This is a genomic window from Pseudomonas cavernicola (assembly GCF_003596405.1).
GTDB lineage: Bacteria > Pseudomonadota > Gammaproteobacteria > Pseudomonadales > Pseudomonadaceae > Aquipseudomonas > Aquipseudomonas cavernicola.
Genome location: NZ_QYUR01000002.1, coordinates 1,198,916 through 1,254,660 on the forward strand (window position 1 = coordinate 1,198,916; position 55,745 = coordinate 1,254,660).

General features: G+C 63.2%; 53 protein-coding genes and 1 pseudogene (2 of these 54 running past the window's edge). 38 read left to right on the forward strand and 16 right to left on the reverse strand.

The genetic code is table 11. The features are described from left to right. On the forward strand, positions 1-457 hold the end of the coding sequence (pdxR, locus tag D3879_RS05890) for a MocR-like pyridoxine biosynthesis transcription factor PdxR (protein ID WP_119953133.1). 1,022 nt of this gene lie to the left of the window's left edge; 457 of the gene's 1,479 nt are visible here — the last part of the coding sequence; the start codon falls outside the window, past its left edge; it ends in the stop codon at positions 455-457. 211 nt (positions 458-668) lie between these two features. On the opposite strand, the gene aspA is transcribed toward pdxR, so the two are convergent. Further along, positions 669-2,093, reverse strand: a complete 1,425-nt coding sequence (gene aspA, locus D3879_RS05895; RefSeq protein ID WP_119953134.1) for an aspartate ammonia-lyase — start codon at positions 2,091-2,093, stop codon at positions 669-671. A 181-nt stretch (positions 2,094-2,274) separates the two neighbouring features. Between aspA and D3879_RS05900 the strand changes: the two genes are divergently transcribed. From D3879_RS05900 to D3879_RS05920, 5 genes are all read left to right on the forward strand, one after another. Then, on the forward strand, positions 2,275-3,180 hold the full coding sequence (locus D3879_RS05900; protein WP_119953135.1) for a LysR substrate-binding domain-containing protein: 906 nt from the start codon (positions 2,275-2,277) through the stop codon (positions 3,178-3,180). A 342-nt stretch (positions 3,181-3,522) separates the two neighbouring features. Further along, positions 3,523-4,014: a 5-(carboxyamino)imidazole ribonucleotide mutase gene (gene purE, locus D3879_RS05905; RefSeq protein WP_119953136.1), complete on the forward strand. Its 492-nt coding sequence runs from the start codon at positions 3,523-3,525 to the stop codon at positions 4,012-4,014. A gap of 149 nt (positions 4,015-4,163) precedes the next feature. Continuing rightward, positions 4,164-5,249 carry a 5-(carboxyamino)imidazole ribonucleotide synthase gene (locus D3879_RS05910; RefSeq protein ID WP_119953137.1) on the forward strand — a complete coding sequence of 362 codons (1,086 nt, stop codon included), beginning with the start codon at positions 4,164-4,166 and terminating at the stop codon, positions 5,247-5,249. A gap of 188 nt (positions 5,250-5,437) precedes the next feature. Next, positions 5,438-5,683: a GlsB/YeaQ/YmgE family stress response membrane protein gene (locus D3879_RS05915; RefSeq protein WP_119953138.1), complete on the forward strand. Its 246-nt coding sequence runs from the start codon at positions 5,438-5,440 to the stop codon at positions 5,681-5,683. A gap of 98 nt (positions 5,684-5,781) precedes the next feature. Next, positions 5,782-6,315 carry a DUF3299 domain-containing protein gene (locus D3879_RS05920; RefSeq protein ID WP_119953139.1) on the forward strand — a complete coding sequence of 178 codons (534 nt, stop codon included), beginning with the start codon at positions 5,782-5,784 and terminating at the stop codon, positions 6,313-6,315. Between the two features lie 134 nt (positions 6,316-6,449). On the opposite strand, the gene D3879_RS05925 is transcribed toward D3879_RS05920, so the two are convergent. From D3879_RS05925 to D3879_RS05940, 3 genes are all read right to left on the reverse strand, one after another. Beyond that, positions 6,450-7,562, reverse strand: a complete 1,113-nt coding sequence (locus D3879_RS05925; protein WP_119953140.1) for a CapA family protein — start codon at positions 7,560-7,562, stop codon at positions 6,450-6,452. Positions 7,563-8,530: 968 nt separating this feature from the next. Further along, positions 8,531-9,184 (reverse strand): peroxiredoxin, encoded by a 654-nt coding sequence (locus D3879_RS05935; RefSeq protein WP_119953141.1) that lies wholly within the window; start codon positions 9,182-9,184, stop codon positions 8,531-8,533. Between the two features lie 194 nt (positions 9,185-9,378). Then, on the reverse strand, positions 9,379-10,260 hold the full coding sequence (locus tag D3879_RS05940) for a LysR substrate-binding domain-containing protein (RefSeq protein ID WP_119953142.1): 882 nt from the start codon (positions 10,258-10,260) through the stop codon (positions 9,379-9,381). A 139-nt stretch (positions 10,261-10,399) separates the two neighbouring features. Here D3879_RS05940 and D3879_RS05945 point away from each other — a divergent pair, with 139 nt between their 5' ends. Next, positions 10,400-11,038, forward strand: a complete 639-nt coding sequence (locus tag D3879_RS05945; RefSeq protein ID WP_119953143.1) for an FMN-dependent NADH-azoreductase — start codon at positions 10,400-10,402, stop codon at positions 11,036-11,038. An 11-nt stretch (positions 11,039-11,049) separates the two neighbouring features. Next, on the forward strand, positions 11,050-11,355 hold the full coding sequence (locus tag D3879_RS05950) for a DMT family transporter (protein ID WP_119953144.1): 306 nt from the start codon (positions 11,050-11,052) through the stop codon (positions 11,353-11,355). 161 nt (positions 11,356-11,516) lie between these two features. On the opposite strand, the gene D3879_RS05955 is transcribed toward D3879_RS05950, so the two are convergent. Further along, positions 11,517-12,440, reverse strand: a complete 924-nt coding sequence (locus tag D3879_RS05955; RefSeq protein ID WP_119953145.1) for a D-hexose-6-phosphate mutarotase — start codon at positions 12,438-12,440, stop codon at positions 11,517-11,519. A 251-nt stretch (positions 12,441-12,691) separates the two neighbouring features. Here D3879_RS05955 and D3879_RS05960 point away from each other — a divergent pair, with 251 nt between their 5' ends. Genes D3879_RS05960 through D3879_RS05975 form a run of 4 tightly spaced genes read left to right on the forward strand, consistent with a single transcriptional unit; the run spans position 12,692 to position 16,933 of the window. Continuing rightward, positions 12,692-13,843, forward strand: coding sequence for an efflux RND transporter periplasmic adaptor subunit (locus tag D3879_RS05960; protein ID WP_119953146.1), 1,152 nt, complete (start codon positions 12,692-12,694; stop codon positions 13,841-13,843). Beyond that, on the forward strand, positions 13,840-14,526 hold the full coding sequence (locus tag D3879_RS05965; RefSeq protein ID WP_119953147.1) for an ABC transporter ATP-binding protein: 687 nt from the start codon (positions 13,840-13,842) through the stop codon (positions 14,524-14,526). The genes D3879_RS05960 and D3879_RS05965 overlap by 4 nt, the downstream gene beginning before the upstream one ends. Continuing rightward, positions 14,526-15,737 (forward strand): ABC transporter permease, encoded by a 1,212-nt coding sequence (locus D3879_RS05970; protein WP_119953148.1) that lies wholly within the window; start codon positions 14,526-14,528, stop codon positions 15,735-15,737. Before D3879_RS05965 ends, D3879_RS05970 begins: the two co-directional genes overlap by 1 nt. Further along, a complete protein-coding gene (locus D3879_RS05975) occupies positions 15,737-16,933 on the forward strand; it encodes an ABC transporter permease (protein WP_119953149.1) in 1,197 nt (398 codons plus the stop codon). The genes D3879_RS05970 and D3879_RS05975 overlap by 1 nt, the downstream gene beginning before the upstream one ends. Before the next feature lie 222 nt (positions 16,934-17,155). On the opposite strand, the gene D3879_RS05980 is transcribed toward D3879_RS05975, so the two are convergent. After that, a complete protein-coding gene (locus D3879_RS05980) occupies positions 17,156-17,557 on the reverse strand; it encodes an acyl-CoA thioesterase (RefSeq protein ID WP_119953150.1) in 402 nt (133 codons plus the stop codon). A 308-nt stretch (positions 17,558-17,865) separates the two neighbouring features. On the opposite strand from D3879_RS05980, the gene D3879_RS05985 reads away from it, so the two are divergent. The 8 genes from D3879_RS05985 to D3879_RS06020 all read left to right on the forward strand — a co-directional run bounded on the left by D3879_RS05985 (position 17,866) and on the right by D3879_RS06020 (position 28,601). After that, positions 17,866-19,161: an MFS transporter gene (locus D3879_RS05985; protein WP_119953151.1), complete on the forward strand. Its 1,296-nt coding sequence runs from the start codon at positions 17,866-17,868 to the stop codon at positions 19,159-19,161. Between the two features lie 240 nt (positions 19,162-19,401). Beyond that, positions 19,402-20,367 (forward strand): PstS family phosphate ABC transporter substrate-binding protein, encoded by a 966-nt coding sequence (locus D3879_RS05990; RefSeq protein WP_119953152.1) that lies wholly within the window; start codon positions 19,402-19,404, stop codon positions 20,365-20,367. Between the two features lie 172 nt (positions 20,368-20,539). After that, a complete protein-coding gene (locus D3879_RS05995; RefSeq protein WP_119953153.1) occupies positions 20,540-22,825 on the forward strand; it encodes an ABC transporter permease subunit in 2,286 nt (761 codons plus the stop codon). A gap of 160 nt (positions 22,826-22,985) precedes the next feature. Continuing rightward, positions 22,986-24,656 (forward strand): phosphate ABC transporter permease PstA, encoded by a 1,671-nt coding sequence (pstA, locus tag D3879_RS06000; RefSeq protein ID WP_119953154.1) that lies wholly within the window; start codon positions 22,986-22,988, stop codon positions 24,654-24,656. A 75-nt stretch (positions 24,657-24,731) separates the two neighbouring features. Further along, the gene (pstB, locus tag D3879_RS06005; protein WP_119953155.1) at positions 24,732-25,565 is read left to right on the forward strand and encodes a phosphate ABC transporter ATP-binding protein PstB; all 834 of its coding nucleotides are present in this window, start codon (positions 24,732-24,734) and stop codon (positions 25,563-25,565) included. Between the two features lie 127 nt (positions 25,566-25,692). Then, on the forward strand, positions 25,693-26,433 hold the full coding sequence (phoU, locus tag D3879_RS06010) for a phosphate signaling complex protein PhoU (protein WP_119953156.1): 741 nt from the start codon (positions 25,693-25,695) through the stop codon (positions 26,431-26,433). A gap of 177 nt (positions 26,434-26,610) precedes the next feature. Beyond that, positions 26,611-27,513, forward strand: a complete 903-nt coding sequence (locus tag D3879_RS06015) for a response regulator (RefSeq protein ID WP_119953157.1) — start codon at positions 26,611-26,613, stop codon at positions 27,511-27,513. A gap of 191 nt (positions 27,514-27,704) precedes the next feature. After that, positions 27,705-28,601, forward strand: a complete 897-nt coding sequence (locus D3879_RS06020) for a peptidoglycan DD-metalloendopeptidase family protein (protein ID WP_119953158.1) — start codon at positions 27,705-27,707, stop codon at positions 28,599-28,601. 81 nt (positions 28,602-28,682) lie between these two features. Here D3879_RS06020 and D3879_RS27430 read toward each other — a convergent pair whose 3' ends face one another. Beyond that, a complete protein-coding gene (locus D3879_RS27430) occupies positions 28,683-28,811 on the reverse strand; it encodes a hypothetical protein (protein WP_274381378.1) in 129 nt (42 codons plus the stop codon). A gap of 55 nt (positions 28,812-28,866) precedes the next feature. Then, positions 28,867-29,100: pseudogene (locus D3879_RS26900) on the reverse strand (flavin reductase family protein); the annotation flags it as partial. Positions 29,101-29,378: 278 nt separating this feature from the next. On the opposite strand from D3879_RS26900, the gene D3879_RS06030 reads away from it, so the two are divergent. The 4 genes from D3879_RS06030 to argE are packed head-to-tail and all read left to right on the forward strand — an operon-like array spanning position 29,379 to position 33,023. Further along, positions 29,379-30,770, forward strand: coding sequence for a flavin-containing monooxygenase (locus D3879_RS06030; RefSeq protein WP_119953159.1), 1,392 nt, complete (start codon positions 29,379-29,381; stop codon positions 30,768-30,770). After that, the gene (locus tag D3879_RS06035; protein ID WP_119953160.1) at positions 30,770-31,180 is read left to right on the forward strand and encodes a RidA family protein; all 411 of its coding nucleotides are present in this window, start codon (positions 30,770-30,772) and stop codon (positions 31,178-31,180) included. The genes D3879_RS06030 and D3879_RS06035 overlap by 1 nt, the downstream gene beginning before the upstream one ends. Before the next feature lie 9 nt (positions 31,181-31,189). Further along, the gene (locus D3879_RS06040; RefSeq protein WP_119953161.1) at positions 31,190-31,867 is read left to right on the forward strand and encodes a DUF1028 domain-containing protein; all 678 of its coding nucleotides are present in this window, start codon (positions 31,190-31,192) and stop codon (positions 31,865-31,867) included. Further along, the gene (argE, locus tag D3879_RS06045) at positions 31,860-33,023 is read left to right on the forward strand and encodes an acetylornithine deacetylase (RefSeq protein WP_119953162.1); all 1,164 of its coding nucleotides are present in this window, start codon (positions 31,860-31,862) and stop codon (positions 33,021-33,023) included. Before D3879_RS06040 ends, argE begins: the two co-directional genes overlap by 8 nt. Before the next feature lie 63 nt (positions 33,024-33,086). On the opposite strand, the gene D3879_RS06050 is transcribed toward argE, so the two are convergent. Further along, positions 33,087-34,010: a LysR family transcriptional regulator gene (locus D3879_RS06050; RefSeq protein ID WP_119953163.1), complete on the reverse strand. Its 924-nt coding sequence runs from the start codon at positions 34,008-34,010 to the stop codon at positions 33,087-33,089. Positions 34,011-34,404: 394 nt separating this feature from the next. On the opposite strand from D3879_RS06050, the gene D3879_RS06055 reads away from it, so the two are divergent. From D3879_RS06055 to D3879_RS06085, 7 genes are all read left to right on the forward strand, one after another. After that, positions 34,405-35,895 carry an aldehyde dehydrogenase gene (locus D3879_RS06055; RefSeq protein WP_119953164.1) on the forward strand — a complete coding sequence of 497 codons (1,491 nt, stop codon included), beginning with the start codon at positions 34,405-34,407 and terminating at the stop codon, positions 35,893-35,895. A 41-nt stretch (positions 35,896-35,936) separates the two neighbouring features. Then, on the forward strand, positions 35,937-37,370 hold the full coding sequence (locus D3879_RS06060) for an amino acid permease (protein WP_119953165.1): 1,434 nt from the start codon (positions 35,937-35,939) through the stop codon (positions 37,368-37,370). 53 nt (positions 37,371-37,423) lie between these two features. Continuing rightward, complete coding sequence (locus D3879_RS06065; RefSeq protein WP_119953166.1) at positions 37,424-38,806, forward strand: aspartate aminotransferase family protein; 1,383 nt, start codon at positions 37,424-37,426, stop codon at positions 38,804-38,806. A gap of 138 nt (positions 38,807-38,944) precedes the next feature. Continuing rightward, complete coding sequence (locus D3879_RS06070; RefSeq protein WP_119953167.1) at positions 38,945-39,928, forward strand: ABC transporter substrate-binding protein; 984 nt, start codon at positions 38,945-38,947, stop codon at positions 39,926-39,928. Between the two features lie 12 nt (positions 39,929-39,940). Then, positions 39,941-40,744: an ABC transporter permease gene (locus D3879_RS06075; protein WP_119953168.1), complete on the forward strand. Its 804-nt coding sequence runs from the start codon at positions 39,941-39,943 to the stop codon at positions 40,742-40,744. Further along, positions 40,732-41,568 (forward strand): ABC transporter ATP-binding protein, encoded by an 837-nt coding sequence (locus D3879_RS06080; RefSeq protein ID WP_119953169.1) that lies wholly within the window; start codon positions 40,732-40,734, stop codon positions 41,566-41,568. Before D3879_RS06075 ends, D3879_RS06080 begins: the two co-directional genes overlap by 13 nt. 712 nt (positions 41,569-42,280) lie before the next feature. Beyond that, positions 42,281-43,720, forward strand: a complete 1,440-nt coding sequence (locus D3879_RS06085) for a tetratricopeptide repeat-containing S1 family peptidase (RefSeq protein WP_238474240.1) — start codon at positions 42,281-42,283, stop codon at positions 43,718-43,720. A 42-nt stretch (positions 43,721-43,762) separates the two neighbouring features. Here D3879_RS06085 and D3879_RS06090 read toward each other — a convergent pair whose 3' ends face one another. Beyond that, positions 43,763-44,887: a DmpA family aminopeptidase gene (locus D3879_RS06090; protein ID WP_119953171.1), complete on the reverse strand. Its 1,125-nt coding sequence runs from the start codon at positions 44,885-44,887 to the stop codon at positions 43,763-43,765. A 74-nt stretch (positions 44,888-44,961) separates the two neighbouring features. Beyond that, on the reverse strand, positions 44,962-46,065 hold the full coding sequence (locus D3879_RS06095; protein WP_420800918.1) for a polyamine ABC transporter substrate-binding protein: 1,104 nt from the start codon (positions 46,063-46,065) through the stop codon (positions 44,962-44,964). Positions 46,066-46,175: 110 nt separating this feature from the next. On the opposite strand from D3879_RS06095, the gene D3879_RS06100 reads away from it, so the two are divergent. Continuing rightward, positions 46,176-46,985 carry a LuxR C-terminal-related transcriptional regulator gene (locus D3879_RS06100; protein ID WP_119953173.1) on the forward strand — a complete coding sequence of 270 codons (810 nt, stop codon included), beginning with the start codon at positions 46,176-46,178 and terminating at the stop codon, positions 46,983-46,985. Here D3879_RS06100 and D3879_RS06105 read toward each other — a convergent pair. The 3 genes from D3879_RS06105 to phoB form a co-directional block, all read right to left on the reverse strand. Beyond that, positions 46,972-48,309, reverse strand: coding sequence for a hemolysin family protein (locus tag D3879_RS06105; protein WP_119953174.1), 1,338 nt, complete (start codon positions 48,307-48,309; stop codon positions 46,972-46,974). The two genes, D3879_RS06100 and D3879_RS06105, sit on opposite strands and share 14 nt — an antisense overlap. Positions 48,310-48,423: 114 nt before the next feature. Beyond that, positions 48,424-49,725, reverse strand: a complete 1,302-nt coding sequence (gene phoR, locus D3879_RS06110; RefSeq protein ID WP_119953175.1) for a phosphate regulon sensor histidine kinase PhoR — start codon at positions 49,723-49,725, stop codon at positions 48,424-48,426. Positions 49,726-49,743: 18 nt separating this feature from the next. Continuing rightward, a complete protein-coding gene (gene phoB / locus D3879_RS06115; RefSeq protein ID WP_119953176.1) occupies positions 49,744-50,433 on the reverse strand; it encodes a phosphate regulon transcriptional regulator PhoB in 690 nt (229 codons plus the stop codon). 270 nt (positions 50,434-50,703) lie between these two features. Between phoB and D3879_RS06120 the strand changes: the two genes are divergently transcribed. After that, the gene (locus D3879_RS06120; protein WP_119953177.1) at positions 50,704-51,084 is read left to right on the forward strand and encodes a COG4315 family predicted lipoprotein; all 381 of its coding nucleotides are present in this window, start codon (positions 50,704-50,706) and stop codon (positions 51,082-51,084) included. Between the two features lie 44 nt (positions 51,085-51,128). Here D3879_RS06120 and ubiA read toward each other — a convergent pair whose 3' ends face one another. Both ubiA and D3879_RS06130 read right to left on the reverse strand, forming a co-directional pair. Then, positions 51,129-52,019 carry a 4-hydroxybenzoate octaprenyltransferase gene (gene ubiA / locus D3879_RS06125; RefSeq protein ID WP_119953178.1) on the reverse strand — a complete coding sequence of 297 codons (891 nt, stop codon included), beginning with the start codon at positions 52,017-52,019 and terminating at the stop codon, positions 51,129-51,131. Positions 52,020-52,196: 177 nt separating this feature from the next. After that, complete coding sequence (locus tag D3879_RS06130; protein ID WP_119953179.1) at positions 52,197-52,748, reverse strand: chorismate--pyruvate lyase family protein; 552 nt, start codon at positions 52,746-52,748, stop codon at positions 52,197-52,199. A gap of 201 nt (positions 52,749-52,949) precedes the next feature. Between D3879_RS06130 and D3879_RS06135 the strand changes: the two genes are divergently transcribed. The 5 genes from D3879_RS06135 to D3879_RS06155 all read left to right on the forward strand — a co-directional run. Then, positions 52,950-53,117, forward strand: coding sequence for a rubredoxin (locus D3879_RS06135; RefSeq protein WP_119953180.1), 168 nt, complete (start codon positions 52,950-52,952; stop codon positions 53,115-53,117). A gap of 218 nt (positions 53,118-53,335) precedes the next feature. After that, positions 53,336-53,503, forward strand: a complete 168-nt coding sequence (locus D3879_RS06140; RefSeq protein WP_119953181.1) for a rubredoxin — start codon at positions 53,336-53,338, stop codon at positions 53,501-53,503. Between the two features lie 207 nt (positions 53,504-53,710). Beyond that, on the forward strand, positions 53,711-54,859 hold the full coding sequence (locus D3879_RS06145) for an NAD(P)/FAD-dependent oxidoreductase (protein WP_119953182.1): 1,149 nt from the start codon (positions 53,711-53,713) through the stop codon (positions 54,857-54,859). Between the two features lie 189 nt (positions 54,860-55,048). After that, entirely contained in the window at positions 55,049-55,321 is a 273-nt protein-coding gene (locus D3879_RS06150) for an HU family DNA-binding protein (RefSeq protein WP_119953183.1), read from the forward strand. 122 nt (positions 55,322-55,443) lie between these two features. Beyond that, on the forward strand, positions 55,444-55,745 hold the 5' portion of the coding sequence (locus tag D3879_RS06155; protein ID WP_119954904.1) for a helicase. The gene runs 91 nt beyond the window's last position; the window shows 302 of its 393 coding nt (coding positions 1-302); the start codon lies at positions 55,444-55,446; its stop codon lies off the right edge, out of view.

A 55,745-nucleotide genomic window follows, 5' to 3' on the forward strand; every position in this document is an offset into this window, starting at 1 on the left:
GGGGTATCTGGTGGTGCCGCCAGCCTTGGCCGACGCCTTTACGCAGCTGCGCGCGCTAGGCGTACGGCACTCGGAAATCGGCACTCAGGCGGTGATGGCCGAGTTCATCGCTGCTGGGCATTTCCAGCGGCATATCCGTCGGATGCGCCGGGCTGCGCGTTCGCGTCGAGATGCGCTGCTCCGCGACTGGCCGGAACAGATTGCCGGTTGTCAGCCGTTACCGGTGGTGGATGCCGGCCTGCATCTGAGCGTGCGGGTGGCCAGTCGGACGCGCGAGTGCGAGCTGATCGAGCAGGCGGCGGCGGTCGGGGTCGAGCTGAATGGCTTGAGCGATTACTGGCTGGCGGATTCGCCGGGCACGGAAGACGAGCGGGCCGGGCTGGTGCTGGGTTTTGCCGGGGTCGATGAAGCCAGGATTGCCGTGGCCCTGCAGGCGCTGCGTAAGGTCTGGGCATGAAAAGGTTATTGTAGGAGCGAGCTCTGCTCGCGAAGCTCTTCGGGCAAAATCATCGCGAGCAGAGCTCGCTCCTACAGGTTTTGCGCATTTCCAATTGAGACAGAGGCATAAAAAAAGGAGATGAGGGCTGGCCTCATCTCCTGAATGGCGAGGGGAGAGTGATCCCCTTAGCCTGGTGAGCGTGTATCTGCAGCAGGATCGCGCGCTTAACTTATGCCTTCAACGGCACCAGACGCGGCGCGATCATGTTTTCCGGGCGGAGGATGTCGGCCAGCATCGACTCGTCGAGCAGGCCTTCTTCACGTACCAGCTCCAGTACGCCGCGGCCGCTTTCCAGGGCGATGCGGGCGATACGGGTAGCATTCTCGTAGCCGATATAGGGATTCAGCGCGGTGATCAGGCCGATCGAGCTTTCCACCAGTTCGCGGCAGCGTGCTTCGTTGGCGCTGATGCCGACGATGCAATGCTCGCGCAGCATGTCCATGGCTCGGTGCAGCAGGCGGATCGAGTCGAAGATCTTGTAGGCGATCAGCGGCTCCATCACGTTCAGTTGCAGTTGGCCGCCTTCGGCCGCCATGGTCAGGGCCAAGTCGTTGCCGATCACTTCGAAGGCCACCTGATTGACCGCTTCCGGAATCACCGGGTTGACCTTGCCCGGCATGATCGAGCTGCCCGGCTGACGCGGCGGCAGGTTGATTTCGTTGATGCCGGTGCGCGGGCCGCTGGAGAGCAGGCGCAGGTCGTTGCAGATCTTCGATAGCTTCACCGCGGTGCGTTTGAGCATGCCGGAGAACAGCACGAAGGCGCCCATGTCCGAGGTGGCTTCGATCAAGTCGGCGGCCGGGACCAGCGGCTGGCCGCTGATGATCGCCAGGCGCTCGACTGCCAGATGCTGATAACCGGGGTCAGCGTTGATGCCGGTGCCGATCGCGGTGCCGCCCAGGTTCACTTCGGTGAGCAGTTCCGGCGCCAGGCTTTTCAGGCGCGCCAGGTCTTCGCCGAGGGTGGTGGCGTAGGCGCGGAATTCCTGGCCGAGGGTCATCGGCACGGCGTCTTGCAGCTGGGTGCGACCCATCTTCAGCACATGGGCGAACTCTTCACCCTTGGCGGCGAAGGCCTGGATCAGGCTGTCGAGGCTGGCCAGCAGGGTGTCGTGGCCGAGCAGCAAGCCGAGGCGGATGGCGGTCGGGTAGGCGTCGTTGGTCGACTGCGCCATGTTCACGTCGTTGTTCGGGTGCAGGTATTGGTACTCACCCTTGGCGTGGCCCATGGCCTCCAGCGCCAGGTTGGCGATCACCTCGTTGGCGTTCATGTTGGTCGAGGTGCCGGCGCCGCCTTGAATCATGTCCACCACGAACTGCTCGTGGAATTCACCACGGATCAGCCGCGCGCAGGCTTCGCTGATCGCCGCATGCTTGGCCACGCTGAGGTGGCCGAGTTCGCGGTTGGCGTCGGCGGCGGCCTGTTTGACCATCGCCAGGGCGATCACCAGTTTCGGGTAATGCGACAGCGTCACGCCAGATAGACGGAAGTTATGCACGGCACGCAAGGTCTGAATGCCGTAATAGGCTTCAGCCGGAACTTCGAGGGTGCCAAGCAGGTCTTTTTCGACGCGGAAGGATGCAGCAGCAGACATGATGTCAGTCATCTCAGGGTAGGCACGGACTAGGCCGCGATGCCGATTAGACTAGGCTTGAGCTTTGCATCAGGCCAATGCTGTTAAACGCTGCCCTATACCGAATCGGCATAGTGTTGGTGTGACGCTGTCTCGTTGGCGAGCGTATAGATTGCAGTGATAACGGCCGAGGAGGCCCGTGGTGAACCTCGAAATGAAATGGCTGGAGGACTTCAGTGCCCTGGCCGCGACCCACAGCTTTTCCCAGGCGGCCGAGAAGCGTTTTGTCACTCAGCCAGCTTTCAGCCGGCGGATTCGCAACCTGGAAGAAACCTTGGGACTGACCCTGGTCAACCGTGCCCGCACGCCGGTGGAGCTGACCGAGGCCGGGCAACTGTTCCTGGTCACCGCGCGCAGCGTGATCGAGCAGCTCGGTGATGTGGTGCGCCATCTGCATCATCTGGAAGGTCAGCAAGGCGAGGTGTTGCAGTTCGCCGCTGCGCATTCGCTGGCGCTGGGTTTCTTCCCGCCATGGATCGCGCGCTTGCGCAACGAGGGTTTGAATATCGCCAGCCGCTTGGTGGCGACCAACGTAGGCGAGGCGGTACACGCGCTGCGCGAAGGCGCCTGCGATCTGATTCTGGCCTTCTACGACCCAGATGCGGCCTTGCAGATGGACCCGGAAATTTTCCCCTCCCTACACTTGGGGCGCACCGAGATGTTGCCGGTCTGCGCGGTCGGCACGAATGGCCAGGCCTTGTTCGACCTGGAGAGCGGCCAGAGCGTGCCACTGCTGGCTTACAGCGCGGGCGCTTTCCTTGGGCGGTCGGTGAATCTGCTGCTGCGCCAGCGGGGTTTGCGTTCGACGACGGTGTACGAGACGGCGATGGCCGATAGCCTGAAGAGCATGGCGTTGCAGGGTTTGGGAGTGGCCTGGGTGCCGCGTCTGAGCATCACCGCCGAACTGGCTCGCGGTGAACTGGTGGAGTGCGGCGGCCCCCAGTGGCATGTGCCGCTGGAAATTCGCCTGTACCGCTGCGCGCTGGTGCGCAAGGCGTCGGTGCGCCTGCTGTGGCGCAAGCTCGAGGGCGGGGCGGGGAGTGCGTAGGTTGGTGCTGAGCCGAAGGCGATGCCCAACAACCGGCCTGCAAGGCTGGGGCTTTTAGGTGGTTGCTGAGCGCCGGGAGTCGCGGGCGACTCCCTGTTGGGCATCACTGCGTTCAGCGCCAACCTACGTTTTTTAAGTGTCGCGCCGGGCGCTGGACGGACGGTCGCAGCGGATACTCGCCAGCCCAGGCTTTGCGGTATACTGCGCGGCCTTTGGCCGGCCTCGCACCGGCCCTGGTCTTTCACACAGAAAGCCATTCGCCAACAAGCCACGCCTGGTCTCCAGCGTGGCTTGTTAGCTTTTGCCGCGCCTGCGGGCGCCCAATGAAGAAGAGGCACGACGATGAGCGCACTGGTTGGCGTGATCATGGGCTCCAAGTCCGACTGGTCCACCCTTAGCCACACCGCCGAAATGCTGGACAAACTGGGCATTCCCTACGAGGTCAAGGTGGTTTCTGCCCACCGTACCCCGGACTTGCTCTTCCAGTACGCCGAACAGGCGGACGCACGCGGCATCCAGGTGATCATCGCCGGTGCCGGTGGCGCAGCCCACTTGCCGGGCATGTGCGCCGCCAAGACGCACTTGCCGGTGCTTGGTGTGCCGGTGCAGTCGTCGATGCTCTCGGGCGTCGATTCACTGCTGTCGATCGTGCAGATGCCCGCGGGCATTCCGGTCGCTACCCTGGCCATCGGCAAAGCCGGCGCGGTCAATGCTGCACTGCTGGCGGCGAGCATCCTCGGCCACCAGCATCCGCAGTTCCATGCCGCGCTGAAGCAGTTCCGCACTGAGCAGACGGATAGCGTGCTGGACAATCCAGACCCACGTGAGGCCTGAGAGCCCCTTCCATCAGGGCTGCGACGCGGCGCAGTTGAGCGCCGTCCGCTGCTCGGAATGCTCATTTACTCGCGTGTAAACTCCGCTTCCTGCGCTGCGTGCGCCGCTCAACTGCTTGGTCTCGCCACCTACTGAAAGGGGCTCTATAAATGAAAATCGGTGTAATCGGTGGCGGCCAGCTGGGTCGTATGTTGGCTCTGGCGGGCACTCCGCTAGGGATGAATTTCGCCTTCCTCGACCCGGCGCCGGATGCTTGCGCCGCCGCCCTCGGCGAGCATATCCGCGCCGATTACAGCGACCAGGATCACCTGCGTCAGTTGGCCGACGAAGTGGATCTGGTGACCTTCGAGTTCGAGAGCGTGCCGGCGGAAACCGTGGCCTTCCTCTCGCAGTTCGTGCCGGTCTACCCGAGCGCTGAAGCGCTGCGCATCGCCCGTGACCGCTGGTTCGAAAAGAGCTTGTTCAAGGAGCTCGGCATCCCCACGCCGGAGTTTGCCGACATTCAGTCGCAGGCGGATCTCGACGCCGCCGTCGCCCGTATCAGCCTGCCGGCGGTGCTGAAAACCCGCACCCTCGGCTACGACGGCAAGGGCCAGAAGGTCCTGCGCAAAGCGGCCGATGTGACCGGTGCCTTCGCCGAACTGGGCAGCGTGCCGTGCCTGCTTGAAGGTTTCGTGTCGTTTAGCGGCGAAGTCTCGCTGGTCGCCGTGCGCGCACGCGATGGCGAAACGCGCTTCTATCCGCTGGTGCATAACACCCACGAGAACGGCATTCTCTGCTTGTCCATCGCCAGCAGCGCGCATCCGTTGCAGGCGCTGGCGGAAGACTATGTTGGCCGGGTGCTGACCAAGCTCGACTATGTCGGCGTGCTGGCGTTCGAATTTTTCGAAGTCGACGGTGGCCTCAAGGCCAACGAAATCGCCCCGCGCGTGCACAACTCCGGGCACTGGACTATCGAAGGCGCCGAGTGCAGCCAGTTCGAAAACCATCTGCGCGCCGTCGCCGGCCTACCGCTGGGCTCGACTGAGAAAGTCGGGGAAAGCGCCATGCTCAACTTCATCGGCGAGGTGCCGGACGTTGCCAAGGTGATCAGCATTGAAGACTGCCACCTGCACCACTACGGCAAGGCCTTCAAGGTGGGGCGTAAAGTCGGTCACGCCACCCTGCGCAGCGCCGACCGCGCCACGCTGGACCGGCAGATCACCGCGGTTGAAACGCTGATCGGCAAAGCCTGAGCCCGACCTTCTTTAGAAAAGGCCGGATTGCCGCTAGGCGCGTGTAGATGGAACCTCCGTGGCGCTCACTCGTCTGATGGCAAGGTGCCCGAGCCACGACTAGGCTCAGGCACTAGAACCCGCTCAAGCTCTGCGTCGCTCGCGACGACCTTGAACAGGCTCTTAGCCAATCACACGGAGGGAATGCTATGGGCATCATCGGAACCATCATCATCGGCTTGTTGGCCGGCTTGGTCGCACGCTTCCTCAAACCCGGCGACGACAGCATGGGCTGGATCATGACCATCCTGCTCGGCATCGGCGGCTCGCTGGCAGCCACCTACGGCGGCCAAGCACTGGGTTTCTACCAGGCCGGGCAGGCTGCCGGGTTTATCGGCGCGGTAGTCGGTGCCGTCATCCTGTTGGTGCTCTACAGCGTGGTCAAAAAGAGCTAAATCTCTCTGGCTCAGCCCTCTCCCGCCAGGGAGGGGTGCTGGCAACATGCCGCACGCATACCTGTGAGTCTTACCCCGTTTTTCCTTCGAGCTTTGCCATGCGCCGTTTGCTTCTGATGACCCTGTTGCTGCTCAGCGGCCTTGCCCACGCCGAACTGCCGGAAACCGACTGGCTCGAGCTGATGCCCAACTCCGACCAGAAAGCCCTTGAGGCCATGCCGGAGATCAGCCACGACACACCCGAGGCGAATGGCACTTTCAACGGCAAGGGCGGGCTAAAGCAGGAAAAAGGCTTGCCGGCGGTCATGTACTCGGCCAAGACCGTGTCCGCCATGAACGGCAAACAGATCCGCCTCGGCGGCTATCCCGTGCCACTGGAAACCGACGGCAAAGGCCGCAGCACCCTATTCTTCCTCGTCCCTTACCCTGGTGCCTGCATCCACGTCCCGCCACCGCCACCCAACCAACTGGTACTGGTGCGCTACCCCAAGGGCTTGAAACTGGACGACATCTACACCCCACTCTGGGTGAGCGGCACGCTGAAGGTCGAGCAGGTCAGTAATGATCTGGCCGATGCGGCGTATGCGCTGGATGCGAGCAAGGTGCGGGTGGTAGTGGACACCGATCTGTAGCCAGCCGATCACTCGGTTTCGCTGAAGGTCGCAGCACTTTCCAAAACCACATCGGCAAAAAACAACTCAGTCGGGGGGCCAAAACCAGCAGATCCCCCCATCGGCGGACAAGGCTTCGCGGCGTCATGACACGCCTACCAACGCAACGCGAAGGCATTGTCCGCCCCCAACTGGATGCTACAGCCCAGGCGTGCGCACTCGCGCGACAGGGTGTCGTGCAGCCATTGACGGTCATCCCCTTCGGCACGGCAGATGCGAAAGCGGCGGAGGCGGGTGGGTATCAGGTCGAGCGACTGCAGGCGCCCGCTCGGGTCCAGCGCGGCGAAATACATAAGCCCCAGGTCGCCGCGAAAGGCTGTGTGGCCCTCGATGCCTTCGTAATCGTTCAGCAGATCACCGCAGCCATAGAGAATCAGGTGTTCGCGGTACACCTCGATGCCTTTGATGTGGTGTGAGGAATGCCCGTGCACCAGATCGACTCCGGCCTTGTCGATTAAGGCATGGGCGAACCGGACCTGCTCCTGCGGGATATCGAACCCCCAGTTGCCACCCCAGTGAATGGAGGCGACCACCAGATCCCCCGGGCTTTTACCCTCGAGAATTCGTTTGGCCACAGGGCGCAGGCTTTGCCTCGACAGATCCTCCAGCCGCGCGACGCCCGCATGCCTATCTGTGGCGACCCAGTCCGGTGGAATGCCGCTGTCGGGTGTACCGAGGCCGTACACCAGCAAGCGCCGCCCGCCAGGCTGCGGCAGCACGGCGGGCGCTTCGGCAGATTGCCGGTCGTGCCCGGCGCCGGCGCTGCACATGCCGTTGCTCGATAGTGTATCCAGCGTCTCGGCCAGGCCGGCTGTCCCCCAGTCAAGCACATGGTTGTTGGCCAGCACGCAGCAGTCGATGCCGGCTGCGCTGATGGCCGGGAAGTTCTCCGGGCTCATGCGGTAATTGATGCCCTTTTGCTCCGGTCGGCCGTGGCGGGACACCGCAGTTTCCAGATTGATGATGCGTACCTGTGGCTGGCGAAGTCCGAACTCATCCAGCGCATCGCCCCAGACATAGGTGAAATCGACTGGGTGCGGAATCGAGCCATTGAGTCTTTCTGCCAGCTGGACGTAAACGCCGGCATTCTTGACGTAGGCTTCGTAAAGTCGCGGATCGCCAGGGTGCGGCAGCACTGAGTCGATGCCGCGAGCGGTCATGACGTCGCCGGCGAGAAACAGCTTCAGCGTATCGGTCACAACTGCCATGGGCACCCTCCCGATTAGCTCACCTGCGGCCCCATCACAACGATAATCACGCCTTAACTATAGCTAGCCAGCCGGCCGCCTCTTCAGTGCATCCAGAGTCAGACTAAAAGAGGGGCGTACCCTTTGAGCGCGTCGGTGAGCACCGACATAAAGAAAAAGGTTCTTCACGGATTGCCGGGGGGCATGGGGGCTAACACCGGATCGGCAAGATGGTGCTGTCTTGTCGTTTGGTGTCATTGGGCGCTTGCCGTGCTGGCTGACAGTCCGGTTTCGCCCTGCTGGGCGAGTTTCTTTTGGCATTGCCCCAAAAGAAACCAAAAGGTCTAGCCCCGGCATCCGGCCCGCCTGCGGCGGGTTCCCTCTCTCCATCGTCGCTCCGGGGGTACGCCGCGAAGGGCCGTCCCTGGCCCATCGCGGCTCTCGCGGCATCCCTGCCGCTCAACCCCCTCCACAACGATTCCGTTCGGCCTCCTGAAGGGGCTCTGTCCCCGCCCCACTTTTTGTCTCAAATCCACCAGGCAGCTGTTGGCACCAGGTAGTTTTAAAAAAAACTTGCAGGCGACACCCCGGGGCCCCGTCAGGAGGCCGAGTGGAGGTACTGCGCAGGGGGACGCGAGGCAGGACGCCGAGCGAGGCACGATGGGACAGGGACGTCCCTTCGTGGCGTGCCCCCGGAGCAGTGCCGAAGCGAGGGCAGTCGGAGCGCAGCGAAGACCCGGATGCCGGGGGGCGCTTTCTTTTGCTTACTTTTCTTTGTGCAAAACAAAGAAAAGTGAGGCGCCCGAGGGGGCGCAACCAGAAGCATCAGCCAGCGCGCTAAAAGGCCCGGGCACTGCTTCAAGGCCAACAAACAGCAAGGCTCTTGCAACTATCTTGCCTATCCGGTGTGAGCCACCATCCCGGAATTTCGTGAAGAATCAAGAAAAGGGGCGCCTCGTGCGCCCCCTTATCCATCAAGGCAACGCTCGTTACCTCGGTTGTGCCACCACGCGCAGATAGGGTTTCAGCGTCTTGAAGCCCTGCGGGTATTTCTTCCGGGCCTCCTCGTCGGACACCGAGGTGGGAATGATCACATCCTCGCCCGGCTTCCAGTTCACCGGGGTGGCGACGGTGTGCTTGGCGTTCAACTGCAATGAATCGAGCAGGCGCAAGACTTCGTCGAAGTTGCGCCCGGCGCTCATCGGATAGACCAGCATCGCCTTGACCTTCTTGTCCGGGCCGATGATGAACACCGAGCGCACCGTGGCGTTGTCCACGGCGGTGCGCGCTCCGCCGCTGGCATTCGGGTGGATCATGTCGTAGAGCTTCGCCACCACCAGATTCTCATCGCCGATCATCGGATAGTTGACCGCATGGCCCTGGGTCTCCTGGATGTCGCCGACCCAGGCTCGGTGGTCGCTGACCGGGTCGACGCTGAGCCCGACTATCTTGGTGTCGCGTTTGTCGAACTCCGGCTTGAGCTTGGCCATATAACCGAGCTCGGTGGTGCAGACAGGGGTGAAATCCTTCGGATGCGAGAACAGGATGGCCCAGTGGTTGCCGATCCACTCGTGGAAGCGGAGGGTCCCTTCAGTGCTTTCGGCGGTGAAATCCGGCGCTTCGTCGCCAATGCGAATGGCCATGGTCGACCTCCTTGCAGGTGATGGAGATGGGGTGGTTGCCGACGCTGCGGCAGTCGTTCCGACCAGGCTGGCGTAGCCGCGTCGAACCTGTCGGCGCGAAACAGTATAGGCCCCTTAGCGCAGTGCGCCCGCTCGGCTGATGGGTGTCCGCGGTTCGCCGGACTTCCCATTCTCTTGCAGCGCCATCCTGGTGTTCAGCCGACTTCCTGGCTCAACCAGTCGAAGAACGCCTTGACCGGCGGGTGGCGCTCGCGACCGGGGACGCAGAGGGCAGTGTAGCCCGCGCCGGGCACGGTCACTTCGGGGCGATAGGGCAGCAGCAGGCCATTGTCGAGGCTCTCCGAGACAAGGATCGAACTGGCCAGCACCAGGCCCTGGCCGGCGATGGCCGCCTGTAGGGCGTAATGCTCCTCGTCGTATTCGCGCAGGGTCGCCTGCTCCAGCAGCCGCTCCTCGCCCGCCGCTGCACACCAGGCCTTCCAACTCCGGTCATAGAGGGCGGAATTGCGCCAGCGCACGGTGATCAGGGTTGGGGTCGTTTGCTCTGCACTGGCGACCAGGGCCGGAGCGCCGTAGACGGCGAAACGCTCGTCCAGCAGGCATTGGCTGTGCAGCTTGGGGTAGTCGGCGAAGCCATAGCGGAGCACCAAATCGACGCTGGCATCCTGATGCAGGTCCAGCAGTGCGGTGCTGGTGTCGAGGCGCAGGTTGATGCCGGGGTGCGCAGCGTAGAAACGCCCCAGACGGGGGATCAGCCAGAGTGCGGCGAAGGCTGGCGTGGTCGACAGGGTCAGGCTGCCCGTGCTGCGTTGCGGGCGCAGGCTGTCGAGGGTCTGGGCCATGTCGAGAAAGGCGCCGTGCAGACTGTGGAACAGCCTTTCGCCACCTTCGGTGAGGCGCACGCAGCGGGGTAAACGCTCGAAAAGCGGGACGCCCAGCCAGCTCTCCAGCGACTTGATCTGATGGGAGACCGCCGTGGGGGTGACAGCAAGCTCCTGCGCTGCGGCCTTGAAGCTCAGCTGGCGGGCGGCCGACTCGAAGGTTCGGAGCGCGGTCAACGGCAGGGCGGCGAACATGCGGGCGTCCTCGGGTGAATTGAATTCATCCGGATAAAGTAATCCTCATTTGTCCGATACCGCCAGGGCGAATAGCTTGGCTCCTGTGGTTTCAAGAGGCCTCAAGCGTTTGGCGAGGCCGTTCAGGCAGGAGAAAGCGATGAAAAAAATTCTGGCGGTTCAGGGTAGCCCACGGGGTGAACGTTCCCATTCACGGCGTCTGGTCGAGGCTTTCCTACAGGCCTACGCGGCCGAACAGGGCGATACGCAGTTGCTGCGGCGCGAGGTGGGCCGGGCGGACCTGCCGCATATCAGCGAGGCCTGGATCGCCGCGGCCTTCCATCCCCAACCCGATCAACGGCCGCTGGCCATGCAGGCCGATCTGGCGCTGAGCGATGAGCTGGTCGACGAACTGTTCGCCGCCGACCGGCTGGTGATCTCGGCGCCCATGTACAACTTCGGCATCCCCAGTGGGCTGAAGGCCTGGGTCGATCAGATCGTGCGGATCGGCCGCACCTTCGACTTCACCCCGGATGATCCCGAGAGCCAGTACAAGCCGCGTGTGCTGGGCAAGAAGGCGCTGATCGTCACCACTCGTGGCGATCGCGGTTACGGATCGGGCGGGGTGAATGCGCACCTGAATCATGCGGATGTCTATCTGCGTGCGGTGCTGGGCCTTATCGGCATCATCGACGTGACGGTCATAGCGGTGGAAAACGACGAGTTCGGCGGGCTGGCTTTCGAAGCGTCCTTCCGGGCCGCGGAGAGTGCCCTGGCTGAGCTCGCCGCCCGCTTCTGAGGAGAAAGAACATGTCCTGGTTATTTCTGCTGGTCGCGGCGGTATTCGAGGTGGTGTTCGCCCTCAGCATGAAATATGCGGCCGGCTTCACCCGTCTGTGGCCGAGTCTATTGACCGTGCTGGCGGCGGTTGGCGGAATCTACTTCCTCACCCTGGCGATGCGCGAGCTGCCCGTGAGCATCGCCTATCCGTTGTGGACAGCCGTGGGTACGCTGGGGACGGTCGTGCTGGGGGCGTTATTGCTCGGCGAGTCCTTCACCCCCGTCAAGCTGCTCTCGGTTGCCTTGATCGTCGCGGGAGTGGCGGGGCTGAAATGAGTCGAACGGTGATCACTCGGCCGCTATCCAGGCCGGGGACGGTCCGCATGACCGCGCGACGGGGGTTGCCGAAGCTGCTTGATCAGCTTCGGCAACCGACTCGACTCTGACACTATTCCATTCATACCGGACATGCCGATTCAGGGTGGCAAGGGCCGTAATTATCCGTTGCTCAACGGCTCCGCCCACAACGTCACCGCCATGCTCTGCTGTTCGCCGGCGGCGAGCTGCAGTACATCGTCCAACACGTTCGCGGTTTCGATGCAGAGCATGCGTTGCCAGGCGTCATCGGCGAACTGGCTGAGGCGTTGGGCTTTGTCGATCCATGGGTTCCACAGCACGGCTGAGTGCGAGCCGCTGGTGTGTAGCTGAATCCGTCGCTTCCAGCCGGGGTCGAGGATGCTGAGTTGGGCCGGGGTATTCAGGTAGATACGATCCGTCTCGCCGCGAAAGTGCAGGGCGCCGCTTTGTTGGCAGGGCAGCCAGCTTTCGAGTGTTTCGATGTAGTGGGTGCCGGCTAAGCCTTCGACGCTGGCTTGCCGGATGTCGCTGACGGCGAAGTAGGTGTGCAGCGCTTGGCTCAGGGCGACCGGGGTGTCGCCCAGGTTATGGCTGGTCAGGCTTAGGCTCAGGCGGTCGTCGAGGTGGATGCTTAGTTGCAGTTCGACCGCGTGAGGCCAGCCCGGCAGGCTGTCATGCGCTGAGCTAAAGGTGAAGTCCAGGCGCACGGCTGAATCTTCGGTGTCGATGCCGAGCAACTCCCAGTCCAGCCCGCGCACTGGACCGTGGGCCGGCACGCCGATTCTGCCGCCTTGGTGCATCGCCTGTACGCTGGGCGGGTTGCGCGCCAGGTCGCCAAACCAGGGCCAGCACACCGGCACTCCGCCGCGTACCGATTGGCCCTTCTTATAGGCCGCTTGTTCGCTGAGCCAGATCAGTGGCGGCTCGCCATGTTGTTGGTAACTCAGCACCTGCGCGCCTTGCTGCGCCACCAGCAGCTCCGCCTGCTCGGTGCGCACCCGCCAGCAGACCAGTTCGTCCAGCTCCACGCGCTCGACTTGTGGGGTGGTTTTTTCACTGTTCATGGCAGGACTCCGCAAGATGGCTATGGGGAAAGGGTGGCACAGTTTCCGGGGATATTTCGACGCCGTATCGCCGCCGTGGCAAGGAAATTTGTTGAGCTGGCAACGGTTCGCGGAAGCAGTTGCGAGCAAGAACAAATCTCATTCGTCATTAATCTGACACTCGTCCGAATACAGTCAGATTAATGACGTTCTGCGTTGTGCTTTTGTCCTGCTGACCTAGGCTGAAGCCGAGTGGGGAGGAGGTTCAGCACATGCGCAAATTGTTGATTGGCTCGTCGATCCTGGCCTGCCTGGTGGTATTGGGCGGCTGGTTGAATCGTCCGCAGCCGTTGCCTGTCAGGCTGTTGGACGTTGAGCGTGGGCCGGTGGAGACGCTGGTGGCCAACACTCGCGCGGGTACTCTGAAATCCTGCCGGCGTTCGCATCTGTCCTTCAATGTCGGCGGCCAGGTTGCCGAGTTGCTGATCGGCGAGGGGCAGCGGGTCCAGCAAGGCCAGGTGCTCATGCGCCTGCGGCAGGACGAACAGCAGGCCCGGCTGCAGGAGGCCGAGGCGCGTCTGGAGGCCCAACGCAACGCCCGCGAACAGCGCTGCCAACAGGCTCACCTGGACCAGCGCGACCTCAATCGCCTGCGCCACCTGGCTGACCGCAAGCTGGTTGCCGCTGATCGCCTGGATCAGGCCGAAACCAAGGCTAACTTGGCAAAGTTGATGTGCAGTGCCAGCGCTGTGCTGATCCGCGAGGCCGACGCCAGTTTGCAACTGCAGCGCTCGCTGCTGGATCAGGCGACCCTGCGCGCGCCCTTCGCCGGCATAGTTGCAGAGATCAACGGTGAGCTCGGCGAGTTCGTCACTCCTTCGCCGCCGGGTATTCCTACACCGCCGGCGGTCGACCTGATCGATGACAGCTGCCTGTATGTAGAGGCGCCGATCGATGAGGTGGACGCTGCGCGGGTGCGCCCTGGGACAGCCGTACGGATCAGCCTGGATGCCTTCCGCGGCCAGCATTTCGCCGGCCGCGTCAGCCGCATCGCCCCCTATGTGCGTGACCTGGAGAAGCAGGCGCGCACCGTCGATGTCGAAGTGCGCTTCGACCAGCCGCCGGCCGATCTGGCCCTACTCACCGGCTATAGCGCCGACGTCGAGATCCTCTTGGAGCAGCGCGCCAATGCTTTGCGCATCCCCACCGAGACTCTGCTGGAGGGGCAACACGTGCTGCGCTATGACCCAAGCGCCCGGGTGCTGCGCGAAGTGACCGTGAAAACCGGGCTGAGCAACTGGCGCTGGACCGAGGTGCTCGGAGGGCTGGACGAGGGCACGCGTATTGTCGCCAGCCTCGACCAGGAAGGGCTCAAGGATACTGTGGCGGTGATCCCGGAGGACGCCGCGGAACCTGAGCAATGATCCGCCTGCGCGGCGGGAGCCGCAGCTTCCAACTGGGCGAGCAGCAGGTAATGGGGCTGGACGGATTGGATCTGGACATTGCCGCCGGTGACTATATGGCGGTGATGGGGCCGTCGGGTTCGGGTAAGTCGACCTTGCTGAATATCCTCGGCTTGCTCGATGCGCCGAGCGCCGGCGAGTACTGGCTGCAGGGCGAGGCCACGGCGACGCTGAGCGAAGCGCGGCGCGCCCAGTTGCGCAGCCAACTGATCGGGTTCGTGTTCCAGTCCTACCACCTGATCGCGCGGTTGACGGTGCTGGAAAACATCGAGCTGCCGATGGTCCTCGCCGGCATCGACGCGGCGCAACGGCGCAAGCGCAGCAGCGAACTGGTGGCGCGTCTGGGGCTGGGCGACCGCATTGCCCACCGCCCGGCTGAGCTGTCCGGTGGCCAGCGCCAGCGCGTTGCCATCGCCCGGGCGATGGTCATGCAACCTGCGCTGCTGTTGGCCGATGAGCCCACCGGCAACCTCGACAGCCATGCCGGAGCCGAGGTCTTCACTCTGCTCGAGGAGCTCAACGCCGAAGGGCTGACCCTGATCGTGGTGACCCACGACGACAGCTTGGGCGCCCGCGCGCAGCGGCAGTTGCACATGCGCGACGGGCGGATTGTCAGTACTTCGCCGCAGCGGGCGCTGGCCTGATGCGCACCGCCGATACCCTGGGCTTCTGGCTCGGTGCTTTGCGTGGGCACCGCTCGCGGAGCCTGATGCTGCTCCTGGCCATCGCTATCGGGGTGGTTGCGGTCAATCTGCTCACCGGCCTTGGCGCGGGTGCGCGGGCCTTCGTCCTTAACGAGTTCTCGCTGCTCGGGCGCGACATCCTGATCGTTTTCCCGGGTCGCAAGGAGACCACTGGGCGCATGCCGCCGCTCACCGGCCTGACGCCGCACGAGTTGACCTTGCAAGATGTCCAGGCCATCACCCATCTGCCGGGCATCCGCCGGGTCGCGCCACTACAGGCCGGGCAGATGGAGGTGATCGTCGGCAACCGCAATCGTGAGGTGCTGACCCTGGGCACCACCCGGGACTTCTTCGCCATTCGCCAACTGACGGTCGTCCAGGGCCAGCCCCTGCCGGTGCTGGACCCGGAGCAAGCCGAGGCTGTCTGCGTGATCGGCGGCAAACTCAGGCGTGAGCTATTCGGTGCGCGTCCGGCCCTGGGTGAATGGTTGCGCGCCGGCGACCGACGCTTCCGGGTGGTCGGCATCCTCAGTGAGCGTGGTGAATCGCTGGGGATGGATTTCGCTGAAATGTTGATCATCCCGGTGGCCAGTGCCCAGGCCTTGTTCAACCGCGAGGGGTTGCTGCGGGTGTTCGTCGAGGTGCATGGGCCGAGTTTTCTGGACAGCAGCAAGCGGCTGATACTCGCCGCGCTCAAGGAACGCCACGAGGGTGAGGAAGACATCACCCTGATCAGCCAGGACAGCCTGCTCGCCGCCTTCGACGAGATTCTCGCGGTGCTGACCCTGGCGGTGGCCGGGATTGCCGCGATCAGCCTGCTGGTGGCGGGCATCCTGATCATGAACGTGACCTGGATTGCGGTGAGCCAGCGCACCGCCGAGATCGGCCTGCTCAAGGCCATCGGCGTGACGGCGGCGCAGTTGCGCCTGCTGTTCCTCGGCGAGGTGGCACTGCTCGCCCTAATGGGAGCGCTGGCGGGGCTATTGCTGGCCGAAACGCTGCTCTGGTTGGGGCGCCTGGCATTCGATCTGCCGCTTTACGCACCCTGGTGGGCGCGGGTTAGCGCGGTGCTGCTGGCGCTCGGCACGGCGGTGCTGTTCGCCTGGCTGCCGGCTGGTCAGGCCTCGGCGCTGGAACCGGTGGCTGCGCTACGTCCGCCGGGAGCGCACTGATGCGCTGGCAAGATGGTTTCCGGCTGACCAGCACGGCGCTGACCTGTCGACCGTTGCGCAGCCTGCTGACCCTGCTCGGGGTGGCAATCGGGATCGCTGCCGTGGCGCTGCTCACGGCCATCGGCGAAGGCGTGCGCGGCTATGTGCTGGAGAATTTCTCGCAGTTCGGTACACGGATCATCACCGTTCGCCCGGGCAAGACGCAGACCAGTGGCCTCGGCGGCCTGCTCGGCAGCGTACGGCCACTGACCATCAGTGATGCCGACGCGCTGCGGCGCTTGCCGCATGTCGAGGCGGCGGTGCCGATCATTCAGGGCAGCGGGGATATCCAGTTCGGTCAACTGAGCCGACGCAGCGACATTCTTGGAGGCGGCCATCAGCTGGCGCAGGCCTGGCGCATGAAGCTGAGCCTGGGCGAGTTTCTGCCCGTGGCCCGTGACGGTCGGTCGCCACCCTATGTGGTGCTCGGCCATAAGCTGCGTGTCGAGCTGTTCGGCGCACGCAATCCGCTGGGCGAGCTGATCCGCGTCGGCGGCGTACGTTTCAGGGTGATCGGCGTGATGGAGGAGAAGGGCCAGTTGCTCGGCTTCAACCTCGACGATATCGCCTACATCCCGGTGGATTGGGCGGAAAGCCTGTTCAACCGAACCGGGGTGGTCAAAATCCATATGGTGTTCGGTGCCGGCACCACTTCGCGGGCGTTGAGCCGGCAGATTCGCCAGGTTCTCAGCGAACGGCACGGCGAGGAGGACTTCAGCCTGACCACCCAGGACGACATGCTCCGCAGTTTCAACCGCGTCCTCGGCACCCTGACCTTGGCTATCGGTGCCTTGGGGGGCATATCCCTGTTGGTCGGTGCCGTCGGCATTCTCACGATCATGACCACCACGGTGGGCGAGCGCACGGCGGAAATCGGTCTCTTGCGGGCGATTGGTGCCAGCCCGCGGCAGGTGCTCGGGCTGTTTCTCGCCGAGGCGACGCTGCTTTCCCTGGCAGGTGGTCTGCTTGGCTTGCTGTTGATGGGCCTGCTGCTCGGGCTACTGCACCTGGCCATGCCGAGCCTGCCCTTGTCGCTGCAGCCGCTGTTCCTGCTGCTGGCGCTGCTGCTGGCGGCGGTGATCGGCATTCTCGCCGGCCTGGCTCCGGCTCGACGGGCGGCCCGTCTGCATCCGGTGGCGGCGCTGCGCAGTGAATAGCGGCCTTTGCTGGGTAAGTAGCACCGTTCACGTAGGTTGGCGCTGAGCCGTAGGCGATACCCAACAACCGGCCTGCACGGCCGGGCTTTTCGGGCGGGAATCCAGCCGAGTTCGAGATCGAGCATTGGGAGTCGGCGACGACTCCTTGTTGGGCATCACTTCGTTCAGCGCCAACCTACGCACCAACCGACCGCTGAACGGAATTGCGATTGGGGCGGGGCTTCAGCGGCGCGGTGGAACCGGGCGGGTGCGGCCGCTGCCGTCGATGGCGACGAAGACGAACACCGCTTCGGTGACCTTGCGCCATTCGCTGGACAGCGGATCGTCGCTCCACACTTCGACCAGCATCTGAATCGAGCTGCGGCCGATCTCCAGGGTCTGGCTATAGAAGGACAATTGCGCGCCTACGGCCACCGGCACCAGAAAGGCCATGCGGTCGATGGCGACGGTGGAGACCCGGCCACCGGCGACCTTGCTGGCCATGGCCGTTCCGGCGAGATCCATCTGCGAGACCAGCCAGCCGCCATAAATATCGCCAAAGCCGTTGGTTTCACGCGGTAAGGCGGTGATTTGCAGGGCCAAGTCACCCTGGGGGGTTGGATCTTCTTGTTCGAGTTCGATCATGCCTAGGGTGCCTCTGACCCATAACTCTTTAAGTGGGGCGTGGTGATCGGGCGACTCTGCAACCCGGCTATTGAGCCACGGCGTATTCGCAGAAGCCCCGACCGCTCTAGCTGGGCTTGTGGCCTGGCGAGCGGCTGATAACGGGCAGTATATCGGGCGTTGCGTCTGGCGACGACTGCCCGGTTCCAGAAATGACTGGCTAGATGTCAGAGGCTGTGTCAGTTCCCGGCAATTTGTTATCGTGCGGCACCTGCCGGGCGGGCCTGCCGTACCGCCGGCTGCTGTCTGCCTTTGAGAAGCCTAACGCCATGTCATCTGTGTCCACTAGCGCTGTGCTGCCGTCACGTTCGCTGACCCGCAGCGACTATAAAACTCTGTCGTTGTCTGCCTTGGGCGGTGCGCTGGAGTTCTACGACTTCATCATCTTCGTGTTCTTCGCCGCCGTCGTCGGCAAGCTGTTCTTCCCGGCAGAAATGCCCGAGTGGCTGCGGCAGATGCAGACCTTCGGGATTTTTGCCGCCGGTTACCTGGCGCGCCCGCTCGGCGGCATTGTGATGGCGCATTTCGGCGATCTGCTCGGGCGCAAGAAGATGTTCACCTTGAGCATCTTTATGATGGCGGTGCCGACGCTGCTGATGGGCCTGCTGCCGACCTATGCGCAAATCGGCCTCTGGGCGCCGATCATTCTGCTGTTCCTACGGGTGATTCAGGGCGCGGCGATTGGTGGTGAAGTGCCCGGCGCCTGGGTGTTCGTCGCCGAGCACGTGCCCACGCGGCATGTCGGTTACGCCTGCGGCACCCTTACTTCTGGGCTGACCGCCGGCATTTTGCTCGGCTCGCTGGTGGCGACGCTGATCAACAGCATATATAGCGCAGAGGAAGTACTGGCCTACGGCTGGCGGATTCCGTTCTTGCTCGGCGGCGTGTTCGGGCTGTTCTCCGTCTATCTGCGCCGCTGGCTGCACGAGACGCCGGTGTTCGCCGAGTTGCAACAGCGCAAGGCGCTGGCCGCGGAAGTGCCGCTGAAGACGGTGGTGCGCGACCACCGCGGCGCGATCCTGTTGTCGATGCTGCTGACCTGGGTACTGTCAGCCGGAATCATCGTGGTAATCCTGATGACCCCGACCCTGTTGCAGACCCGGTATGGCTTCGACGCGGCCACCGCGCTGCAAGCCAATAGCCTGGCCATCGTCTTCCTCAGCTTTGGTTGCGTCGCGGCGGGCGCCCTGGCCGACCGTTTTGGCGCTGGGCGGGTCTTTGTGGTCGGCAGCCTGTTGCTGCTGGCGAGCTCTTGGACCTTCTATACCCGCCTCGGCGCGCATCAGGATTGGCTGTTCCCGCTGTATGCGCTGACTGGTTTGTGTGTCGGCGTGATCGGCGCGGTGCCCTATGTGATGGTCAACGCCTTCCCGGCGGTGGTGCGTTTTTCCGGCTTGTCGTTCTCCTACAACCTGGCTTACGCCATCTTCGGTGGGTTGACGCCGATGGTGGTGACGCTGCTGCTTAAGGCCGACCCCCTGGGCCCGGCCTATTACGTTGCCGCGCTGTGCGGGCTGGGTCTGCTGATTGGCCTCTACCTGTTGCGTAAAGACCATCGAGCGTAGGGTGGGTTAGGCCGTAGGCCGTAACCCACCAACCGGCGCAACGCGCCGGCAATCGCGATAGCTTTCGGTGTCTCTGGCGGGTTGCACCCGCCCTACAAAAGCAATAAGGCCCGCTATTTGCGGGCCTTATTTTTATGCTGGCCTTTAATCTAATTGTCACATTCGGTTCATAGAGTGTTCATACGGCCTGCAGATACTTGGGCCCGTTCCATCACACCCCTATCCTGCTAGGAGTAAGGCATGAAACTGAAGCGTTTGATGGCGGCCCTGACTTTTGTCGCCGCTGGCGTCGCCACCGCAAGCGCGGTTGCCGCTGTTGACCCGGCTATTCCGGCCTACACCAAGACCACCGGTGTCTCCGGCAACCTGTCCAGCGTCGGCTCTGACACCTTGGCTAACCTGATGACTCTGTGGGCCGAGGAGTACAAACGTCTGTACCCGAACGTCAACATCCAGATCCAGGCAGCCGGCTCCTCCACTGCACCGCCAGCACTGACCGAAGGCACCGCTAATCTGGGCCCGATGAGCCGCAAGATGAAGGACGTCGAGCTTCAGGCTTTCGAAGAAAAGTATGGCTACAAGCCGACTGCCATCCCAGTTGCGGTCGACGCCCTGGCCGTGTTCGTGCACAAGGACAACCCGATCAAGAGCCTGGACATGGCCCAGGTGGATGGCATCTTCTCCGCCACCCGCCTGTGTGGCGGCGGCAACGTCAAGACCTGGGGCGACCTGGGCCTGACCGGCGACCTGGCGAAGAAGCCGGTTCAGCTGTTCGGCCGTAACTCGGTATCCGGCACCTATGGCTACTTCAAGGAAGAAGCCCTGTGCAAAGGCGACTTCAAGGGCAATGTCAACGAGCAGCCGGGTTCCGCCTCGGTGGTGCAGTCGATCAGCCAGTCGTTGAACGGTATCGGTTATTCCGGTATTGGCTACAAGACTGCGAGCGTCAAGGCTGTCGCGCTGTCGAAGAAAGGCGGCGAAGCTTTTGATGCCACCGAAGAGAACGCCCTGAACGGCAAGTACCCGCTGTCGCGCTTCCTGTTCGTTTACGTCAACAAGGCGCCGAACAAGCCATTGGCTCCGCTGGAAGCCGAGTTCGTGAAGATGGTGCTGTCGCAATCCGGCCAGCAAGTTGTGGTCAAGGACGGCTACATCCCGGTTCCGGCCAAAGTGGCTGAGAAAGTGCTGAAAGAACTGGGCTTGTAATACGCCCAGGTATTAGGTGGCTTATTGGCCGCCTCGATATGAATGCTCAAGCGAGGCTGGGTGATCCCTGACCTCGCATTTCGCAAGCCCGCTACTAGTGTTACTGGTCGGCGGGTTTTTTGCGTCACTGCGTTGTCATGTTTCTGTAATACAGAGCCGCTAGGGTGTGCGCATGAACGATTTGGCCAACTCCACCATGACTGCTAATCCCCCTCCGGTGCGGATTGATTTCAATACGCCCGAACTCAAGCGTAAGCGCCGCCTGCGTGCGCTTAAAGATCGCCTGACCCGTTGGTACGTGCTGGTCGGCGGCCTCGCCGTGCTCGCAGCGATCACACTGATTTTCTTCTACCTCGTCTACGTGGTGCTGCCACTGTTCCAGGGTGCCGAGCTGACTGCCAAGAAAGTGCAGAGCCCGGCCTGGTTGCAGGACTCCGGTAAGCCGCTGCTGCTCACCATCGAAGAGCAAAACCAAGTCGCCATGCGGGTGTCCGCCAAGGGCGAGGTGGTGTTCTTTGCCGCGAAAACGGGAGCAGAGCTGAAACGCGTCAGCTTGCCGCTGCCGGCCGGCACCCAAGTGGTCTCGCTCGGTCAGGACCAGCCCGGCACTAACTTGGTCGTGCTGGGCTTGTCGAATGGTCAGGCATTGGCGTTCAAGCATGTCTACAAAGTGACCTACCCGGACAACAAGAAAACCATCAGTCCGCAGATTGATTACCCCTACGGCCAGGCGCCGCTGGGCCTGGACCCGCAGGGCCGTGCGCTGGAGCATGTCAGCCTCAGCGTGAATGGCGACACCCTGTTGCTGGCCGCCTCCACCGGCAATGAACTGCACCTGCTGTCGCTGGCGCAGGAAGAGAACATGCTGACCGGCGAGACCACGCTGGAACAGGAGCGCATTGCCCTGCCGCAGATCGCCGAGCCGATCAAGGCGATGTATATCGACCCGCGCCAGCAGTGGCTGTATGTCCTCAACGGACGGGCGCATGCCGATGTCTACAACCTGCGTGAACGTTCGCTGAACGGCCGCTACAAACTGCTGGACGATGCCAATACGGAAGTCACCGCCAGCACTCAGTTGCTCGGCGGCATTTCGCTGATCATCGGTAACTCCAAAGGCGGTATCGCCCAGTGGTTCATGGCCCGTGACCCGGATGGCGAGCCGCGCCTGAAGCACATTCGCGACTTCCAGCAGGGCACTACGCCGATTGTCCAGATCACCCCGGAAGAGCGCCGCAAAGGCTTCGTCGCGTTGGACGCCAGCGGCAAGCTGGGGGTATTCCATAGCACCGCCCAGCGCACCTTGTTAATTGAACCGGTCGTCGATGGCGCTGGCTTGCTGGCCCTGTCGCCGCGGGCCAACCGGGTGCTGGTCGAGGCCGGTAACACCTTGCAGCCGCTGACCTTGAACAACCCGCACCCGGAAGTCTCCTTCAGTGCGCTGTGGGGCAAGGTCTGGTACGAGAGCTACGACGAGCCCAAACACATCTGGCAGTCGACGGCCGCCAACACCGAGTTCGAGCCCAAGCTGAGCTTGGCGCCGCTGACCTATGGCACGCTGAAAGCCGCCTTCTACGCCATGCTCCTGGCAGCGCCACTGTCGATTGCCGCGGCGATCTACACCGCCTACTTCATGGCGCCGCGCATGCGCCGAAAGGTCAAGCCGGTGATCGAGCTGATGGAGGCGATGCCGACGGTGATTCTCGGTTTCTTCGCCGGCCTGTTCCTGGCGCCCTATGTCGAAGGGCATCTGCCGGGGATCTTCAGCCTGTTGGTGCTGACCCCCATCGGCATTCTGCTGGCCGGCTGGCTGTGGAGCCGGTTGCCGGAGTCGATCCGGCTGCGAGTCCCGGAAGGTTGGGAAGCCCTGACGCTGATTCCGGTGGTGCTGTTGATCGGCGCGCTGGCGCTGGGCATGAGCCCGCACATGGAAAACTGGTTCTTCGCCGGCGACATGCGCCTGTGGATTTCCAATGACCTGGGCATCACCTATGACCAGCGCAACGCCCTGATCGTCGGCCTGGCGATGGGTTTTGCGGTGATCCCGAACATCTACTCGATCGCCGAAGACGCCGTGTTCAGTGTGCCGCGCAGTCTGACCCTCGGTTCCCTGGCGCTCGGTGCGACGCCGTGGCAGACCATGACTCGGGTGGTGATCCTGACCGCCAGCCCGGGGATTTTCTCGGCCTTGATGATCGGCATGGGCCGCGCCGTCGGTGAGACCATGATCGTGCTGATGGCCACCGGTAACACCCCGGTCATGGAGATGAACCTGTTCGAAGGCATGCGCACCCTGGCCGCGAACGTGGCGGTGGAAATGCCCGAGTCGGAAGTAGGCGGCAGCCATTACCGCGTGCTGTTCCTCTCCGCGCTGGTGCTGCTGATGTTCACCTTCGTGATGAACACCATGGCCGAACTGATCCGTCAGCGCCTGCGCAAGAAATACGCAGCGCTATAAAACACGGCCTCCACAGGAGGCCCATCTGATGGTCCTCGCCCCTCGGGGAGAGGGTGGCCCGTAGGGCCGGGAGAGGGTTGGTTCGGCTTGCATGGCCTCCCTCTCCCCCAGCCCCTCTTCCTGAAGAGAGAGGGGAGAACTGAAACCAAGGTAGAACTCCGTGAAACAGAATTCTCTCAAAAGCTGGTTCAAGAGCGGTTCACCGGGTGTCTGGCTGAGCGGTGGCGCGGTGTCGATCGCGGTGATCATGACCCTGGGCTTGCTGCTGGTGATCGCGGTGCGCGGCCTCGGCCATTTCTGGCCGGCGGACCTGTTGCAGGCGCGTTATGAAGTGCCGGGGCAAGCGGTGCATACCCTGATAGGCGAGGTGGTCCAGGCCGAAGAGGTGTCACGCGCCCGCCTGCAAGGCGCTGGCCTGCCGGTACCGGAGCAGGGCCCGGAGTTCATGACCCGTGAGCTGATCAAGGTCGGCAACCGCGATGTGTACGGCAGCGACTTTACCTGGGTGGTTGGTGAATGGCTGGTGGGGCAAAGCAAGCCGGCCGAGCTGATGGCCCTGGAGCGCCGAGAGTGGGGCAACTTCTATGGCTACCTGGTCAGCGTCAAGGAACAGGGCAAGGTCATTGCGCAAGGCGAGGCCGGCTGGCCGACGCTGCAGGAGCGCATTGCCCGCGTCGTGGGTTTGGCCAAGCAGCTCAAGCAGCTCGAGAAGCAAGACATTGGCGCTATCAACCATGAGCTCGAACGCCTGCGGCTGAAGTCGCGCAAGCTGGAGCTGGATGGCAAGTTGGATGCTGCTGCGCAGGCCGATATTGCCGCAGAGGTCGCCGAGTTCGATGCGCAATACAAGGCTTTGGAAGGTCAGTTGCTTGAGCTGCACCAAGCGGTTGATCGCGACAGCATTGTGGTTCGCGAGGCCGATGGCAAAGAGCTGGAAATCAGCCTGGGCAAGATCGTCCACGCCTACCAGCCGAACGCCATGGGTTTGCTCACCAAGGTCGGCATGTACTTCAGCAAGTTGTGGGAGTTCCTCAGCGACGACCCGCGTGAAGCCAACACCGAAGGCGGCATCTTCCCGGCGATTTTCGGCACCGTGATGATGACCCTGATCATGGCGGTGATCGTCACCCCGTTCGGCGTGCTGGCGGCAGTCTACCTGCGTGAATATGCACGCCAGAACGCGTTGACCCGAGTGATCCGCATCGCGGTGAACAACCTCGCCGGGGTGCCGGCGATCGTCTACGGCGTGTTCGGCCTGGGCTTCTTCGTCTATGTGCTGGGTGGCTCGATCGATCAACTGTTCTTCCCGGAGGCCTTGCCGGCGCCGACTTTCGGTACCCCGGGGCTGTTGTGGGCCTCGCTGACCCTGGCGATTCTCGCGGTGCCGGTGGTGATCGTGGCCACTGAAGAAGGTCTGGCGCGGATTCCGCGGGCGGTGCGTGAAGGCTCCCTCGCGCTCGGTGCAACCAAGGCCGAGACCCTGTGGAAGGTGGTGCTGCCGATGGCCAGCCCGGCGATGATGACCGGCATGATCCTGGCCGTGGCACGTGCAGCCGGTGAAGTAGCGCCGTTGATGCTGGTTGGGGTGGTCAAGCTGGCGCCGTCGCTGCCGGTGGATGGCAACTACCCGTACCTGCACCTGGACCAGAAGATCATGCACCTGGGTTTCCATATCTACGACGTCGGCTTCCAGAGCCCCAACGTCGAGGCCGCGCGGCCGCTGGTGTACGCCACCGCTTTGTTGCTGGTGCTGGTGATCGCCGGGCTCAACCTATCTGCCGTGGCCATCCGTAACCACCTGCGCGAGAAGTACAAGGCGCTGGATCACTGATAGCTTAAAGCCCCCTCTCGCCACTGGTGAGAGGGGATGGCTCAACGAACGAATTGTTAGCGTATGGAGTTTCCCATGCAGCATGAAGCGCAGCCCCACGGCATCAACATCTCTGCCCTCGGCCGTGAAAAACAGAATCTGCAACTGGCTGAAGAAGCCGTGACCCTGGAAGTACCTGGTTTGAGCTTGTTCTACGGCGACAAGCAGGCGCTCTTCGACGTCAAGATGAATATCCCCAAGCAGCGCGTCACCGCCTTTATCGGCCCGTCCGGTTGCGGCAAGTCGACCCTGCTGCGCTGCTTCAACCGCATGAACGATCTGGTCGACGGCTGTCGGGTGGACGGCGCGATCAATCTGGATGGCAGCAACATCTATCGCAAAGGCGAAGATGTGGCCGAACTGCGTCGGCGCGTCGGCATGGTGTTCCAGAAGCCCAACCCGTTCCCCAAGAGCATCTACGAGAACGTCGCCTACGGCCTGCGTATCCAGGGCATCAACCAGAAGCGCGTGCTCGATGAAGCGGTCGAGTGGGCCCTCAAGGGTGGTGCGCTGTGGGACGAGGTCAAAGACCGCCTGCACGAGTCGGCGCTCGGCCTCTCCGGTGGTCAGCAGCAACGTCTGGTGATCGCCCGCACCATCGCCGTTTCGCCGGAAGTGCTGCTGCTGGATGAGCCGTGCTCGGCGCTCGACCCGATCTCGACCCTGAAAGTGGAAGAGCTGATCTACGAGCTGAAGTCCAAGTACACCATCGTCATCGTTACCCACAACATGCAGCAGGCGGCGCGGGTTTCCGATTACACGGCGTTTATGTACATGGGCAAACTGATCGAGTTCGGTGATACCGATACGCTGTTCACCAACCCGGCCAAGAAGCAGACTGAAGACTACATCACCGGTCGCTACGGCTAGTTCAGGCAGTTCCCTCTCCCCCCTGGGGAGAGGGTTAGGGAGAGGGGATAGTGGGGCTAGCGCCCTCTCCCCGGCCCTCTCCCTGAAGGGAGAGGGAGTAACAGCGGCCACTACAGGATTCCCCGAGATGATCAGCAAAGACAGCCTTACTCATCACATCTCTCAGCAGTTCAACGCCGAGCTGGAAGAGGTGCGCGGTCACCTTCTGGCCATGGGCGGCCTGGTTGAGAAGCAGGTCAACGACGCGGTGACCGCGCTGATCGACGCCGACTCCGGGCTGGCCCAGCAGGTGCGCGAGATCGACGACCAGATCAACCAGATGGAACGCAACATCGACGAGGAGTGCATCCGTATCCTCGCTCGTCGTCAGCCGGCGGCTTCCGACCTGCGCTTGATCATCAGCATCTCCAAGTCGGTGATCGACCTCGAGCGCATCGGCGACGAAGCGACCAAGATCGCCAAGCGTGCTATCCAGCTGTGCGAAGAAGGCGAGGCTCCGCGCGGTTACGTCGAGGTGCGGCATATCGGCGATCAGGTGCGCAAGATGGTTCAGGAAGCGCTGGATGCCTTCGCCCGTTTCGATGCCGATTTGGCGCTGTCGGTGGCCAAGTACGACAAGCAGATCGACCGCGAATACAAAACGGCGCTGCGCGAACTAGTCACCTACATGATGGAAGACCCGCGCTCGATCACCCGCGTGCTCAGCATCATCTGGGTGCTGCGCTCGCTGGAGCGCATCGGCGACCATGCACGCAACATCGCCGAACTGGTGATCTATCTGGTACGCGGCACCGACGTGAAGCATCTCGGTCTCGCGCGGATGGAAGAGGAAGTGCTAGGCAGCGCGGATAAAACCAAAGACAACTAAGTACTCGCGCTCAAGCCTTGAACGCTGTCACGACGCCTGGCCCTGTGCCGGGCGTTGTGCTTTCTGCTGGCCGGTGACGCTGGCTGCTCCGGCTAATGCACTGCATCGGCAATCCAGTTTGGCAATTGGCCAGCCGCCAGGGCTATGCTTAGCGCCATTCGTGGAATGGGGTGGTCGATGAGCAAAGTCAGTGTGCTGGTGGTGGATGACGCGCCGTTTATCCGCGACTTGGTGAAAAAAGGCCTGCGCAATCACTTTCCAGGTATCCAAATCGAAGAGTCGGTGAACGGGCGCAAGGCCCAGCAACTGCTTGCGCGGCAAAGCTTCGACCTGATTCTTTGCGACTGGGAAATGCCCGAGCTGTCGGGCTTGGAGCTGCTCAGTTGGTGCCGTGAGCAGGACAACCTGAAGAGCGTGCCGTTCATCATGGTCACCAGCCGTGGTGATAAAGACAACGTGGTGCAGGCAATCCAGGCCGGGGTTTCCGACTTTATCGGCAAACCCTTCAGCAACGAGCAACTGATCACCAAGGTCAAGAAGGCCCTGAGTCGGGCCGGTAGGCTGGAGGTCCTGGTCGCCAGCGCGCCGGGCAAGCCGATGAACTCGGCCTTCGCCAACGACTCGCTGTCGGCGCTGACCGGCGGTAGAGCCGATGTGGTCAAGCCGATCGCGCCGCCTGCCAGCGTCCGTCCGCTGGCAGCGGCACCGGCGACCTCGGCCAAGCCCGCAGCACCGGCGCCCGGCGGCCGTGGTCAAGGTCAGCTACGGTTGCCCGGCGGCAACCTGGCGTGCGTGATCAAAGCCCTGAGCCTGAAGGAGGCCTTGCTGGTGGTGAAGCGAGTCGAGTTGCTGCCGCAAGTGCTGGAAAGCGCAGTGCTCGATCTGGAGCAGGGCGAGGGTGGTGAAGTGGCCCGCTTGAACGGTTATCTGCACGCCGTCGCCGCGTTCGAGCCGAAGCCGGACAGCGAATGGCTGCAGCTAAACTTCCGCTTCGTCGACCGTGATCCACAGAAGCTCGATTATCTGTCGCGCCTGATCGCCCGTGGCTCGGTGCAGAAGCACTTCGTCCCCGGTGCGTAGGGTGGGTTAGCCGCGTAGCGGCGTAATCCACCATCCGGCCCGCAGGGGCGGCGCTTTCCCCCGGCATTTGGTGGGCTCTACAAAACCTACGCGAGCTTCGTCACAGCCCGACCGTCGGTATCTCGCGTGCGGTAGGGCACGCTGCTAGTCTTGCCAGCTCAGATACCCATAACCATAAGAACTGTGCAGTTATGCTAGGGCGCATATTCCTTCTCTGTGGTCTGCTCGCCACGGCCAGTCCGGCTGCGGCCTTGACCATCTATAAATACACCGACGCCAATGGCGTGGTCACCTACACCGACAAGGCCAAGGCGGGCGCGCAAGTGTTCGTCTTTCGCGACCGGATGGTCGAGCGGCTGGAGTTGCAGGTAAAGCTGGAAACCAAGAAGCACGCGGCCGGCGAAACCTTGCTGGTGCGCAATGACCTGTACGCCCCGGTGGAAGTGGAGCTGCGTTTGACGGGGGTGGAAAACGCCTCGGGTGCGCCGGACGAGCCGATTCGCTGGGTGCTGCCGGCGCGCAGCAAGATTCGCCTGGCGACTCTGGCCCCACTTGACCCGAACAAACCACTGCACTACACGCCGAAGCTGCGCACCGCCCTCGGTGACCCGCGACTACAGCCGCTGCTCTACGACTATCCGCTGCCTTGGCGGGGCGGGCCGTTTCGGATGACCCAAGGGGCGAATGGCAAGTACAGCCACTTCACCCCGAAGGGCCGTTACGCCATCGACATCGCCATGCCGGAAGGCACGCCCATCGTGTCGGCGCGGGCGGGGGTGGTGGTGAAAACCGAGAACGGTCAAAGCGGCCGTGGCAACAACCCTTCCGGCAACTATGTGCGCATCCTGCATGACGACGGCACCATGGGCGTCTACCTGCACCTGATGCGCGGCTCGGTGCTGGTCAGCGAAGGCCAGCGCGTCGAGCTCGGCACGCCACTGGCGCGCTCCGGCAATACCGGCAACAGCAGCGGCCCGCACCTGCACTTCGTGGTGCAGCGCAACGTCGGCCTGGCGCTGGAGTCGATTCCTTTCGACTTCGCCCAGCCGGTCAACAGCCTGCCGAACTTCGCCGTCGGCGGCGAGTGAGGCAGCGGGCGCAGCCCGAGATGGAACAGCCTATGTGCCGGTCGGGTTCGGTTGCTGAGCCTGGCCCTGCTAGGCGAACAGTCAGCCGGCCCGCTGCTCGAAGGTCACTTGCTTGCGCGTACTGAGCAGGAGACTGGCGGTATCGATGTCGCCTGCCTGTCGGCATTGGCGGATCAGGGGGCTGCTGATGCGCTGGTCCTTGTAACGCAAGGTCGGGGCGCGCTCGAGGCCGAAATAGCCTTTTGCCGAGGTCCGCTGCGAAGCAGCCGTTCTGCTCGATCGCCGCATAGGCGAGGTTGTTGCGGTGCACGCAGACCAGCAGCGGCTCGGCGGACACCGAACTCATGGCGCTGACGGTGACGCCGAAGCGCCCGGCGGGGCCGTCGGTGGTGATGACATTGACGCCGGTGGCGCACTTGCCCATGGCGGCGATGAAATCGGCCGGGGCTAACGGGCTGGGCGCGGTGGGGGCGGTCAGGGCAACTGCGGGAGCATTCATCGCACGAATCCAATGCGTGGCGATGTAGGTGGGAGTGATTCTGCGAGCGCCGTGGGGTTCGCGAAGTTATCTAATTTGTCGCGGCTGAAGCTAAAAAACCTATATCCAAAGCCTTCTGCCATGCAGGCTCCGCGCTTTCCGTGCGGGCAGCTTTTTCCTAGCCAGCGAGTACAAAAATCATAATTTCGCGAATCCCTGGTTCTGAACAGAATGCGGCCAACACCCACAGATAGCCGCAACAGTAGAACAACAATGTTCAGAATCAGAGGAGGCAAGCCATGACCGACCTGAATCAAACCGCCTTTCAGAAGTACACAGGCATGACAGTTGAAAAAATAGAAATAGATACGCTTGTTGTTGGCGCCGGTCAGGCCGGCGTGGCCATGAGTGAACACCTGAGCAAACTCGGGGTGCCCCACCTCGTCCTGGAGCGCAATCGTATCGCCGAAGGCTGGCGCACGGGACGCTGGGATTCGCTGGTTGCCAATGGTCCGGCCTGGCACGATCGTTTCCCGGGTCTGGAGTTCGACGATCTCGAGCCCGACGCCTTTGCCCCGAAAGAGCGGGTTGCGGCTTATTTCGAAGCCTATGCCAAGAAGTTCAACGCCCCCATCCGCACCGGTGTGGAAGTGAAGAAGGTGGAACGCAATGCTGGCCGCCCGGGCTTCACTATTGAAACCTCCGAGGGCGTGATCGAGGCCAATCAGGTGATTGTCGCAACCGGCCCCTTCCAGCGCCCTGTTGTTCCGCCGATCGCTCCTAAAGATGAGAAGCTCACACAGATCCACTCTGCCGAGTATCGTAATCCTGAGCAACTGCCCGAGGGGGCTGTGCTGGTGGTGGGTGCCGGGTCGTCGGGTGTGCAGATCGCGGATGAGCTGCAACGTGCCGGCAAGCAGGTCTACCTTTCGGTCGGCGCGCACGATCGCCCGCCACGCGCCTATCGCAACCGTGACTTCTGCTGGTGGCTCGGCGTTCTCGGTGAATGGGATGCGGAGGGCGTCCAGCCGGGCAAGGAGCATGTCACCATCGCAGTAAGCGGTGCGCGTGGCGGCCATACGGTTGACTTCCGCAGACTTGCCCATCAGGGGATGACGCTCGTTGGCCTGACCAAAGCGTTCAATGAAGGTGTGGTGACCTTCGCATCGAATCTTGCGGACAACCTTGCTCGCGGTGATGAGAACTATCTGGCGCTGCTCGATGCTGCTGACGCCTATATCGCCCGCAATGGTCTGGACCTTCCGGAAGAACCTGAAGCCCGCACCATGCTCCCGGATCCGGAATGTGTGACCAACCCCATTCTTGAGCTCGATCTGGCCGAGGCCGGCGTGACCTCGATCATCTGGGCAACGGGCTATTCAGTTGATTACAACTGGCTGAAGGTCAACGCCTTCGACGCAAACGGCAAGCCGCAGCATCAGCGCGGTGTTTCGACCGAGCCTGGCGTCTATTTCGTGGGCCTGCCGTGGCTGTCGCGTCGTGGCTCCGCGTTCATCTGGGGCGTTTGGCACGATGCCAAGCATATTGTTGACCACATCGTAAAACAGCGCACCTATCTCGACTATCGGGATGCCTCGCAACGCCAGGCAGAGGCTGATCTAAAGCAAATGCCTGATGGCGCACAGCCCGATTCGCACATTCAAAAAGCCAGCCTTATGGGAGTCCGTTGATGCCTACTCACACCCGCATCCGCATGTTCAACACCAAAGACACCTACCCGAACCAGACGCTCGACAACGACCTGTGCCAGGCCGTGCGCGCCGGCAACACCGTGTATGTCCGTGGCCAGGTGGGTACCGATTTCAACGGCCAGCTGGTCGGCCTCGGCGACCCGCGTGCCCAGGCCGAACAGGCAATGAAGAACGTCAAGCAACTGCTGGAAGAGGCCGGCAGCGACCTCAGCCACATTGTCAAGACCACCACCTACCTGATCGACCCGCGCTACCGCGAGCCGGTCTACCAGGAGGTCGGCAAGTGGCTCAAGGGCGTGTTCCCGATCTCCACCGGCCTGGTGGTCTCCGCTCTCGGCCAGCCGCAATGGCTGATGGAGATCGACGTGATCGCCGTGATTCCTGACTGAGGTGATGTGATGACCTTCTCCATAGTCGGCCGTTGCGCCGAGACCGGCCAGCTCGGCATTGCCATAAGCTCTTCCAGCATCGCCGTGGGGGCGCGCTGCCCCTGGCTGCGCGCCGGGGTCGGCGCGGTTGCCACGCAGAACATCACCCTGCCGGCCCTCGGCCCGGATATTCTCGACCTGCTGGACGCCGGACTGGCGCCTCTCGCGGCGATGGATCGGGCGCTGGCCAGCAACGGGTTCAGCCAGTACCGCCAGCTCGCGGTGATCGACAGCCAGGGCCGTACCGCGCTGTTCACCGGCAGCGAGGCGCTCGGCGTGAATAACGCCGTGGCCGGCGAGCAATGCGTGGCGGCCGGCAATCTGCTGGCCGGCCCGCAGGTGATCGCGGCCATGGTCGCCGCCTTCGAGGCGCATGCCGGCGAGCCCCTGGCGGATCGCCTGCTGGCGGCCATGAACGCTGCGGTTGCGGCTGGTGGCGAGGCCGGGCCGGTGCATTCGGCGGCGCTCTCGGTGGTCAGCGATCTGCTTTGGCCGCTGGTCGACCTGCGGGTGGACTGGGCCGAGGAAGACCCGCTCGGCGAGCTGGGCAAGCTGTGGAGCGCTTACCGGCCGCAGATGCAGGACTACGTCACCCGCGCGCTGGACCCGACCCAGGCGCCGAGCTACGGCGTGCCTGGCGATGAGTGAAGCGCGCAGCCGTGAACTGCTGGCCCAGCTGATCGCCTTCAACACCGTCAGCCGCGAATCCAATCTGGCGCTGATCGAATTCATCCGCGACTACCTGGCCGGCTTCGGGGTCGAGAGCGAGCTGTTGTTCAACGCCGAGCGGACCAAGGCCAACCTGTTCGCCACCCTCGGCCCCCGGGACTGCGGCGGGGTGGCGTTGTCCGGGCATACCGACGTGGTGCCGGTGGAAGGCCAGGCCTGGACGGTCGATCCGTTCAAGTTGAGCGAACAGGACGGCCGGCTCTATGGCCGCGGTACGGCGGACATGAAGGGCTACCTGGCCTGCGTGCTGGCGGCGGTGCCGCGTTTTCTCGCGCAGCCGCTGCGCCTGCCCGTGCATCTGGCATTTTCCTATGACGAGGAGGTCGGCTGTCTCGGCGTGCGCTCGTTGCTGGACGCACTGGAACGGCGCGAGCACAAGCCGATCGTCTGCATCATCGGCGAGCCGACCGAGATGCGCCCGGTGCTCGGGCACAAGGGTAAGCTCGCCATGCGCTGCTGTGTGCAGGGCGCCGCCTGCCATTCGGCCTATGCGCCGCAGGGGGTGAATGCCATCGAATACGCCGCCCGGCTGATTGGCAAGCTCGGTCAGATCGGCGAACGCCTGGCCGCGTCGGGCCAGCATGACGCGCGCTTCGACCCGCCCTATTCAACGGTGCAGACCGGCGTGATCAGCGGCGGCAGGGCGCTGAACATAGTCCCCGCTGAATGCCAGTTCGATTTCGAGGTACGCGCCTTGCCGGACTTCGATGCGCAGCAGGTCGCCGAACAACTGCAGGATTACGCCACGACCGAACTGCTGCCGAAGATGCAGGCGATCCAGGCCGAGACGACGATCCGTTTTCAGCCGCTGAGCGCTTATCCAGGCCTGGCGACCGATCCGCAGAGTGAAGCTGCTGAATTGATCGCGCTGCTCAGTGGGTCACGCGAGTTCGGCACCGTGGCCTTCGGTACCGAAGGCGGCCTGTTCGCTCAGGCGGGTATTCCAACCGTGGTCTGCGGCCCCGGCAGCATGGACCAGGGGCACAAGCCGGACGAGTTCGTCAGCATCGAGCAGTTGCGGGCCTGTGATGGGTTGCTGGACAGGCTGGCGGAGCTGCTCCAGGCCGGCGCCTAGAAGTAGGGCGGATGAAACCCGCGCGTTGGCGAGGCCAGGCGGGTTGCACCCGCCCTACATGGCTCACTCGCCAGGCGTTTCGGTTTGCGGCGCCAGCTGCTCCTTGCAGTAGTCGACGAACAGTTGTGCCGGCTTGGTCAGCGGTGCGCGTTTCAGCCAGGCGGCCACCAGCCCTGAGGTGGTCACCGGCTCGGCGATCTCCAGCATCACCACCTTCTGCCCGTCGTAGGTGCACTCCGAGTGCGGGCGGGTGACCAGCACCGAGAAGCCGAAACCCTGGCCGACCATGCCGCGGACCATCTCGATCGACGGTGAGCTGAAGGCGATATGCGGGCTCAGGCCGAGCTCCTCGAACAGGCTGACGAAATAGGTGCGGCTCGGCTGCACGTCGAGCAGGATCATCGGCTCCAGCGCCAGGTCGCGAAGTGACACCTGCGCCTGATGGGCGAAGCGGTGGCCGTCCGGTAGCAGCGCGTAGGGGCGCTGCGGAGGCATCAGTGGCTCGGTTTCGATGGTCGAGTCGAGGTCGTGCTGGTAGAGGATCGCCAGGTCGAAACGCCCGGCGGTCAGGCCCTGCACCAGCTCCTGCTGCTCGCCGTCGCGCAGGCGGATTTCCACCCCCGGATAGAGCGCGTTAAAGCCGGCGATCAGGCGTGGCAGGTAGAGCGGGGCGACGGTCTCGAAGCAGCCGATATCGATCTGCCCGGCCACCACATCGAGGTCGGCCAGGGCGTTCTGTTCGAACTCCTTGGCCATGCGCAGCAGTTCCTGGGCCTTGCGGTAGAAGCGCGCACCACCTGGGGTCAGCGACACACCCTGGGCATGATGGCGGATGAGCAACTGCAGGCCAAAACTCTCTTCCAGCCCCTTGATCGCGGTGGAGATCGATGGCTGGGCGATATACAGCTTGCGCGAGGCCTCGGCCACGCTGCCGCATTCCACGGTGGTCACGAAATACTTCAGTTGCCGCAGGGTATAGGAAGCCACAAAAACCTCGTTTTTTGCCCGCACGCCGGTGAATCGAAAGGGGGCAGCTTATTGTCATTAATGGGCCAATCCGCGAAGCTCCAGGCTCAGCAATTTGCGCGACTCACGAACTCGAGCGCTGGCGCAAAGCCGCTATTTTCCTGCTCTGGCGGAGCCCTCGCGAACAGAATCCAGCGAGCCGCCGCAAGCTTGCCCCGGCAGCTCCGGCGGAGCATGTGCGCCACTGCACAATAACCCAGCACGCTGCACTTTGTTGGGGCTGGGCTAACCAGCTTTTTCGTATACCCCGAACACATATTTAATATTTTTCCTAAGCCGCACCTTCGGCCACTATCGATCGCATCCAAAACCACCATGACCGGCCATGATCGGTCGCAGGCGAGGGAGCTCGGTAGTGTTCGAACTCAGTGATTGGCAACAACGTGCGCGTACCCAGCGCTTCATCGACCGGGCCCTAATCGGCGGCCGGCAGGTCGCCGCCGAGTCCGGCGCGACCTTCGCGGCGATCAACCCGGCGACCAACCGGCTGCTGGCGAATGTCGCCGCCTGCGGTGCCGCCGAGGTCGACGCCGCCGTGCGCGCCGCGCGTCAGGCCTTCGATAGCGGCCCCTGGGCGCGCATGGCACCGGTGGAGCGCAAGCGCGTGCTGCTGCGCCTGGCCGAGCTGATCCTGGCCAATCGCGAGGAACTGGCCCTGCTCGATTCGCTGAACATGGGCAAGCCGGTGATGGACGCCTACAACATAGACGTGCCGGGCGCCGGCGGGGTGTTCGCCTGGTATGCGGAAAGCCTCGACAAGCTCTACGACCAGGTCGCGCCCACCGCGCAGAACGCCCTGGCCACCATCACCCGCGTGCCGCTCGGGGTGGTCGCGGCGGTGGTGCCGTGGAACTTCCCGCTGGATATGGCGGCCTGGAAGCTCGCCCCGGCGCTGGCCGCAGGCAACTCGGTGGTCCTGAAGCCGGCCGAGCAGTCGCCGTTCTCCGCCTTGCGCCTGGCCGAACTGGCGCTGGAAGCCGGGCTGCCGGAAGGCGTGCTGAGCGTGGTGCCGGGTCTCGGCGAGAGTGCCGGCAAGGCGCTCGGCCTGCACCCGGATATCGACTGCCTGGCCTTCACCGGCTCGACCGAAGTCGGCAAATATTTCATGCAGTACTCGGCGCAGTCGAACCTCAAGCAGGTCTGGCTGGAGTGCGGCGGCAAGAGCGCCAATCTGGTGTTCGCCGATTGTCAGGATCTCGATCTGGCGGCGGAGAAGGCCGCCTTCGGCATCTTCTTCAACCAGGGCGAGGTCTGCTCGGCCAACTCGCGGCTGCTGGTGCAGCGCTCGATCCACGATGAGTTCGTCGAGCGCCTGATCGCCAAGGCCCGCCACTGGCAGCCGGGCGATCCGCTGAACCCACAAAGCCGCGCCGGTGCCATAGTCGACACGCGGCAGGCCGATAGCGTGATGGGCTTTATCGACAGCGCCCGCACCAGTGGTGCGAACTTGGTCTGCGGTGGCCAGCGTCTGAGCTACAACGGCTCGAGCAACTTCATCGAGCCGACCATCTTCACCGGCGTGGGTGCGGACATGCGCCTGTCCCGTGAAGAGGTGTTCGGCCCGGTGCTGGCGGTGACCCCCTTCGATGACGAAGAGCAGGCCGTGCGCCTGGCCAACGACAGCGTCTACGGGCTGGCTGCCTCGCTGTGGAGCGACGACCTCAACCGCGCCCATCGTGTGGCCCGGCGCCTGAATGCCGGCACCGTGTCGGTGAATACCGTCGACGCCCTCGACGTCAGCGTGCCCTTCGGCGGCGGCAAGCAGTCCGGCTTCGGCCGCGATCTGTCGCTGCACTCCTTCGACAAGTACACCCAACTGAAGACCACCTGGTTCCAGCTGCGCTGAGAGTCGGGGGCCCATTACAACAACAAGAGCGGGAAATACAGATGACTGAAAGTACAAGCCTACCCTTACAGGCGCCGGCGTCGGCGACCGCCGCGACGCCGGGCGGCCTGCGCCGGGTGCTCGGCCTCGGCTCGCTGCTGGCAGTGGCCGTCGGGGTGGTGGTGTCCCAGGGCGTGATGGTGCTGATGCTGCAAGGTGTCGGCGTCGCCGGGCCGGGCTTCCTGATCCCGCTGGGGCTGGCCTATCTGTTGGCGCTGACCTACGCGTTTTCCTTCTCCGAGCTGGCGTTGATGATCCCGCGAGCGGGCAGCCTGAGCAGCTACACGGAAGTTGCCATCGGCCAGTTCCCGGCGATCCTGGCGGTCTTCTCGGGTTACGTGGTGGTGGCCATGTTCGCCCTGTCCGCCGAACTGCTGCTGCTCGACCTGATCATCGGCAAGGTCTATCCCGGGGTGTTCCCGCAGTTCAGCGTCGCCTTCGGGGTGCTTGGCCTGTTCACCCTGCTCAACCTGCTGGGCCTCGACATCTTCGCCAAGCTGCAGACAGTGATGGCGGTAGTCATGGTGGTGGTGCTGCTGCTGCTGGGGCTGAGCGCTCTCGCCAGCGATACGCCAGTGCTGGAGCCCGCTGCATTGCTCGGCGGCGACTGGAATCCGCTCGGCGTGGGCGTGTTCGCCCTCACCGCGATGGCTGTCTGGGGCTTCGTCGGCGCCGAGTTCGTCTGCCCGCTGGTGGAGGAGACGCGCCGGCCGGAACGCAATATCCCGCGCTCGATGATCATCGGCCTGAGCATCATCTTCGCGACCATCGCTCTGTATTGCCTCGGCGCGCTGCTGACGGTGCCGCAGGCGGAGTTGGCGAGCAACGGCCTGCCGCATTACCTGTTCGCCACCACGGTGTTCGGCGAGAGCGGCCAGCTGTTCCTAGTAGCCGCGGCGATCACCGCCACCTGCAGCACCCTCAACTCCTCGCTGGCGGCGATTCCACGGATGCTCTACGGCATGGCGCAGAACGGCCAGGCCTTCCCGCTGTTCAAGCGCCTCAGCCCGCGGGCCCGTACGCCTTGGGTGGCCGTGCTGTTCGTCGCGGCCATCACCGGCCTGCCGATCCTGCTGATGGGCCAGGACGCGGCAGCGATCAACCTGTTGCTGCTGGCCGCCGCCCTGGCCTGGCTGCTGGCCTACATCATCACCCACATCGACGTGATCGCCCTGCGCCGGCGCTACCCGCAGATCGCCCGGCCGTTCCGTACGCCCTTCTATCCCTGGCCGCAGGTCATCGGCATCGCCGGCATGCTCTACGCCATCTGGTACGCCTCGCCGGCGCCGGAAATGACCGGGAAGATCTTCGGCATCGCCGGGCTGGTGCTGGGCCTGGTGTCGCTGATCGCGATCCTCTGGATCAAGCTGGTGATGCGCAAGCCGCTGTTCGTGCCCGAGCCGCTTGAAAAGGCGCTGAACCCGGACCAAGCCTGAAGGCTGCAAATTCAGAAGTACTGTTGATACCCCCTGAGGGGAGGAGAGCTGTGATGAATACCCAGATTAAGGGAAACCGTGAAACCCGTGAGTACCAGGCGCTGGACGCCGCCCACCATATCCATGCCTTCCTCGACCAGAAGGCGCTGAATGCCGAGGGCCCGCGGGTAATCGTGAAGGGCGAGGGCCTGTACCTGTGGGACAACGACGGCCAGCGCTATCTGGACGGCATGTCCGGCCTGTGGTGCACCAACCTCGGCTACGGCCGCAAGGACCTCAATGCCGCCGCCGCCCGCCAGCTCGAGCAGCTGCCGTACTACAACATGTTCTTCCACACCACTCACCCGGCGGTGGTGGAGCTCTCCGAGCTGCTCTTCAGCCTGCTGCCCAGCCACTACAGCCACGCGATCTATACCAACTCCGGCTCCGAGGCCAACGAGGCGCTGATCCGCACCGTGCGCCGCTACTGGCAGATCCTCGGCAAGCCGCAGAAGAAGATCATGATCGGTCGCTGGAACGGCTACCACGGCTCGACTCTGGCCGCGACCGCCCTGGGCGGGATGAAGTTCATGCACGAGATGGGTGGCATGATCCCCGACGTTGCGCACATCGACGAGCCCTACTGGTACGGCCACGAAGGCGACCTGACGCCGGCCGAGTTCGGCCTGCGCGCCGCCCGCCAACTGGAAGAGAAAATCCTCGAACTGGGTGCGGAAAACGTTGCGGCCTTCATCGCCGAACCGTTCCAGGGCGCCGGTGGGATGATCTTCCCGCCGGAAAGCTATTGGCCGGAAATCCAGCGCATCTGCCGCCAGTACGACGTGCTGCTGTGCGCCGATGAGGTGATCGGTGGCTTCGGCCGCACCGGCGAATGGTTCGCCCATGAATACTTCGGCTTCGAGCCGGACACCCTGTCGATCGCCAAGGGTCTGACTTCGGGTTACATCCCGATGGGCGGGCTGGTGCTTTCCAAACGCATGGCCGAGGTGTTGGTGGAGCAAGGCGGGGTGTTCGCCCACGGCCTGACCTACTCGGGGCACCCGGTGGCCGCCGCCGTGGCTACCGCCAACCTCAAGGCGCTGCGCGACGAGGGTGTGGTCACTCGGGTCAAGCAGGAGACCGGCCCCTATCTGCAACGCTGCCTGCGCGAGGTGTTCACCGATCACCCGCTGGTCGGCGAAATCCAAGGTGCCGGGATGGTCGCCGCCCTGCAGTTCGCCGAGGACAAGGCCACGCGCAAGCGCTTTGCCAACGAGGCCGACATCACCTGGAGCTGCCGCACCCATGGTTTCGAAGAGGGGTTGATCATCCGCGCCACCCTCGGCCGGATGATCATGGCGCCGGCCCTGGTGGCCAGCCACAGCGAGCTCGATGAACTGGTGGAGAAGACCAAGCGCGCGGTGGATCGCACAGCGCAGGAACTGGGGCGGCTGTAAGCCGGCCCCGGCGTTCCATTCCCCGTACTACCTATCACGCCGGCCCGTAGCGGCCGGCGCGACGGAACCCTTTTGGCCTTAGGCCAATGCTGTCCCGCAAATCCAATAACTAAAGCCGATAGGCTGTGGGAGTGTTCCATGATCAAGTCCTTGCTCAAGCGTTCCTCGCTGTCCCTTGCAACCACCGCACTGGCCGTTGGCGTCGTCACTGGCGCCCAGGCCGGCACTCTGTCCATCGGCCATACCACCTGGGTTGGTTATGGCACGCTGTATCTGGCTCGCGATTTGGGCTACTTCAAGGAGCAGGGCCTCGACCTGCAGCTGACCACCATGGAGGAGTCCTCGATGTACATGGCCGCCCAGGCCTCCGGCCAACTCTCCGGCTCGGCTTCGACCATCGACGAGATCCTCAAATACCGTCCGCAGTTTTGCTTCAAGGCGGTGGCCGCGCTGGATGACAGCTACGGCGGTGACGGCGTGCTGGTGGGCAAGGAGGTCAACAGCCTGCAGGAGCTCAAGGGCAAGGCGATCGCGGTCAACGAGGGTTCGGTCTCGCAGTTCTGGCTGTCCTATCTGCTCAAGCAAAACGGCATGTCCATGAGCGATCTGCAGGTGCAGAACATGACCGCCGACGACGCCGCCACCGCCTTTATCGCCGGGCGCATTCCGGCCGCGGTGACCTGGGAGCCGCACCTGTCGCTGGTGCGCCAGAAAGGTCAGGGCAAGGTGCTGATCGACAGCACCAAGACGCCCGGGATCATCGTCGATGTGGTGGCGCTCAACTGCGACGTCATCGAGAAGCAGCCGGAAGACGTCAAGGCGCTGGTCAACGGCCTGTACAAGGCTGTGCAGTACACCAAGGAGCATCCGCAGGAGGCCTACGCGATCATGGCCAAGGGCGTCGGCGGCTATCTGGCCGATCCGCTCGAGATGGCGAATGCCGCCAAGGGCGTGCGCTTCTATGACCAGCCCATGAGCGAAAAACTGCTCGGCACTCCCGGCAAGCCCGGTGACATCGCCGAGTTGATCGAGCTGGCCAACCAGACCTGGAGCTCACTGCAAGGCAAACCCTTTGCCGTCAGCTACGACGACCTGGTCGACAGCACATTCGTCAGCCCTTGAGCGGAGGCAATCATGGCCAATTCAAAATCATGGCTTAACCGCTGCCTGACGCCCAAGGTCGACTTGCCGGCCAAGCTGCTTCTCGGCGCCAGCACAGTCTGTTGGCTGCTGGTGATCGGCCTTTGGGCCGGGCTCTCCTACGGTGGCGTGGTACCGACGATGTTCCTGCCCACCCCCGGCGCGGTGCTGGAGGCGGCCGCACGTCTGGGTAGCGACGGCACCCTGGCGCAACACGTCTGGGCCAGCGTCGAGGTGGTGCTGATCGGCTTCATCGTCTCCTCCCTGGTGGCGGTGCCGCTGGGGCTGCTGATGGGCAGCTTCCGCATCGTCCAGGCGTTCCTCGAACCGCTGGTGAACTTCATCCGCTACCTGCCGGTGACCTCCTTCGTGCCGCTGTTCATCCTCTGGATCGGCATCGGTCTGGAGCAGCGGGTGACGGTGATCATCTTCGGCGTGTTCTTCCAGCAACTGGTGATGATCGCCGACGTCTCCAAGGGCGTGTCCAAGGACCTGATCAACGCCTCCTACACCCTGGGCTCCAATCGCCGCGATGTGCTCTTCCACGTGCTCGGCCCGGCGTCGCTGCCGGGCGTGCTGGATACCCTGCGGGTGACCATGGGCTGGGCCTGGACCTACCTGGTGGTGGCCGAACTGGTCGCGGCGTCCAGCGGCCTCGGTTACATCAGCTTGAAGGCCATGCGCGGCTTCCAGGTCGATGTGATTTTCCTCGCCATCGCCATCATCGGCCTGCTGGGCCTGGTGACCGATCAACTGTTCCGACTTCTTCGACTCAAGGTGGCCTCATGGGCGCAGTAGCAGCGGTGCAACGTGACGATGCGGTTTCGTTAGCGGCACAAATCGGGGCTCCGGCGCGCTTGCGCGTCGACGCGGTCAGCCTGCAGTACCAGACGCCCAGCGGCTCGACCTTCACCGCCTTGGACAAGGTCTCCTTCGAGGTGCCGGATCAGCAGTTCGCGGTGCTGGTCGGCCCCTCCGGTTGCGGCAAGTCGAGCCTGCTGTATCTCACCGCCGGCCTGGCCGAGCCGAGCGCCGGCAGCATCCATGTCGGCGGTCGGCAGGTCGAGGGGCCGGGCGTCGACCGCGGCATGGTGTTTCAGAGCTATACGCTGTTCCCCTGGCTGACGGTACGGCAGAACATCGAGTTCGGTCTCAAGCGCCGCGGCATGCCGGCCAGGCAGCGCGCCGAGATAGTCGACTTCTACCTCAACGAAGTCGGCCTCGCGCAGTTCGCCGATAACTATCCCAAGCAGCTCTCCGGCGGCATGATGCAGCGCGTGGCGATCGCCCGCGCGCTGGCCAACGATCCGCAGATTCTGCTGATGGATGAACCCTTCGGCGCGCTGGATAGCCAGACCCGTTTGCAGATGCAGCAACTGCTGCTGCGGGTGTGGGGTAACAGCAAGAAGACCGTGCTGTTCGTCACCCACGACATCGACGAGGCGATTCTGCTTGGCGACCGCGTCTATGTGATGGGCGCCCGTCCGGGGCGGATCAAGAAGATCCTCGATGTGCCGATCGAGCGTCCGCGCACGCTGGACATGGTCATGGAGCGCTCGTTCATCGAGATGAAACGCGAGATCTTCGGCCTGCTGCACGACGAGCTGGAAGAGGCGCACTGACGGCCGCTCCCCCTCTCTCTTCGGGAGGGGGAAGGGTTTGCCCCTGACTCAAGACTCCCCCCCTCCCGCAGCGGCCGACAGCCGGCCTGGCGGCGACCATCATCCCCAGCACCTGGCTGGCCTATTCGCGCCAGCGGGCAAGGTCGCCGGAGAAGACGCGGACGTAACCCAGACCACGGCTATCCATGGCGCTCTCCTCGCATCTGCCAGGCCTTGGCCCGCCCCGAAACCAACGCTGGGAGAGGCCCCATGGAGAGCGATTTAAACGGCTTAGCGGAGGGACAACCATCCTGCGATGGGACTAACGCGCAAGGCCGGTCGGGGCTGGGGTTATGCGGGGGGCATGAAGAAAACAAGCCATTCGGGCCGAGGACAGCGCGCTGTTCAACAGCGCTTTCGAAGCAAGGCCTGGTGCGACGCGCCAGCTTGGTGAAGACGCCGCGCAGGTGCGGCCGGTCGGTGTTTTTCCTATGGACTAAGCTCGTTCTAAAGAGGTTATAAGAATGTGGGCGTGGGGTAGTGCCGGCTCTTGCCCAGAGCTATCCGTCATGCGGTTGATAAACCTAAGTAGGATTCTAAGGGCAGCATTCCATGCGCTACATGATCCCTTGTGTTGAGCAGCTTGACCGCGCCGCTCTAGAGCTGCACTACGACAACCCCGTAAATAGCAGGCTCGCGTTATCGGATGCCCACATCCGGATGGAAGTTGATCGTGCGCGTGGGAAGTGAGTGTCTAACGTCCCCCCTAATGCCCCCAAACAATGGAACACGGGGCTTTCTGCTTGTCGTCTTCTGTCTGTTCGCCTTTGATGCTTATGCCAAGACGGCCAGCGAAGTTTTCGATGCGGTTTCGCCCAGTGTTATCGTGATCCGAACTTTCGACGCCCAGGGCAAGGCGTTGGGATTGGGCAGCGGCGTGGCGCTGGGCGGAGGCATGGTTGCCACAAACTGCCATGTGCTTGCAGGTGCCGAGCATATGCGAGTGCAGCACCGGAAAAGAGAATATCCGGCAGCTCTGCGGCACAGCGACTGGGATAGGGATGTCTGCACCCTCGCCGTGAACGGGCTTAAGGCCGCGCCTGTAACTTTGGGCAGCACCGCTCGCCTCAAGGTGGGCGCACGGGTTTATGCCATCGGCGCACCCAGAGGGCTGGAACTCACTTTGTCCGAGGGCATTATTTCCAGCCTGCGCCCGGTGGCAGGCGGTCAGTACCTTCAGATCACCGCCCCCCTCTCCCCCGGCTCCAGTGGTGGCGGCCTGTTTGATGAACAAGGCCGGCTCATCGGGTTGCCCACCTTTTATCTGGCCGAGGGCCAGCAACTTAACTTTGCCGTGCCGGTGGAATGGATCAGCGAACTGCCCAAACGGCACAAGAGCACTGAGGAAACCACGCAGACTCCCTATCTCGACTGGCTCAATAAGGCGGCGGCGCTGCAAGTGAAACAAGATTGGGCCGGGCTGTTAAACCATGCACGGCGCTGGACCAAGGCGCAGCCGCAGGCCGCCGTGGCTTGGCACTGCTTGGGCTTTGCCTACGGGAAATCCGGCCAGAGCGCCAAGGCCATCGAAGCCTACCGACAGGCAGTGCGCATCAACCCGGAATACGCCGAGGCCTGGTACAACTTGGGCGTTGTCTACGGGAAATCCGGCCAGACCACCAGCGCCATCGAAGCCTACCAACAAGCAGTGCGCATCGACCCGGAAGATGCCGATGTCTGGAACAACCTGGGCGCTGTCTACGGGGACTCCGGCCAGATCGCCAAGGCCATCGAAGCCTTCCAGCAGGCAGTGCGCATCAACCCGGAATTTGCCAAGGCCTGGCTCAACCTCGGCGTTGTCTACGGGGACTCCGGCCAGATCGCCAAAGCCATCGAAGCCTTCCAACAGGCAGTGCGCATCAACCCGGAATATGCCAAGGCCTGGCTCAACCTGGGCGGTTCCTACGGGAAATCCGGCCAGACCGCCAAGGCCATCGAAGCCTACCGACAGGCAGTGCGCATCGACCCGGAAGATGCCGAGGCCTGGTACAGCCTAGGCGTTGCCTATCGCCTATCCGGCCAAGCTGAGCAGACCCTGGCAGTTTATAAGCGCCTCAAGGCACTCGATCCGGCAAGGGCGGAGCAGTTTCTCAATGAGAATGTGCTGCCCTGATGACGAACACTGAACGGGCCCCCTGAAACCCAGGACACCGACTCAAGATTCCCGCCGCGGCCGCCAGCCGGCCTGGCGCAGGGCTTCCAGCAGGGTGGCGCTATCCAGCGCCTGGACCCGGTGGCCATTGCCCTCGACGGTATCGGCCGCCAGCAGCGCATTGATGATGGCTTCCTCCACGGCCTCCGCCGCGGCGAGGAACAAGTCGCCAATATGGTCGTTGTTGACCATGCGCAGGCCGTCGCAGGTGAAGGCGCCCTTGCGCTCGTAAGCGGTGGCCTCAAGCTGCTGGTTGCCAGTGGAGAAGGCGACGAAGATATCGCCGCTGCAGTCCTCGTTACCGCCGCCGGTGCGGGCGATGCCGATGCTGGCGCGCTGGGCCAGGCGGGTGCACTGGTGCGGCAGCAGCGGCGCATCGGTGGCCAGGCAGACGACTATCGAACCCATCCCCGGATGCGGCAGATCGGCGCGGAGGAACGGCGAGGTGGCCTTTTCCATGTAGCGCCCCACCGGGTAGCCATCCACCCGCAGCTCGCGGCGCGTGCCGTGGTTGGCCTGGACTATGGCGCCGACTGTCCAGCCGCCCTGCGCCGCGCTCAGGCGCCGCGAGGCGGTGCCGATGCCGCCCTTGTACTCGTGGCAGATCATGCCGCTGCCACCGCCGACCGCGCCTTCGGCCACCGGGCCGCCGACGGCGCGGTCCAGGGCTTCGGCCACATGTTCGGGGCGCACATGGAAGCCGTTGATGTCATTGAGCAGGCCGTCGAAGGTTTCCAGCACCACCGGCATATTCCAGTACAGGCGCCCGTCATCGGGCTGATCCTGGCGGTCCAGGGCGATCAGCGCGTCGCGCACCACACCAATGCTGTGGGTGTTGGTAAAGGCGATCGGGCTGGTCAGTAGGCCGGCCTCGCGAATCCACTCCAGGCCCGTGGCATCGCCGTTGCCGTTGAGGATATGCACGCCGGCGAAGCACGGCTGCTGGGTGGTGGAACCCGCACGCGGCTCGATCAGGGTGACGCCGGTGTTGATGTCGCGGCCGTTGGCGCTACGCCCCCGGATATTGCTGTGACCGACGCGCACGCCGGGTACATCGGTGATGGCATTGAGGGGGCCGGGTTGCAGTTGGCCGAATTGGATGTGCAGATCGCGGGCACGAAGTTTCATGGCGGAACTCTCAGGCAATTTAGGTAAAAAAAGCGCACACCGTTCTGGGCCTGCGCCGGGTAACTGATGTCGGCTCAGCGGCCGCTCGTGATGTTGCTCCAGGCCCGCGTGCGGACACGCTCGATTGCATGGGGCTGCGGTTGCAGGGTGAACAGCTTGGCTATCACCTCCGCCGAGGGATAGATATTCGGACTGTTGCGCACCTCGGCCGAGGCCAGCGCGGTCGCGTCCTTGTTGGCGTTGGCGGTGAGCGCCAGATCGGTGGCCGCCGCTGTCACCTCGGGGCGCAACATATAGTTGATAAAGGTCAGCCCTTCTGCGGGATGCTGGCTGTCTTTGACCAGGACCAGATTGTCGATCCACAGCGGCGCCCCTTCGATGGGGATGCTGTATTCGACTTTCACTCCCTTTCCTGCTTGGTCGGCGGCTTGCTTCGCACCGAACACCGTGCCGGACCAGGTCAGGGCCAGGCAGATATCGCCGTTGCTCAGATCGCTTTGGATTTTCGACGAGTCGAAATAGGTGATGTATGGGCGCAGTTTCAGCAGCAGTGCCTGGGCCTTTTTGTAGTCATCGGGGTTGCTGCTGTTGGGTGACAGGCCAAGGTAGTGCAGGGCAATCGGCATGACCTCGGCGGGGGCATCCAGCAGTGCCACCCCGCATTGGCTGAGCTTGGCGAGGTTTTCTTCCTTGAACAGCAGGTCCCAGGAGTTCACTGGGGCATCACTGCCGAGAGCGGCCTTGACCTTGTCGACGTTGTAGCCCAGCCCATCGGTGCCCCACAGGTAGGGTATGGCGTACTGATTGTCGGGGTCGTTCGCGCGAATTTTTTCCAGCAGTACCGGGTCGAGGTGCTTCAGGTTGGGCAGTTGGCTGCGGTCCAGTTTCTGCAAGGCACCGGCCTTGATCAGGGCCGGCAGAATGAAATTGCTGGCCACCACCACGTCATAACCGCTACGGCCGGTCATCAGCTTGGCTTCCAGCACTTCGCCGCTGTCGAAGGTGTCATACACGGGCTGGATGCCGGTGTCGCGCTGGAAGTCCTTGAGGGTGGTCGCGCCGATATAATCGTACCAGTTGTAGACATGCACGCTGGGGGCGTCGGCGGCTGCCGTTGCTAGCCCGCAAGAGAGGCATGCGCCAAGGCCGAGGTTGAGGCGCGAAGTGCGGGAAAGCATCATGGGGTCACTCCTGTCGCAGGGCTGGATGTTGTTCTTGTCGCGAACAGACTAGAGTGCCGACGGCGTGTCACCAATTCCCATCAGGGGTTACTCGATAGGGGTAGGCTGTGGATGCATTACTGAAGGAGCTGCCAATCCATCAGGGGCTCGCGGAGCTGTTCGAGCAGCTCGGTACGCCGCGCTTCTGGCGTAGCCTGGTGGAGACCCTGCGGCTGTTGGTCCCGGCGGACAACGCGCTGCTGGCGCTGATGCCTCGTGAGCGGCCGCCGCAGGTGTTGGAGGTCTTCGAATTCACCCGTCTGGGCGAGGCCGACCAGTTTGCCGATTACTGCTCCGGCATGTACCTGCTCGACCCCTTCTACCAGGCCGCCAGCAGCGGCATCAGCGACGGCCTGTACCGACTGGAGACGCTGGCGCCCGATCAGTTTCGCCAGAGCGAGTATTACCTGAGCTATTTTCGGCAGGTGGTGGGCCGCGATGAGCTGCAATTCATGCTCAACCTCGGCGAGGGGTTGGTGCTGGGATTGTCACTGGGCAGCCATACGGCCTTTCGCAACGAGCAGGTCGGTGCCCTGCTGTGCGTGCGCGATTGGGTGCTGGCGGCCATGCGCAAGCACCTCGCCCTGGCCCGCATCGAGGCGCCGGCTGCTGCGCTGGCACCGACCGACTTCGCCGCGGCTCTTGGCCAGTTGGCGGCGCGGCTCACTGAACGCGAGAGCGAAACGGCGCGGCTGATCCTTCAGGGTTTCTCCAGCAAGGCCACCGCCCAACGGCTGGGCATTTCGCCGGAGACCGTGAAGGTGCACCGGCGCAACCTGTACCACAAGCTTGGGGTCGGCAGTCACGCCGAGCTGTTCGCGCTGTTTTTGCAGCAGGGCGGCACGCCGGTTCGGGCAGTTAGTCTCAATCCAGCTTGAGCACCTTGGCCAGGACGATCTTCGGGCCTTTCATCTTCTTGACGATGATGCGCAGGCCGTCGACCTCCAGCACTTCTTCCTCTTCCGGTACGCGTTTCAGCGTTTCGTAGATCAGCCCGGCGAGGGTCTCCGCATCGATATGGTCGAGGTCGACGCCGAGCAGGCGCTCGACCTTGAACAGCGGCGTGTCGCCACGTACCAGCAGCTTGCCTGGCTGGTAGGCGAGGATGCCGCGCTCGGCCTTGCGGTGTTCGTCCTGAATGTCGCCGACCAGTGCTTCCAGCACGTCTTCCATGGTCAGGTAGCCGATAACTTTGCCGTCGGCCTCCTCGACCAGGGCGAAGTGCGCGCCGCCCTGGCGGAATTGCTCGAGCAGGCGCGACAGCGGCATGTGCCGGCTCACTCGCTCCAGCGGGTGCATCAGCTCGCCGAGTTTGAGTGCCGAGGGCAGCATTTCCAGCAGCGACAGGTGCAGCAGCAGATCCTTGATATGCAGGACGCCGACAAAGTCGCCGGCGGCCTCGTCGTACACCGGGTAGCGGCTGTATTTGTGCCGGCGGAACAGGCTGAATACCTGATCCAGTGTCGCGTTCAGCTCCAGGTAGACCAGGTCTTCACGGGAGTTGGCCCAGTCGACTACTTCCAGCTCGCCCATCTCCACCGCCGAGGCCAGCACGCGCATGTCTTGATCGCTGGGGTCGCTGGCGCGGCTGGAATGCAGGATCAGCTTGAGCTCGTCGCGGCTGTAATGGTGCTCATGGTGCGGCCCCGGTTCGCCCTGGCCGGCGATGCGCAGAACGGTATTGGCGCTGGCATTGAGGATCCATATCGCCGGGTACATGGCCCAGTAGAACAGGTACAACGGGGCGGCCGTCCACAGCGAAAGCAGCTCGGGCTGGCGGATCGCCCAGGACTTGGGTGCCAGCTCGCCGACCACGATGTGCAGGTAGGAAATGATGAAGAAGGCAGTGAAGAAGGCGAAACCATGCACCAGTTTCGGCGAGTCTATGCCGAGGCTTTCGAACAGCGGCTGGAGTAGGTGGGCGAAGGCCGGTTCACCGACCCAGCCCAGGCCAAGCGAGGCCAGGGTGATGCCCAGCTGGCAGGCCGACAGATAGGCGTCCAGCTGATTGTGCACGGTGCGCAGGATATGCCCGCGCCAACCGCTCTTCGCGGCGATGGTCTCGACCTTGGTGGAGCGCAGTTTGACCATGGCGAACTCGGCGGCGACGAAGAAGCCGTTGAGCAGCACCAGCAGCAGGGCGAAAAGAATGAGACCAAAATCGGCGAAATAGGCGGCGTTGTAACTAGGGGAAGGGTCCATAAGGGTGTTTCAAGGATTCCGGATAATCAGGGGAGGGCACCGCGAGCATGGGTGCCAGTCGTCCAGATTAGCGGCTAGCGCACGACTTGCCCAGTCCCCGTGCGCTCGGCGGCATCAGCGCTTGACCACTTGGGTCGAGGGGAAGTGGCAGGTGAAGGTGCTGCCTTTGCCCAGCACACTGCTGATATCCAGGCGTGCGCGGTGGCGCAACAACACGTGTTTGACGATGGCCAGCCCGAGCCCGGTGCCGCCGGTATTCGAGGCGCGGCTGGAGTCGACCCGGTAGAAGCGCTCGGTCAGCCGTGGCAGGTGTTTGGCTTCGATACCCAGGCCACTGTCCTGCACGCTCAGATGCGCGCCTTGCTCGTCGCCCCACCAACGGATGCGGATCTCGCCCTCATCCGGGGTGTATTTCACCGCATTGAAAATCAGGTTGGAGAAGGCGCTACGCAGCTCCGTCTCGCTGCCTTTGAGCTTGAGGCTGGCGTCGGCTTCCAGGCTGATACGGTGATGGCGCTCGCTCGACAGGGCTTGCGCGTCGCTTTTGATCGACAGCAGCAGCAAGTCGACGGCCACCGGTTGGTTGTCCGAGGGGTAATCGGTAGCTTCCAGCTTGGCCAGCAGCAGCAAGTCATTCAGCAGATTCTGCATCCGCCCGCCTTGCTGTTGCATCTGTTGCAGGGCGCGTAGCCAGCGTGGGTTGATGTCGTCGACGTTATCCAGCAGGGTTTCCAGATAGCCGGAGATCACCGTCAACGGAGTTCGTAGTTCATGCGAGACGTTGGCGACGAAGTCTTTGCGCATCTGCTCCAACTGGTGCAGACGAGTGATATCGCGCACCAACATCAGGTGTTCGCGGTTGCCGTACTGGGTGATGTGAAATTGCAGGCGCAGGCGGTCGTTGATCGGTGAGGGCAGCTCCAACGGTTCGCTGTGGTTGTTCTGCTCGAAGTAGTCTTTGAAGGTTGGATGGCGGATCAGGTTGGTCACTGGCTGGCCGCTGTCTTGCGGGGTCTTCAGGCCGAGCAAGGTTTCCGCTGCGCGGTTCCACCACTCCAGGTTGCCATCGCTGTCGAGCATGATCACCGCATCATTCAATGCCGCGGTGGATTCCTGCACTCGATCGATCACCGCTTGCAGGCGTCCACGCACCCGTTGGTCGCGTCGTTGCAGGTGGTAGATGTTGTCGAAGACTTCGCCCCACAAGCCGTAGCCATCCGGTGGTGGCTCATCCGCTTGGTGACGCTTCAGCCATGTGTGCAGGCGCAGCAACTGGGCCAGGGTCCAGCCGAGGTAGGCGGCGAGGCCGACCACCAGGCTCCAGGCATATTCGCCGCTGATCAGACCGACCAGCAAACAGCCGGCCAGTAGCAGTAACAGGCGACGGATTACGGCGCCACGCCAGTCTTGATTCACGTTGCAGCCATCCTGGCGCTAGCTTTTGGTGGAGAAACGATAGCCGGTGCCACGTACGGTTTGCACCAAATTCTCATACACCTCACCGAGCGCCTTGCGCAGGCGGCGGATATGTACGTCAACGGTGCGCTCTTCGACATACACGTTGCCGCCCCAGACCTGGTCGAGCAATTGGCCGCGAGTGTAGGCGCGCTCCTGGTGGGTCATGAAGAACTGCAACAGGCGATATTCGGTGGGCCCCATCTCGGCCGGCTTGCCGTCGATGGTCACGCGGTGGCTGATCGGGTCGAGCAGTAGGCCGCCGACTTCGATCGGTGCTTCACCATCGCTGGGCCCGGCACGGCGCAGCACCGCCTTGAGCCGGGCGACCAGTTCGCGCGGCGAGAACGGTTTGGTGATGTAGTCGTCGGCGCCGACTTCCAGGCCCTGGATCTTGTTGTCCTCTTCGCCCTTGGCGGTGAGCATGATGATCGGGATACCGCCGGTCAGCTCGTCACGCTTCAGCCGCCGCGCCAGTTCGATACCAGAGGTGCCGGGCAGCATCCAGTCGAGCAGGATCAAATCGGGTTTGCGGTCGACGATGATGGCGTGGGCTTGCTGGGTGTTTTCCGCTTCCAGGCACTCGTAGCCGGCCATTTCCAGGGCGACCGCGATCATTTCGCGGATCGGCGCTTCGTCGTCAACGATCAGGATGTTCTTGCCAACCATGGGTCAAGCCTCGGCTCGTTTAGCTGTCTTGCGCCGCATTAGATAACGGAATTATTGCAGCGGTGTGACAGGCCGATGTTAGCGGCTTTGCCTGCGCCTGGCTCGTCTATGCTCAACGCGGTGTCCGGCGCTCGGCTGGACGCTTGGAGCCTGGCGTAGAAAACCTGGCACACACAGGGCTTTCATGGCTCTACCTGCTTATTTGTCGAGGCTGTCCGGCCGTGGCCACAATTGGCTGCCTGGTCGTCTCAGCCCACTTAGAGGAGATACATGATGAGAACTTCCCCCACCATGATGGCGCTGCTCGCGGGCGCTGCACTGGCGTTGTCAGGACTCGTCCATGCGGCAGAGCCGGCAATGGAGAAGGACGGTATGTTGGTCGACAGCAAAGGCATGACGCTTTACACCTACGATAAGGACGCCATGGGTAAGTCCAACTGCAACGACTCATGCGCAACGAACTGGCCACCGCTGATGGCGGAGGCTGGCGCGAAGGCCGATGACGATTGGACCGTGGTCAAGCGCGACGATGGCACGATGCAATGGGCTTATTACGGCAAACCGCTGTACACCTTTATTCAGGACAAAAAGGCCGGCGATATGGTCGGTGACGGCAAGGGGGGCGTCTGGCACGTGGCCAAGCCGGAATGAGATCGATCCCCCAGCCTGCCACGCCTTGGCGTGGCAGGCTGGGGTTAGCGCAACGCGTAGTCGGCGACGATACCGAGGAAAATCGCCAGCCCGGCCCAGTGGTTGTGTAGAAAAGCCGCCAGGCAGGCCTGCGGCTCACGCGCGCGGGTGCTGTAAAATTGCCAGGCAAAGCACAGCGCCGCCACGCCCAGCCCGAGGTGGAAATACCCGCCCAGTGCAAAACGCGCCCCGGCCAGCAGCAGGCAGAGCAGGGCCAGCCCCTGTAGCGTGGCGATGATCAGGCGGTCGGCGTCGCCGAACAGAATGGCGGTGGACTTCACTCCGATCTGCAAGTCGTCATCGCGGTCGGCCATCGCATAATAGGTGTCGTAGGCTACCGTCCACAGCAGATTGCCGAGATACAGCAGCCAGGCGGCAGCCGGCAGCGCGCCGGTCTCGGCGGTAAAGGCCATGGGCATCCCCCAGGAGAACGCCGCGCCGAGCACCACCTGCGGGTAGAAGGTATAGCGCTTCATAAAGGGGTAGCAGGCGGCCAACGCCAGCCCGCCGAAGGACAACCAGACCGTCGTGGCATTGGTGCAGAGCACCAGCGCGAAGCTCAGCACCAGCAGCACGGCAAATAGCACCAGCGCTTCGCGGGGCGCGATTTTGCCACTGGCCAGCGGGCGTTCACGGGTCCGTTTGACGTGACCGTCGAAGTTGCGGTCGGCATAGTCGTTGATCACGCAACCGGCGGCGCGCATCAGGATCACACCCAGCACGAAGATCAGCAGATTGCTCAGTGACGGCACACCTTTGGCCGCGACCCAGAGCGCCCAAAGGGTTGGCCACAGCAGCAGGTAGATGCCGATGGGTTTTTCCATGCGCATCAGTTGGACAAAATCCCAGGCGCGGGGATGCAGGTGATTGAGCGATTTCAGCAAGTTGACGTACATCGACGGCTCTCCGGGCAAACTGCGCGGATTATACGGTGTGGATTTGCGCCTGTTGCCACAAGGTCGGTAGAAAGACTTCCGCCAGTAGGGTGGGTTAGGCGCGCACGTTAACAAGAGCGCTATGCCGAAAAGTGCGACGCGCCGTAACCCACCATTCGCGCGATGTCGCTCCGACCTTCAAGCCTCGACGTCGGCTGCAACCCAAAGCGTGGGTAGAAAGACTTCCGCCACCAGCACCGCCAATCCGCCACGGCTGAAGCTGGAGCGGCGGGCCCACAGGCGCTCGGCGCGGACTGCCACGGGTAGCCAGGCGGCGGGGTAACGGCTGACTTCGATGGCGCCACGGGCGAAGGCGCGGTCGCTGAACAGCAATTCGCCGAGGGAGCGGCTACCCAGTTCACGCAACGCCAGCCCGGAGCCTTCCAAACTGCTGCGCGCCGCCACGCTACGGGCGAAGACCCAGGGTTGGCCGTGACCGCGCAAATACACCTCGCGCACCCAGCCTTGGCTGCCGGCCGGCACCTGCAGTGCGGTACACTCGTCGTTGCGCAGCGTCTGCCAACCTTCCGCCAGCGGGGTAACGCTGAACGCTTCGGCGGAGAGGGCAGTCAGCCGCCGGGTCAGCGAGCCTTGATCGAACAACCAATCACGCAACACGGCCGCGGGCGCGGGGTGCAGCTGCGTGGCGGTCAGCCAGCGGGGGGGGTGAGCGAGGGCGGCGTGCGGCACTGGAACAGGTATCTGCGGCAGTCGAGGCGGCGAGCTTAGCATGTTTGCCAGGCCCGGCTGCGCCCCAGCCAAAGGTCGGAACTGCCCGATGGCACTTGCGTACTGGCGTGTCGATCAGTACAAAGCGCCCAGAGCCGGCCGGCATTTTTCTAACCATCGACCGCCGCGCCAAGAACGCCTGAAGAGTTGAGGTAGTAGCTGATGAAGAAGTGGCAGTGTGTGGTCTGTGGCCTGATTTACGATGAAAGCCTGGGTTGGCCGGATGAAGGCATTGTCGCCGGAACCCCGTGGCAGGATGTTCCGGAAGACTGGCTGTGCCCGGATTGTGGCGTGGGCAAGCTGGACTTCGAGATGATCGAAATCGCTTGATCGAGCCTTCCACGCCTTCAGGGCTGGAAACATTCAGTGCAACGGCGACCTTTGGTCGCCGTTGTCATTTTTGGCCTTAGCCAAATTGAGCGAAAGCTCTCGCCGGTCGGGGCGGCGCGCGCGACCTATCCTATGTCGGGCCAGGGTTCCTGGGCATTGGCGGCAGCGGGCAATTGCGGTAGGGTCAAAAACGACGTTCCGCACGGCGGAGGCGAGCGATGCGCAAGTGGCAATGTGTGGTGTGCGGCTTTATCTACGACGAAGCTGAGGGGCTGCCGGAAGAGGGCATAGCCCCAGGGACGCGCTGGGAAGACATTCCACCGGATTGGCTGTGCCCGGACTGTGGCGTCGGCAAGATAGATTTCGAGATGATCGAAATCAACTAGCAGGTAGTTTAAATACTGCGGCGGAGGGACAGGTTGCGTCGTACAGCGCTGCGTATGGCTTGTGACCCCTGCAAGCGCCGCGTCCTCAGTACTTTTCGCCTGACCGTTCCTGCACTTACGCTGCTTTATTCAACATACCTGTTGGTAGTTTTAATTCTCCGCGTTGGCTTCCGGGTCATCGCGTCGTTGCAGTCTTAGGAGTGAGTGATGAGTGCACCTGTGGTGATCGTCGGCACCGGCCTGGCCGGTTACAACCTGGCCAAAGAATTTCGCAAGCTCGATGGTGAAACACCGCTGCTGCTGATTACCGCCGATGACGGCCGCTCCTATTCCAAGCCGATGCTTTCCACCGGCTTCGGCAGGAACAAGGACGCCGACGGCCTGAGCATGGCCGAGCCAGGCGCCATGGCCGATCAGCTCAAGGCCGAGATCCGCACCCATACCCGAATCACCGGCATCGACCCCGGCCATAAACGCCTGTGGATCGGCGAAGAGGCCGTGGCTTACCGCGATCTGGTGCTGGCCTGGGGCGCGGAAACCATTCGGGTGCCGGTGGCAGGCGATGCTCAGGACGCGATTTTCCCGATCAACGATCTGGAGGACTACGCGCGTTTCCGCGCGGCGGCAGCGGGCAAACGTCGGGTGTTGCTGCTCGGTGCCGGTCTGATCGGTTGCGAGTTTGCCAACGACCTCAGTCTCGGCGGCTATGCGGTTGAACTGGTGGCGCCCTGTGAGCAGGTGATGCCGGGGTTGCTGCACCCGGCCGCGGCGACCGCGGTACAGGCCGGCCTGGAAGGGCTCGGTGCGCGCTTTCACCTCGGCCCGGTACTGGTCAGTCTGCAGCGCACGGCGGAGGGTCTCGATGCCCATCTGTCCGATGGCACGCGGCTGCAGTGCGATGTGGTGGTCTCGGCCGTCGGCCTGCGTCCGCGGGTCGACCTGGCGGCGGCGGCCGGACTGGCGGTCAATCGCGGTGTGGTGGTGAACCGTCAGCTGCAGACTTCCCACGCGAATATCTTCGCGCTCGGCGATTGCGCCGAGGTCGATGGCCTCAACCTGCTCTATGTGATGCCGTTGATGAGCTGCGCGCGAGCCCTGGCGCAAACCCTTGCGGGCAAGCCGACCGCGGTCAGCTATGGGCCCATGCCGGTGCTGGTGAAAACGCCGGCCTGCCCACTGGTGGTCTCGCCGCCGCCGCGTGGTTTGGATGGGGAATGGACGGTGGAGGGCAATGGTGCCGATATCAAAGCGCTGTGCCGCGATGCGACGGGTCGCTTGCTGGGCTATGCGCTGACCGGCACTGCCGTGCAGGAAAAACTGGCGTTGAATAAGGAACTTCCGGCTCTCTTGGCGTGAATGTCCTCTGTTCTGTCGGATCAGTCACGAAGTTGCCCCGGAAAATTGTCGGACGTGACTGGCGCAGGTCCTAACGGCGTGCCATTCTCCCTCGGGTCTGCCGCAGCGCAGAGCTGTTGCGGCGCCTTGGGCGCTGTTCTGGAAGGGCAGCACGGACACAACAACAACAAACCGTCAAAGGGGCTTTCTATGCGTAAACCGGAACTCGCCGCCGCCATCGCGGAAAATACCGATCTCACTAAAGATCAGGCCAATCGTGTACTCAATGCCGTGCTTGAAGAAATCACTGGCGCGCTGAACCGTAAGGACAGCGTGACCCTGGTCGGTTTCGGCACTTTTGTGCAACGCCACCGTGGCGCCCGCACAGGGAAAAACCCACAAACCGGCGAGCCGGTGAAGATCAAAGCCAGCAACACCGTCGCTTTCAAACCGGGCAAGTCCCTGAAAGACGCCGTGAACTGAGCCTTGGACGCCCGGAGCTAACTGGCTCCGGGCGCGCCTCAGACCCAGCGAAAGGCTGGCTGTAGTCCTCGCGACAAACCGCTACAATGCGCCGCCGTTTCACTTTCCCCGAGGCCGTGCGCATGAAATTCCGCTTTCTCCTCTGGATGCTGGGCCGCCTGATGGCCAAGGCCAGTCGTGGCAATCCCGCGTTCCAGCAGCAACTGCTTGACCGCGATCTGGTGTTCCAGCTGCATACTCTGGATGGCAAGATCGCCCGGCATTTCATCGTCAAGAATCAGCGGGTGGTCAGCCAGCGTGGCAGCGTTGCCCAGCCGGATTTCGCCCTGGGCTTTAAAGATGCGGCCTATGGCTTCGCAACCATGAGCGCAAAGAACAAGCAGTTGGCCTTTATGCAAGGCATTCAGAACAAAGACATCGAGAT

What these genes read in the sequence shown, in the direction of transcription:
- D3879_RS06080 (WP_119953169.1), top strand. Translation starts at nt 40,732, where the DNA reads ATGGGCGCAGTAGCAGCGGTGCAACGTGACGATGCGGTTTCGTTAGCG.
- D3879_RS05990 (WP_119953152.1), top strand. Translation starts at nt 19,402, where the DNA reads ATGAAACTGAAGCGTTTGATGGCGGCCCTGACTTTTGTCGCCGCTGGC.
- purE (WP_119953136.1), top strand. Translation starts at nt 3,523, where the DNA reads ATGAGCGCACTGGTTGGCGTGATCATGGGCTCCAAGTCCGACTGGTCC.
- D3879_RS05910 (WP_119953137.1), top strand. Translation starts at nt 4,164, where the DNA reads ATGAAAATCGGTGTAATCGGTGGCGGCCAGCTGGGTCGTATGTTGGCT.
- D3879_RS05950 (WP_119953144.1), top strand. Translation starts at nt 11,050, where the DNA reads ATGTCCTGGTTATTTCTGCTGGTCGCGGCGGTATTCGAGGTGGTGTTC.
- D3879_RS06065 (WP_119953166.1), top strand. Translation starts at nt 37,424, where the DNA reads ATGAATACCCAGATTAAGGGAAACCGTGAAACCCGTGAGTACCAGGCG.
- D3879_RS06150 (WP_119953183.1), top strand. Translation starts at nt 55,049, where the DNA reads ATGCGTAAACCGGAACTCGCCGCCGCCATCGCGGAAAATACCGATCTC.
- D3879_RS06070 (WP_119953167.1), top strand. Translation starts at nt 38,945, where the DNA reads ATGATCAAGTCCTTGCTCAAGCGTTCCTCGCTGTCCCTTGCAACCACC.
- D3879_RS05985 (WP_119953151.1), top strand. Translation starts at nt 17,866, where the DNA reads ATGTCATCTGTGTCCACTAGCGCTGTGCTGCCGTCACGTTCGCTGACC.
- D3879_RS06060 (WP_119953165.1), top strand. Translation starts at nt 35,937, where the DNA reads ATGACTGAAAGTACAAGCCTACCCTTACAGGCGCCGGCGTCGGCGACC.
- D3879_RS05970 (WP_119953148.1), top strand. Translation starts at nt 14,526, where the DNA reads ATGCGCACCGCCGATACCCTGGGCTTCTGGCTCGGTGCTTTGCGTGGG.
- D3879_RS06035 (WP_119953160.1), top strand. Translation starts at nt 30,770, where the DNA reads ATGCCTACTCACACCCGCATCCGCATGTTCAACACCAAAGACACCTAC.
- D3879_RS05955 (WP_119953145.1), bottom strand. Translation starts at nt 12,440, where the DNA reads ATGAACAGTGAAAAAACCACCCCACAAGTCGAGCGCGTGGAGCTGGAC.
- phoB (WP_119953176.1), bottom strand. Translation starts at nt 50,433, where the DNA reads ATGGTTGGCAAGAACATCCTGATCGTTGACGACGAAGCGCCGATCCGC.
- D3879_RS05995 (WP_119953153.1), top strand. Translation starts at nt 20,540, where the DNA reads ATGAACGATTTGGCCAACTCCACCATGACTGCTAATCCCCCTCCGGTG.
- D3879_RS06145 (WP_119953182.1), top strand. Translation starts at nt 53,711, where the DNA reads ATGAGTGCACCTGTGGTGATCGTCGGCACCGGCCTGGCCGGTTACAAC.
- D3879_RS05965 (WP_119953147.1), top strand. Translation starts at nt 13,840, where the DNA reads ATGATCCGCCTGCGCGGCGGGAGCCGCAGCTTCCAACTGGGCGAGCAG.
- D3879_RS06015 (WP_119953157.1), top strand. Translation starts at nt 26,611, where the DNA reads ATGAGCAAAGTCAGTGTGCTGGTGGTGGATGACGCGCCGTTTATCCGC.
- D3879_RS05925 (WP_119953140.1), bottom strand. Translation starts at nt 7,562, where the DNA reads ATGGCAGTTGTGACCGATACGCTGAAGCTGTTTCTCGCCGGCGACGTC.
- pstB (WP_119953155.1), top strand. Translation starts at nt 24,732, where the DNA reads ATGCAGCATGAAGCGCAGCCCCACGGCATCAACATCTCTGCCCTCGGC.
- phoU (WP_119953156.1), top strand. Translation starts at nt 25,693, where the DNA reads ATGATCAGCAAAGACAGCCTTACTCATCACATCTCTCAGCAGTTCAAC.
- D3879_RS06075 (WP_119953168.1), top strand. Translation starts at nt 39,941, where the DNA reads ATGGCCAATTCAAAATCATGGCTTAACCGCTGCCTGACGCCCAAGGTC.
- D3879_RS05915 (WP_119953138.1), top strand. Translation starts at nt 5,438, where the DNA reads ATGGGCATCATCGGAACCATCATCATCGGCTTGTTGGCCGGCTTGGTC.
- D3879_RS06105 (WP_119953174.1), bottom strand. Translation starts at nt 48,309, where the DNA reads ATGGACCCTTCCCCTAGTTACAACGCCGCCTATTTCGCCGATTTTGGT.
- D3879_RS05980 (WP_119953150.1), bottom strand. Translation starts at nt 17,557, where the DNA reads ATGATCGAACTCGAACAAGAAGATCCAACCCCCCAGGGTGACTTGGCC.
- D3879_RS06095 (WP_420800918.1), bottom strand. Translation starts at nt 46,065, where the DNA reads ATGCTTTCCCGCACTTCGCGCCTCAACCTCGGCCTTGGCGCATGCCTC.
- D3879_RS05945 (WP_119953143.1), top strand. Translation starts at nt 10,400, where the DNA reads ATGAAAAAAATTCTGGCGGTTCAGGGTAGCCCACGGGGTGAACGTTCC.
- D3879_RS05935 (WP_119953141.1), bottom strand. Translation starts at nt 9,184, where the DNA reads ATGGCCATTCGCATTGGCGACGAAGCGCCGGATTTCACCGCCGAAAGC.
- ubiA (WP_119953178.1), bottom strand. Translation starts at nt 52,019, where the DNA reads ATGTACGTCAACTTGCTGAAATCGCTCAATCACCTGCATCCCCGCGCC.
- argE (WP_119953162.1), top strand. Translation starts at nt 31,860, where the DNA reads ATGAGTGAAGCGCGCAGCCGTGAACTGCTGGCCCAGCTGATCGCCTTC.
- D3879_RS06120 (WP_119953177.1), top strand. Translation starts at nt 50,704, where the DNA reads ATGATGAGAACTTCCCCCACCATGATGGCGCTGCTCGCGGGCGCTGCA.
- D3879_RS06140 (WP_119953181.1), top strand. Translation starts at nt 53,336, where the DNA reads ATGCGCAAGTGGCAATGTGTGGTGTGCGGCTTTATCTACGACGAAGCT.
- D3879_RS05920 (WP_119953139.1), top strand. Translation starts at nt 5,782, where the DNA reads ATGCGCCGTTTGCTTCTGATGACCCTGTTGCTGCTCAGCGGCCTTGCC.
- D3879_RS05960 (WP_119953146.1), top strand. Translation starts at nt 12,692, where the DNA reads ATGCGCAAATTGTTGATTGGCTCGTCGATCCTGGCCTGCCTGGTGGTA.
- aspA (WP_119953134.1), bottom strand. Translation starts at nt 2,093, where the DNA reads ATGTCTGCTGCTGCATCCTTCCGCGTCGAAAAAGACCTGCTTGGCACC.
- D3879_RS06040 (WP_119953161.1), top strand. Translation starts at nt 31,190, where the DNA reads ATGACCTTCTCCATAGTCGGCCGTTGCGCCGAGACCGGCCAGCTCGGC.
- D3879_RS05940 (WP_119953142.1), bottom strand. Translation starts at nt 10,260, where the DNA reads ATGTTCGCCGCCCTGCCGTTGACCGCGCTCCGAACCTTCGAGTCGGCC.
- D3879_RS06020 (WP_119953158.1), top strand. Translation starts at nt 27,705, where the DNA reads ATGCTAGGGCGCATATTCCTTCTCTGTGGTCTGCTCGCCACGGCCAGT.
- D3879_RS06090 (WP_119953171.1), bottom strand. Translation starts at nt 44,887, where the DNA reads ATGAAACTTCGTGCCCGCGATCTGCACATCCAATTCGGCCAACTGCAA.
- D3879_RS06135 (WP_119953180.1), top strand. Translation starts at nt 52,950, where the DNA reads ATGAAGAAGTGGCAGTGTGTGGTCTGTGGCCTGATTTACGATGAAAGC.
- D3879_RS05975 (WP_119953149.1), top strand. Translation starts at nt 15,737, where the DNA reads ATGCGCTGGCAAGATGGTTTCCGGCTGACCAGCACGGCGCTGACCTGT.
- D3879_RS06030 (WP_119953159.1), top strand. Translation starts at nt 29,379, where the DNA reads ATGACCGACCTGAATCAAACCGCCTTTCAGAAGTACACAGGCATGACA.